The organism is Nostoc sp. ChiQUE01b (genome assembly GCF_034531255.1).
Taxonomy (GTDB): domain Bacteria; phylum Cyanobacteriota; class Cyanobacteriia; order Cyanobacteriales; family Nostocaceae; genus Nostoc.
In genome coordinates this window covers 1-57671 of record NZ_JAVRBM010000050.1, presented here as the reverse complement: position 1 = coordinate 57671, position 57671 = coordinate 1, and the positions used below count along the sequence as shown (strand labels likewise).

The 57671-nt window shown below is 42.4% G+C and carries 40 protein-coding genes and 2 pseudogenes (1 of these 42 running past the window's edge); 19 read left to right on the top strand and 23 right to left on the bottom strand.

Annotated features, from left to right (window positions below; all coding sequences use genetic code 11):
* From RMY63_RS27105 to RMY63_RS27055, 11 genes are all read right to left on the bottom strand, one after another.
* Window positions 1-1171: the 5' portion of a choline dehydrogenase gene (locus RMY63_RS27105; RefSeq protein WP_322731666.1), read on the bottom strand. Its footprint begins 431 nt before the window's first position; 1171 of the gene's 1602 nt are visible here — the first part of the coding sequence; its start codon is at window positions 1169-1171; the stop codon falls past the left edge of the window.
* A 281-nt stretch (window positions 1172-1452) separates the two neighbouring features.
* Complete coding sequence (locus tag RMY63_RS27100) at window positions 1453-2685, bottom strand: 2-isopropylmalate synthase (protein ID WP_322731665.1); 1233 nt, start codon at window positions 2683-2685, stop codon at window positions 1453-1455.
* Window positions 2686-2813: 128 nt separating this feature from the next.
* A complete protein-coding gene (locus RMY63_RS27095) occupies window positions 2814-3587 on the bottom strand; it encodes an ABC transporter permease (RefSeq protein WP_322731664.1) in 774 nt (257 codons plus the stop codon).
* The gene (locus tag RMY63_RS27090) at window positions 3580-4503 is read right to left on the bottom strand and encodes an ABC transporter ATP-binding protein (RefSeq protein ID WP_322731663.1); all 924 of its coding nucleotides are present in this window, start codon (window positions 4501-4503) and stop codon (window positions 3580-3582) included. Before RMY63_RS27090 ends, RMY63_RS27095 begins: the two co-directional genes overlap by 8 nt.
* A 266-nt stretch (window positions 4504-4769) precedes the next feature.
* Entirely contained in the window at window positions 4770-5432 is a 663-nt protein-coding gene (locus tag RMY63_RS27085; RefSeq protein WP_322731662.1) for a class I SAM-dependent methyltransferase, read from the bottom strand.
* Between the two features lie 120 nt (window positions 5433-5552).
* On the bottom strand, window positions 5553-6524 hold the full coding sequence (locus RMY63_RS27080) for a TauD/TfdA family dioxygenase (protein WP_322731661.1): 972 nt from the start codon (window positions 6522-6524) through the stop codon (window positions 5553-5555).
* A 279-nt stretch (window positions 6525-6803) separates the two neighbouring features.
* Window positions 6804-12197 (bottom strand): SDR family NAD(P)-dependent oxidoreductase, encoded by a 5394-nt coding sequence (locus tag RMY63_RS27075; protein ID WP_322731660.1) that lies wholly within the window; start codon window positions 12195-12197, stop codon window positions 6804-6806.
* A gap of 127 nt (window positions 12198-12324) precedes the next feature.
* Window positions 12325-15813 (bottom strand): amino acid adenylation domain-containing protein, encoded by a 3489-nt coding sequence (locus tag RMY63_RS27070; RefSeq protein WP_322731659.1) that lies wholly within the window; start codon window positions 15811-15813, stop codon window positions 12325-12327.
* Window positions 15810-23393, bottom strand: a complete 7584-nt coding sequence (locus RMY63_RS27065) for an SDR family NAD(P)-dependent oxidoreductase (RefSeq protein ID WP_322731658.1) — start codon at window positions 23391-23393, stop codon at window positions 15810-15812. The genes RMY63_RS27070 and RMY63_RS27065 overlap by 4 nt, the downstream gene beginning before the upstream one ends.
* 75 nt (window positions 23394-23468) lie before the next feature.
* The gene (locus RMY63_RS27060; RefSeq protein WP_322731657.1) at window positions 23469-24755 is read right to left on the bottom strand and encodes a cytochrome P450; all 1287 of its coding nucleotides are present in this window, start codon (window positions 24753-24755) and stop codon (window positions 23469-23471) included.
* Window positions 24756-24768: 13 nt separating this feature from the next.
* On the bottom strand, window positions 24769-26889 hold the full coding sequence (locus RMY63_RS27055) for an AMP-binding protein (RefSeq protein ID WP_322731656.1): 2121 nt from the start codon (window positions 26887-26889) through the stop codon (window positions 24769-24771).
* Between the two features lie 1547 nt (window positions 26890-28436).
* Here RMY63_RS27055 and RMY63_RS41920 point away from each other — a divergent pair.
* Window positions 28437-29278, top strand: a pseudogene (locus RMY63_RS41920) (ISAs1 family transposase); the annotation flags it as partial.
* Between the two features lie 20 nt (window positions 29279-29298).
* Here the strand turns inward: RMY63_RS41920 and RMY63_RS27045 are convergent.
* The 6 genes from RMY63_RS27045 to RMY63_RS27020 all read right to left on the bottom strand — a co-directional run bounded on the left by RMY63_RS27045 (window position 29299) and on the right by RMY63_RS27020 (window position 39748).
* On the bottom strand, window positions 29299-29742 hold the full coding sequence (locus RMY63_RS27045) for a hypothetical protein (protein ID WP_322731655.1): 444 nt from the start codon (window positions 29740-29742) through the stop codon (window positions 29299-29301).
* 118 nt (window positions 29743-29860) lie between these two features.
* A complete protein-coding gene (locus RMY63_RS27040; RefSeq protein ID WP_322731654.1) occupies window positions 29861-30487 on the bottom strand; it encodes a DsbA family protein in 627 nt (208 codons plus the stop codon).
* Window positions 30488-30718: 231 nt separating this feature from the next.
* Window positions 30719-31342: a response regulator transcription factor gene (locus RMY63_RS27035; RefSeq protein WP_322731653.1), complete on the bottom strand. Its 624-nt coding sequence runs from the start codon at window positions 31340-31342 to the stop codon at window positions 30719-30721.
* Window positions 31343-31348: 6 nt separating this feature from the next.
* A complete protein-coding gene (locus tag RMY63_RS27030; RefSeq protein ID WP_322731652.1) occupies window positions 31349-37657 on the bottom strand; it encodes a PAS domain S-box protein in 6309 nt (2102 codons plus the stop codon).
* A gap of 801 nt (window positions 37658-38458) precedes the next feature.
* Window positions 38459-39391, bottom strand: a complete 933-nt coding sequence (locus RMY63_RS27025) for a hypothetical protein (RefSeq protein ID WP_322731651.1) — start codon at window positions 39389-39391, stop codon at window positions 38459-38461.
* Between the two features lie 126 nt (window positions 39392-39517).
* Window positions 39518-39748, bottom strand: coding sequence for a helix-turn-helix transcriptional regulator (locus RMY63_RS27020; protein WP_322731650.1), 231 nt, complete (start codon window positions 39746-39748; stop codon window positions 39518-39520).
* Window positions 39749-39916: 168 nt separating this feature from the next.
* On the opposite strand from RMY63_RS27020, the gene RMY63_RS27015 reads away from it, so the two are divergent.
* The 7 genes from RMY63_RS27015 to RMY63_RS26985 all read left to right on the top strand — a co-directional run bounded on the left by RMY63_RS27015 (window position 39917) and on the right by RMY63_RS26985 (window position 43904).
* Window positions 39917-40960, top strand: coding sequence for a hypothetical protein (locus RMY63_RS27015; RefSeq protein WP_322731649.1), 1044 nt, complete (start codon window positions 39917-39919; stop codon window positions 40958-40960).
* 236 nt (window positions 40961-41196) lie between these two features.
* Window positions 41197-41460: a DUF1392 family protein gene (locus RMY63_RS27010; protein WP_322731648.1), complete on the top strand. Its 264-nt coding sequence runs from the start codon at window positions 41197-41199 to the stop codon at window positions 41458-41460.
* A gap of 94 nt (window positions 41461-41554) precedes the next feature.
* Window positions 41555-41725 carry a DUF1392 family protein gene (locus RMY63_RS27005; protein WP_322731647.1) on the top strand — a complete coding sequence of 57 codons (171 nt, stop codon included), beginning with the start codon at window positions 41555-41557 and terminating at the stop codon, window positions 41723-41725.
* A 36-nt stretch (window positions 41726-41761) separates the two neighbouring features.
* Window positions 41762-42400 (top strand): KilA-N domain-containing protein, encoded by a 639-nt coding sequence (locus RMY63_RS27000; RefSeq protein WP_322731646.1) that lies wholly within the window; start codon window positions 41762-41764, stop codon window positions 42398-42400.
* Window positions 42401-42574: 174 nt separating this feature from the next.
* Window positions 42575-42859, top strand: a complete 285-nt coding sequence (locus RMY63_RS26995; protein WP_322731645.1) for a hypothetical protein — start codon at window positions 42575-42577, stop codon at window positions 42857-42859.
* Between the two features lie 68 nt (window positions 42860-42927).
* On the top strand, window positions 42928-43149 hold the full coding sequence (locus tag RMY63_RS26990) for a hypothetical protein (protein ID WP_322731644.1): 222 nt from the start codon (window positions 42928-42930) through the stop codon (window positions 43147-43149).
* On the top strand, window positions 43146-43904 hold the full coding sequence (locus RMY63_RS26985; RefSeq protein ID WP_322731643.1) for a hypothetical protein: 759 nt from the start codon (window positions 43146-43148) through the stop codon (window positions 43902-43904). Before RMY63_RS26990 ends, RMY63_RS26985 begins: the two co-directional genes overlap by 4 nt.
* Here the strand turns inward: RMY63_RS26985 and RMY63_RS26980 are convergent.
* On the bottom strand, window positions 43901-44680 hold the full coding sequence (locus RMY63_RS26980; RefSeq protein ID WP_322731642.1) for an Rpn family recombination-promoting nuclease/putative transposase: 780 nt from the start codon (window positions 44678-44680) through the stop codon (window positions 43901-43903). The genes RMY63_RS26985 and RMY63_RS26980 overlap by 4 nt on opposite strands.
* A 66-nt stretch (window positions 44681-44746) precedes the next feature.
* Here RMY63_RS26980 and RMY63_RS26975 point away from each other — a divergent pair, with 66 nt between their 5' ends.
* The 6 genes and pseudogenes from RMY63_RS26975 to RMY63_RS26955 all read left to right on the top strand — a co-directional run.
* Window positions 44747-45550 (top strand): DUF5131 family protein, encoded by an 804-nt coding sequence (locus tag RMY63_RS26975; RefSeq protein ID WP_322731641.1) that lies wholly within the window; start codon window positions 44747-44749, stop codon window positions 45548-45550.
* A gap of 66 nt (window positions 45551-45616) precedes the next feature.
* On the top strand, window positions 45617-46921 hold the full coding sequence (locus tag RMY63_RS26970; RefSeq protein WP_322731640.1) for a helix-turn-helix domain-containing protein: 1305 nt from the start codon (window positions 45617-45619) through the stop codon (window positions 46919-46921).
* 189 nt (window positions 46922-47110) lie between these two features.
* Window positions 47111-48472 (top strand): replicative DNA helicase, encoded by a 1362-nt coding sequence (dnaB, locus tag RMY63_RS26965; RefSeq protein WP_322731639.1) that lies wholly within the window; start codon window positions 47111-47113, stop codon window positions 48470-48472.
* A complete protein-coding gene (locus tag RMY63_RS26960; RefSeq protein WP_322731638.1) occupies window positions 48472-49236 on the top strand; it encodes a DNA cytosine methyltransferase in 765 nt (254 codons plus the stop codon). The genes dnaB and RMY63_RS26960 overlap by 1 nt, the downstream gene beginning before the upstream one ends.
* Window positions 49233-49382, top strand: coding sequence for a DUF1392 family protein (locus RMY63_RS41915; protein WP_416212554.1), 150 nt, complete (start codon window positions 49233-49235; stop codon window positions 49380-49382). Before RMY63_RS26960 ends, RMY63_RS41915 begins: the two co-directional genes overlap by 4 nt.
* An 82-nt stretch (window positions 49383-49464) precedes the next feature.
* Window positions 49465-49725, top strand: a pseudogene (locus tag RMY63_RS26955) (hypothetical protein); the annotation flags it as partial.
* Window positions 49726-49840: 115 nt separating this feature from the next.
* On the opposite strand, the gene RMY63_RS26950 reads toward RMY63_RS26955, so the two are convergent.
* The gene (locus RMY63_RS26950) at window positions 49841-50281 is read right to left on the bottom strand and encodes a hypothetical protein (RefSeq protein ID WP_322731637.1); all 441 of its coding nucleotides are present in this window, start codon (window positions 50279-50281) and stop codon (window positions 49841-49843) included.
* 344 nt (window positions 50282-50625) lie between these two features.
* Window positions 50626-50796, bottom strand: coding sequence for a hypothetical protein (locus tag RMY63_RS26945; protein WP_322731636.1), 171 nt, complete (start codon window positions 50794-50796; stop codon window positions 50626-50628).
* A gap of 116 nt (window positions 50797-50912) precedes the next feature.
* Here RMY63_RS26945 and RMY63_RS26940 point away from each other — a divergent pair, with 116 nt between their 5' ends.
* The 3 genes from RMY63_RS26940 to RMY63_RS26930 all read left to right on the top strand — a co-directional run bounded on the left by RMY63_RS26940 (window position 50913) and on the right by RMY63_RS26930 (window position 53183).
* Window positions 50913-51119, top strand: coding sequence for a DNA cytosine methyltransferase (locus RMY63_RS26940; protein ID WP_322731635.1), 207 nt, complete (start codon window positions 50913-50915; stop codon window positions 51117-51119).
* A gap of 139 nt (window positions 51120-51258) precedes the next feature.
* Complete coding sequence (locus RMY63_RS26935; protein WP_322731634.1) at window positions 51259-52422, top strand: calcium-binding protein; 1164 nt, start codon at window positions 51259-51261, stop codon at window positions 52420-52422.
* Window positions 52423-52943: 521 nt separating this feature from the next.
* A complete protein-coding gene (locus tag RMY63_RS26930) occupies window positions 52944-53183 on the top strand; it encodes a hypothetical protein (RefSeq protein WP_322731633.1) in 240 nt (79 codons plus the stop codon).
* A 58-nt stretch (window positions 53184-53241) separates the two neighbouring features.
* Here RMY63_RS26930 and RMY63_RS26925 read toward each other — a convergent pair whose 3' ends face one another.
* Both RMY63_RS26925 and RMY63_RS26920 read right to left on the bottom strand, forming a co-directional pair.
* Window positions 53242-53703: a hypothetical protein gene (locus tag RMY63_RS26925; protein ID WP_322731632.1), complete on the bottom strand. Its 462-nt coding sequence runs from the start codon at window positions 53701-53703 to the stop codon at window positions 53242-53244.
* A 161-nt stretch (window positions 53704-53864) separates the two neighbouring features.
* Window positions 53865-54653, bottom strand: a complete 789-nt coding sequence (locus tag RMY63_RS26920) for a calcium-binding protein (protein ID WP_322731631.1) — start codon at window positions 54651-54653, stop codon at window positions 53865-53867.
* 219 nt (window positions 54654-54872) lie between these two features.
* On the opposite strand from RMY63_RS26920, the gene RMY63_RS26915 reads away from it, so the two are divergent.
* Both RMY63_RS26915 and RMY63_RS26910 read left to right on the top strand, forming a co-directional pair.
* A complete protein-coding gene (locus tag RMY63_RS26915; RefSeq protein WP_322731630.1) occupies window positions 54873-55097 on the top strand; it encodes a hypothetical protein in 225 nt (74 codons plus the stop codon).
* A gap of 273 nt (window positions 55098-55370) precedes the next feature.
* Window positions 55371-57425, top strand: coding sequence for a YfbK domain-containing protein (locus RMY63_RS26910; RefSeq protein ID WP_322731629.1), 2055 nt, complete (start codon window positions 55371-55373; stop codon window positions 57423-57425).
* A 51-nt stretch (window positions 57426-57476) separates the two neighbouring features.
* Here the strand turns inward: RMY63_RS26910 and RMY63_RS26905 are convergent.
* Window positions 57477-57671 (bottom strand): hypothetical protein (locus RMY63_RS26905; RefSeq protein ID WP_322731628.1); only part of this gene is annotated, 195 nt, incomplete at its 5' end.

The window sequence follows — 57671 nt, the reverse complement described above, 5'->3', positions numbered from 1 at the left end:
CTCTACTTTGTGGACGTAAAAGAGTTGGCCCAAAAGTGAATGCATGTTTTTCAGGTTTTATCAATCCGTGATTAAATAAATAAAATGGAGCAAAATGAAATTGTAAATCGCTTACTTCTAAATTAGGTCTGGTTTTGATAAAACCTCCAGCTTCCGCTACGTTTGATGTCAGAGGCCCATTTTTAAAAATTAAATATTTCAATAAACTTGTAAGTTTGTTTGCATTAAGTAAAGTTATTAGTTTTGTACATTCATAGATGACGGGAACTAACAAATGGTCTTGTAAGTTTTGCCCAACACCAGGTAAATCGACTATCATTGGAATTTCCAAGGATTTAAGATGCTTGGCAGGCCCAATTCCTGATAGCATTAACAACTGAGGCGAGTTAATAGTTCCACAGCTTAAAATGACTTCACGGGCAATTTTTATATCTTTTGTTACATCATCTTGAATATAGGTTAAGCCTACAGCACGCGTTCCCTGAAAAAGTATGCGTTTAACATGAACGTTGGTTAAAACAGTTAGGTTTGAGCGATGCAAAATTGGCTTGAGATATGCAGCCGCAACACTATGGCGTTTACCATTTTTTTGCGTTACTTGATAGACTCCAAACCCTTCTTGTTGTTCTCCATTAAAGTCGTTGTTTTCACAAAATCCGGCTTCTAAACAGGCTTTGACAAATGTATGAGAAAGGGAATTAATGAAGCGTTGGTTTGTAATATTGAGAGGCCCACCCATACTGTGATATTCATTAGCACCTCTTTCTTGATTTTCTGCTTTTTTGAAGTAGGGAAGTACTTCTTTTGCACTCCATCCATCATTACCTAAATTATGCCAGCGATCGTAATCATGATAGTTACCACGAATATATATCATGGCATTAATCGAACTACAACCACCTAAAACTTTTCCACGGGGCCAATAAAGGCTACGATTATTTAAGTGAGGTTGTTTTTCTGTGTAGTAAGACCAATCGTACTCACTTTGAAACAGTGTGGAAAAACCAGTAGGAATATGGATTTCTTGCTTGTCGTCTGCTTTCCCTGCTTCCAGTAGCAAAACTTTGGTGTTTGAATCTTGCGTCAGACGGTTAGCTAAAACGCACCCTGCTGAACCTGCACCTACAATCACGTAGTCATAAGGAGAGTTACTAATGTAGTCGGTCTTCATAAGCTTTTGCACTTGAAAAAATTGTATTAGTTTTAGCTAATGCCATTTTGGATTTTGGATTGTATAAATTATAGATAAACTGAATTTCAACGAATTATGTACTGCAAACTTTTTTCTAATTAGTATAACTAGGAAGGATAAAGGAAAATTTATCAAACAGAATAAAGACGTCATACCAATTCACGAAAATCCTGATACAGATAGATTTTTCGTAGGGGTTTAGCAATGCTAAACCCTTTCCCTGTTCGTGCGAATACAGCGCAACTATAAGCCTTTCCCTTTTAGACTTCGATAGTTGACTTTCTCTCATTCAAATCAGAAACAAAGGAAGCCTGTTCGCCAAAAAGTTGCTTTACAGTTTGAGAAAATAATCGTTCAGCATCAAGCCATTCATTTTTCTTCGCATCCTTTAAGGCTGCTACAACAAGGTCAAGTTGCTGTTCTGTCAAGCAAAAATTAAGTTTTTTTAAGCGTTGAGCGATCGCAGCTCGACCACTATGTTTGCCGAGTACAATCTGAATACCTTCTGCTCCTACCATCTCTGGACGAAAAGGTAAGTAAGTATCAAGATTTTTCAAAATCCCGTCTTGGTGAATTCCGGCTTCAGTTGCAAATATGTTTGAACCAACTACAGCCTTGTTGGGTGCAATGGGAATACTGGTTTTTTCGGCAACCAACTTACTTAAAGAAACCAACTGCTTAGGGTCGATGCCAACAGCTCTTTGGTACTGCTCCTGATTCAATAACAGAGCTATAACCACTTCTTCCAGTGCAGTATTCCCAGCCCGTTCCCCAATTCCATTGACAGCACATTGCACAATCTGAACGCCTTCTTCAAGGGCAGCAAGTGTATTGCTGGTTGCAAGACCGAGGTCATTGTGGAAATGAACTGCCATAAAGGCTCGAGCGATATTTGGGACGTGGTTGAGAATATAGCGGATTGTGATTCGGGTTTTTTCAGGAGTCAAAATGCCTACTGTATCAGGGAAACCGATGGTAGTAGCACCAGCTTCAATCGCTGCTTGGTAAATCTCGCACAGATAGTTCAACTCGGTTCGACTAGCATCTTCCGGGCTAAAAGCAATAATCTCAAACTTCTGTCGGGCATAGTGGATGGCGTTAACAATCATCTCCAGCAATTGCGCCTTAGATTTACGCAACTTATATTCTCGATGAATTGGGCTGGTAGCTACAAAAATGCTCACTGCTCTTTTGTACGGCTCAGCTTCAGCTAATGCCTCGTATGCCTTATCAATGTCACTATCCAATGCTCGACATAAGGCTGAAATTACTGGCCCCTTCACTTCTTTGACGATGCCTTGAATAGCTTCAATCTCACTAGAAGCACAGGCAGGGAAGCCAGCATCTAAAGAGTGTATTCCTGCTTTTGCCAGAGCTTTGGCAATTTCCACCTTTTCTTCAGGAGTCAAGCTGGCTCCTGGCATTTGCTCCCCGTCTCTGAGCGTTGTATCGCTAAAATACACGTCCTTTAAGTTGTTGTTGTCTGCAACCATAATTAATCCTTCAATATTTAACCAACTTTGGGGGTTTAAGTCCCCTGCTTCTAGAAGCAGCGTGTATTGTGTCGGGGTTTAAATCCCCGTCACAAAACGTAATTGCGAATTGCGAATTGCGAATTGTTTTAATGTGTACTCAGTATTCCTTGCTGTTTGGTGTAGCGCTCGGTTATTTGAAACAGCAGCATACCAAGAGCAAAATAAGCTACGCCGTTAATTACAGCCCAGACGAACTGAAGCGGATGGAAAGCTTCACTTCTCACCATCATGGCACGCAACATTGCCATGCCTGATGTCATTGGTAATAGCTGTCCTAAAACTTGAGGTAAACCTCTCCAGGTTTCCACTGGTGCTGTAAGTAAAAACAAGAGTGAGAACTCGAATATGCTTGTTATCCGATGGATACGCTTAAATAACAAGGCTAAAGCACCCATACCAAAGCCCAGACCAATTGCACCCATCACAACTGTGCATAAGGGGAGTAGCAAGCTGGGGGAAAATTGGATTTGACTTTTGGTGATAGCTAGAATAGTCAACAATACACCAAAAATAAGAACCAAGTTCAAAGTCATATTTGCAAAGGCTCGCACTAAATATATTGTTGAAGCGCCGAATGGTGAGAGGAAAATCTGCTCAAGAATTCCGGTCTGAGCTTCGTTTTGAATTGTTCTAGGAAAATCTCCAACAGTTAATGCAACTAAAGCCCAAAGCACATATCCCACAACTAAAGAGTCTAGTCGATCGCCGAAGGAGAAGCTTGTTCCTGCCACATAATGTATACCTAAGATTAGCCCATAAAAAAGTGCTGTCAGGATGACAATAACTGCAATCACCTCACTAGGATAGTACCTAAACATCAGCCAAGTTCGTTTGCATTCAGTGAGAAATAGTTTAAACATATCTTTTGCCTCGCGTAATTTTCAAGAATATTTGTGTGAGGTCAGCTTGCTCTTTTTCTACTTTGATAATTGGTAGGGGTTTGAGTTTTTCTAAAAGACTATAAAGCCTTTCTAAATCTTGTATATAAATGTCTTGGTTGGATTGGACAACTGCACCTAAAACTTCAAGCGCTCTAATCTGTGTTAACTCTAATGCTCGTTCGATTTTAATTGTGTAACCTGAACGAGAAAATTGTTGAATTATTTTAGAAGTGGGTTGCTCAGTAATAATTTTTCCTTGATGAATAATAACCACTCGGTTTGAAAGTTCTTCAGCTACATCAAGTTGATGGGTAGTAAGAAGGATAGCGTAGCCCTCCTGAACAAGTTCGCTGACTAAAGTTTTTATGTTCTCAGAAGCTTCTACATCTAATCCTAAAGTCGGTTCATCTAAAAGCAAAAGTTTTGGTTGATGAATTAAAGCCACCGCAATAGCAAGTTTCTGCTGCATCCCTCGGGAAAGGTGTTGAACTTGGGTTCTAGCTTTTGCTAATAAATCGAATCGTTCTAGAAGTTCTATTGCATTATTGCGGACTGCTCTACGATTAAGCCCCTTTAGCATACCGAAGTACTCTAGATTCTGAATAGGAGTAAAGTTCCAATAAAGGTTACGATTTCCCTCAAGTACTACGCCTAACTCTTTAAAAGCTTGCTGATTTTCATGAGGGTTGAAACCAGCGATTTGCACCCATCCTTTATCAGGTTTAACCAATCCCGCAATCATTTTGATGGTGGTTGTTTTTCCAGCCCCGTTAGATCCAAGGAAAGCTACTACTTCTCCAGGAGCTATATTTAAACAAACATCGTCTACTGCTCTCAAGGTTTTACCCCTATAGTTGAAAGACTTACTTAGCCCGCTGACTTCAAGTACTTTCATATAACTTCCTCCTCAGTACGGTATCTAGTACACTACGGCGTAAATAAACAGACCATTCAAAATGGCGCCAAAGCCGAAAATACAATTCTTTTGAATGCGTGACTTTTGACTTACAAGGGCAGCGGTACTAGGAGGTTGTAAAACTGATGATTTTTGCCAAATGTCATGTCTCGTCAATACTCTCAAACACATTGAAATCTTGTTTTGTGGCGATGGGCATTTTTAGCTTGCTAAATCTGCCCTCTGTCCGTCGCAGCACAATGTTTTTATTTAGAAATTCTGAGTTCAAAGCCCAAGCTTCCCGGCCCAGTCTCTGGTGCTGCGATCACAGCATACTCTGTAAGTCCAGCTACTTTCAGCATATCTTCAACTTCTTGAGGCGTGTACTTCTCTTCTAAATTAGAGGGTACAACGCCAATTTCTTGACGAAGACGATTAAATTCTGCTAGCACTTCCGGCCCTGGGTTCCGGCGAATATCATGAATAATTGCAACTCCACTAGGCTTAAGGATACGATATATTTCCTGAAAAGCTCTGACAGGATTAGCCCAATGATGTATTGTAGAACGGCTAATTACTAAATCGGCATAATTATCAGGAAATGGCATATTATGAACATCTGCATTTATAATCTCGATCCGATTTTCAAGCCCATTCTGCTTCACAACTTTGCGAGCCTCATCAACCATATCCTGGAAATAATCTGTCCCGATTAGGGATAAAGCATCTAGTTCTGGGTTAGCTGCGGCTTTAATTAATATCTGAGCAGTGCCAGTTCCTACATCTACTAATGTTTTGAGACCACCACCTTGCTGATAATATTCTTCTAGTAAGTTTTGCAGAATGAAGTCATCATAAATACTTACAAAACTTTTGGTGTATTCGTCATACTTTTCTGATGAATATTTTACTGGTAAATTTTCTCTCATGCTTTGTTGTCCTTTTATCATCTGTATAATATATGTCGGTAAATTACTTGCTATCTGTCATTAGCAAGAGGGAAAAAATAGGGTTATTCGCTCCTTGCTAATGACAAAATTAGAGATGTTTTAGAGTTTAAAGATAGGCTCTCCCATTCTGACAAATATTTTCCTATTGCTTGCTGTTGCTTCTCTTCTTCCATGAAGAATTCTTGTGTTGTCTATCATGAGAATATCGCCTTTTTCCCATTGGATATCAATGGTTAGGCTGTCACATACCTGCTGAAGTTCTTCAATAATATGCTCGGGAATACAGGAGCCGTCTTCCATTCTGACTACCAGTGGCGGGCTAGTATTTGTCATGTTCGATAAATTTTCAGCAAACCAACCTGACTGGAATGCCCACTCAGCGATGTAAATTAACAAGAGATTATTGATGAAGACATCTTCTCTATCTCGGCTTTTTACAATTGCTGAACAAACATACTCTGTTGTTACTGCTCCAGTTTCTGAGTCGATCAGGAGCTTAGTTTCGTTTCGATCGCAAAACTTCTGCACTACGCTTAAATCATCAGTTTGAAATGCTGTTTGCCATTCCCCGTTTGCTTGATGTCGAACATATTTTATCTTTTGATTTTGGAAAAACTTTTTCGTTTCGTCACTGAGATTTTTAAATATCTCTCTGCCATCACTAACTGTTGTTTGACCTCCTTGAATAGGTGGGTTTTCGCAATAAAACCAGAGAATGGTGGGATGATTTTTTAAGTAATACATCTCTCCATGAAGCTCTATCGGAAAGCCTTGTGAATGTCCTGAAGTTGTTAAGAGAGTTTCAACGTTATTGATTGCTTGTCTATCTAATACTCCCCATCTCAAGCCACCTCCTTGATAAGTCGAGAAATCTTGGCAATACAAATGCGTAAATTTCATGAAAGTATCGCTATCGCTGCCAAAATTTTTAAACAGTAAAGTTCCTGATTCTCGGAATAAATTTATGACTTCTTCATAGTCTAAATCCAAAATATTTTTTGAGCCATTACCTTGAATAATTAGACCAAAAGTGTTAGTCAAAGAACGATGTTGAATTTGATTGGTCAACATAATTGCAATCTTTCCTATGTTAATAAAGTGGATAATACAGGTGTTACTTCAGGTATTTACGATTAAAGGAACGAGAACACCGAAGCTATTACACATTGAGACAATACTACTGGCGTGACAAGACGGCTTTGTTGCAATAAATTTTTCTTGTAGTGTGGGCCGAAAAGCCCGCACTGGACGGACGAGACGCCTATCCCACAAGAGTCAAGCTAATGCAATATTTTAGTCTTGACACGTTACTACTGAGCAAAGGTAGGTAGAAAAATTGAAAAAGCATAACTATTCAACTGCATTCAGGTATGTCTTTAACCGATCTGCCAAGACTTGGACGTGAGGAAGGATATTCATAGTGATGTGGTTACCGGGGATTTCCTGGATTTCTACCCCTTCAGTAGCTAAATTCAGCCAACCACGTTCTGGATGTGGAGAATTGAATGCATCGCGATCGCTGGCGCGGAAGAAAATGATTTTACCCGGATATATTTGGGGTTCATAATCCAACATCGCCTGGGAGTGTACTTTAAACAGGTGAAGTAATTGTTGAACATGAGGAAGCGTGACATCAGGAAGCATTTTGTTAACAACTTCTTTCTGGTTTAAGAAGTAGAGCAATTGCTCATCGGGTGTTAGCTGTTTGAGATGCTCTAAAGAAATTGGCAGGTTACTACCAACTGCTAATAGATAAATCAAGATTTCTGTATCATCTTCTGGTGTCGGTGGTATTTCACCTGGGCCTGGAGTATCTATCATTGCTAACAGTTCTACCTTTTGACCTACTGCATAAAGCTGTTGTGCCATCTCAAAGGCTAAGGTACCTCCAAAAGAAGAGCCTCCAAGAAAATATGGCCCTTCAGGCTGAACGGTTCGCAAGGCTTCGATATATTCAGTTGCGATCTCTTCAACTTGCGTCAGAGGTTGTGCTTCCCCTTCAATACCGCGTGCCTGTAACCCGTAAACTGGTTGTTCTGCATCGAAACAATTTGCCAAATCGCGGTAAAAGTAGACATGTCCGCCAACCGGATGTATTAAGAAAAGAGGTTTTTTAAAACTGCCCGGTTTGATTTCTACCAGTGAGGAAGGTATCGATCGCTTTGCTGGATTATCCGATGCAATTAATGTCGCTAAACCAGCAACAGTAGGTGAATCCAGTAAACTATGAGGAGACAATTCAATTTTTAATGTTTCGCGCAGTTTGGAAATCAGTTGAACTGCTAATAAGGAGTCTCCTCCCAACTCAAAAAAGTCATCATAAATTCCCACTTGTTCGATTCCTAAAAATTCTTCCCAAACACTAGCAATAGTCTTTTCAAGCTTGTTTGTGGCAGCAACATAAGCGTGAGTTATTGCTGGTCGTGGGTGTACTGTTTTGGGTCGTTGGAGTTGTGATTCATTCAACAAATCCAGTATTGCCGGAGCATTGTTTCGCTCAATTTGAGACTGTAAATCTCGTGTTGATACGAGAATTTGAGGTTTTTTACTACACAAAACTCGCCTAAAAACATCCACACCTTCGGCAGATAATAGCCCTTGCTTCAGTTCTTTTTGATGAAATGTCGGGATGTTTGCGGTTCCATTTCCTTGTTTGACAGCAGTTGCCGCCATTCCAATTTCTTGCCAGCTATCCCAGTTAATAGATGCAGTGAATGTGCCATCTTTTAAGGTTTTATGATGAGCGAAGGCATCAAGAAAAGCATTAGCCGCACAGTAATCGACTTGCCCATACTCACCGACGATCGCTGTGAGTGACGAACATAAAATCAAGAAATCTAGAGGAATATCTTTGAAGAGGGTATCAAGTAACAGAGTCCCTCTGACTTTGGGAGCAAGAACTTTTTCAGCTATCTCTTGCGTTTTTAGCTGAATTATGCCTTTACCTGCGATTCCTGCTGTATGTATTATACCATGAATCTGACCAAATCGTTCAAAAATCTGGGTTTTAACTTTTTGCATTTGCTCGATGTTGCCAATATCTGCACAGACAATCAAAACCTCAGCACCCAGCTTCTCTATTGTTTGTAATTTTTGGATCTTGCTGCTAGTCTCATCTTGAATGTCATGAGTTGCCAACCACTGTTGCCATTCATCTTTTTCGGGGAATACCGAACGTGTTGTAAGTATTAGTTTTGCCTGCACATCCTGAGCCAGATATTCTGCCAAGGTGAGACCAATACCCCCTAATCCACCTGTAATTAGATAAACTCCCTGTTTTCTTAACCTTGATGTTTTGTTAAAAGTTGCATCCAATTTTACTGGCTCAAAAGTTTGCACCCAGCGATCGCTATCTCGGTAGGCAATAATTCGGTCAGATGTCGGAGTGTTAAACTCTAACAAAAGTTGGTCTATCAGTATTGTTTGTTGTAAAGTTTCTGGTTGGGGAAAAACAATATCAATACTGCGGCAAATTATATTTGGGTATTCAGTGGAAATGACTCTACACGGCCCTAGCACGGTTGCTTTCTCTGGAGATAACACCACTTCGTTTGCAACATTCTGCATATTGTTTGTGAGGACTGCGAGAAGCAACTCATCTGCAATATTCAGTTTTCCCAGTGCTTGAGCTAGGAAAAGCAGGCTAAAGAAGCCCAGATCTTGAGATTTTTCCACCCAATCAATTACCGATCCTGTGTTAGCTTCTGATGTGACACTCCATAAATGTATTATTTTTTTGGGGGTTTTGTTGAGTAAGCGAAGTTGATTGAGCAAGGTATTGTAGTCATCCTGGTGTTTAGGATTAATGGTATAAACGCGATCGCTCAACTGCCTAAACTCCGACCCGGCTTTGACAGCGATCGCATCTTGACCCTGAAGTTCGAGTTGTTTGACAATTTGGCAACCTAAGCCGCACTCATCAGTAAATACCACCCAGTTATGCTGCATTGGCGGCACATCAGCGTTAGGAGCCAGCGGCCTAGAGCATTTCCATTTTGGGATATAGAACCAGTCTGCAATATCCTGCTTTTTAAATGTGTCTGCTATGGTATTTACTTGTGTTTGCGGTTCAATCCAGTAACGTTGACGTTCAAAGGGATAGGTCGGTAAGGGAATACGGTGGCGTTGCTCATAGGTATAATATTTCGACCAATCCACCTGCATACCAGCAAGCCAGAGTTTGCCCAAAGTGCTAAGTAAAAACTCTACATCCGACTGTTGATGGTGGGGGTGGCGTAACGAAGCTAGTACTATTTGTTCGGGAAGCTTATCTGGATGTTGATTTGCCAATGTACTTAATGTTCTACCCGGCCCAATTTCCAACAAAATCCGATTTGGTTCTTTCAACAATTGTTGCAAACCATCTGCAAAACGTACTTCATGTCGCAGATGCTTGGCCCAGTAACTCGGCTCTGTGACTAGATCTGCTGTCACCCAAGTGCCAGTAACATTAGAAACATAAGGAATTTGTGGCGGTTTTAAGTCAATTTTTTCCACAGCAAGAGTGAATGGTTCTAAAATTGGCTCCATCATCACAGAATGGAAAGCATGGGAAGTATACAGACGGCGACACTCTACGCCTTGTTCGGCTAGCTGCATCTCCAATGTATCTACAGCTGCCGCAGGCCCGGAAACTACGCAAAGGGATGGCCCGTTGATGGCAGCCAAGGAGAGTTCATCGCCAATCAGAGGTTGCACCTGCTCTGGTGTCAGTGGAACAGCAAGCATCGACCCTTTTGGTAGTTGCTGCATCAACTGACCGCGCCCAGCTACGAGAAACAATGCGTCTTCTAAGGAGAAAACACCAGCTAAGCAAGCTGCTACATATTCACCAATGCTGTGACCAATCATTGCGATTGGATGCACTCCCCAAGACATCCACAACTGAGCTAAAGCGTACTCTATAACAAAGAGTGCTGGTTGTGTTATTGCGGTTTGCTGTAGTTGCTGTGCCGCCGCTTCAACTTGTTCTGGGTGGGGATACAATATCTGACGCAGGTCAAGACCTAAAAAAGGTATGAGAATTTCTGAGCAAATATCAATATGCTTTTGAAACGTCGGCTCAACCTTATAGAGTTCCAATGCCATATTTACGTACTGGGAACCCTGTCCGGAGAACATAAATACGATAGATGGCTCCTGGGATTCACAGCAGTTAGTAAAAACTTGTTTCGGCTCCAATGTTGAGAGTGTATTGGCCGCATCTTCAAGATTACAGGATACCAATATCCGTCGATAGTCAAAAGCTTTTCGACCCACAGCAAGTGTATAAGCTGCATCAGCAAGATTTAACTGTGGATGTTGTTTGAAGTGTTTAACTAAACTTGCAGTCGCAGTATCTAATGCAGATTGGGTTTTTGCACAGATGGTTAGTAATTGCCAAGGTCTTGATTCACCCAGTGCAACATCTTGCGTTTCAATAGCAGGGGCTTCTTCAAGTAGAATATGGGCATTCGTTCCACCAATGCCAAAGGAACTGACCCCAGCACGGCGGGGACTGCCGTTTGTTTTCCATTCACAGAGTTTGGTGTTGACATAAAAGGGGCTGTTTGTGAAATCAATTTCAGGGTTAGATTTTTCAAAATGTAAGCTGGGTGGCAACATTTTATGTTTGATAGCACAAACGGTCTTGATTAAACCTGCAATCCCAGCAGCTGTATCTAGATGTCCCACATTGGTTTTTACCGAACCGATGGCACAGAAGCCTCTTTGTTGGGTGTAGGCCGAAAATACTTGTTTGAGCGCTGCGATTTCTATCGGATCGCCCAAAGGAGTGCCAGTTCCGTGGGCTTCAATATAAGTGATGGTTTCAGGTTCAACTTCAGCGTTTGCTAAAGCTTGAGCGATTACTGCTGCTTGACCATCCACACTAGGGGCTGTGTAACCAACTTTTACAGAACCATCATTATTGATTGCTGAGCCTTTAATGACTGCATGAATGTAGTCTCCGTCTGCGATCGCTTCAGACAACCTTTTGAGAACAACAATTCCCACACCATTACCGCCTACAGTTCCCTGTGCTTTGGCGTCAAAAGCTCGACAGTGGCCATCAGGAGAAAAAATCATTCCCGATTGGTGTAAATATCCTGTCTGTTGCGGAACTCTAATGGAAACACCACCAGCCAAAGCAATATCACATTCGTAACACAGCAAGCTTTGGCAAGCCATACTGGTAGCTACCAAAGAGGTAGAGCAGGCTGTTTGGACTGTAACACTAGGCCCAGTCAGGTTTAGTTTATAAGATACTCTGGAGCATAAAAAATCTATTTGATTGGCAATCATTACTTGATAAGCACCGAGAGATTCTATCAAGTCATGATTGTTATAAAGGTGATGGAAAAAATAGCTGTTAAACCCGTCTGCACCCGCATAAAGCCCTATGGAACCAGAGTAAGTTTCTGTATTGTAACCAGCATCTTCTAGAGCCTCCCACACAGACTCTAAGAATATCCGGTGTTGCGGATCTGTGATTTCAGCTTCTTTTGGATTGAAGCCAAAGAATGTTGCATCAAACAAATCGATATTTTCTAATACAGCATTGGCTTTTACATAGTTAGGGTTGCGAACGACTTCTTTGGAAATACCTACTGACTCCAATTCTTCTTCAGAAAAGAATGAAATAGATTCTACTCCGTTTTGTAAATTATGCCAAAACTCCTCAACATTTTTTGCACCTGGAAAGCGCCCAGACATGCCAATGATTGCTATATTTTCAACAGAGTTGAATGAGTCAAATTTATCCATGATTTACCTCTTTTGTAGGAAGAATTCAGGATTAAAAGGGAACAGGGAACGGGCAACTCTTAACAGGGAAATCCTCATTGCAAAACATACTTGCGACTTGCGACTTGTTTGAGGTTTCAAAGTCTTCTCAATTCTGAATTCTGGATTCTGGATTCTGAATTCTTCCCTTTTGTAACCGACGTTGCTTGTGTTGATTGATTGCTTGTTTTTGCTGATTAGCTCGCTGGTACTTTTGCTCCAAAAATGATTTTTTGCTTGGTTTTTGACTTAAATAGTTAGTTAACGCTCGAATAGTTGGATACCGAAACATTTCGACTATTGATACATCCTGGTCAAGGATTTCTCTCAATTGGCTGTGAACCTGAGCTATGAGTAATGAATGACCGCCTAGCTCAAAGAAATTGTCATTGATTCCTACCTTCTGTAGCCCTAATACCGCCTGCCAAATTTTAGCTATGGTTTGTTCTAGTTCGGTTTGAGGAGCAATATAAGTCGTTTCTAACTCCAAGTGAAAATCTGTTGGTGCTGGCAGCGCCTTACGGTCTACCTTCTTATTAACAGTCAAAGGCAACGCGTCCAGCATCACAAAAGCATTTGGCACCATATACTCAGGCAGTTTCTCTTTGAGATACTGACGTAAGTCACTAGTTGTTAGCGCCTTCTCTTTATGTAGAACAATGTACGCTACTAAACGTTTATCGCCCTTGTTATCTTGTCGGGCCATGACTACAGTTTGCAGTACTCCTGGGTGTTGGCTCAATAAGGCTTCGATTTCTCCTAGCTCAATCCGGAAGCCGCGTATCTTTACCAAGTCGTCGATGCGACCGAGAAACTCGATATTCCCATCAGGCAAGTATCGCGCTAAATCTCCTGTTTTGTATAGGCGTGCCCCTAATTCATTGCTAAAGGGGTGATGAATAAACTTTTGAGCGGTCAAATCAGAACGATTTAAGTAGCCTCTAGCTAAAGTAGGGCCTCCAATATGTAATTCACCAGGCACACCAATGGGCGTAGGATTGCAAAATTTATCGAGAATATAAATTGTTCTGTTTTTTAAAGGGCGACCAATAGGAATTTTGGCACTGTCTGGAAAAAATTTCGCAACTTCAAAAGCTGTTGCGGTTATTGTTGCTTCCGTTGGGCCATAAGCATTTATTAGGCGTACTGAACTCATTGGTGTTTTTTGCCAAAGACGTAGATATTCCGGTAGCATCATCTCGCCGCCAACGGTAACAAGTCTTAGTTGCTTGCTCGTCCATTTATCTGTTACTCCAGTCCATTCTTTAGCTACTTGCTGCCAGTAGGCAGTTGGGAAATCAACTACAGTGATTTTCAGGTCGGAAATTTTTGCCAAAAGCTCTTGGGGACTCAATGCTTCCGGATCGCGCAAAACAACGCTTCCTCCTTTAATCAGTGGAGGAAAAATTTGCTCAAGGGAAGTATCAAAGTTGAGTGAAGCAAACTGTAATACTCGATCTTGTGAGTTGATTTGATAATATTCTTGTACGGCTAGGCAATGGCTGACGATCGCCTCGTGAGAAATTAGAACTCCCTTGGGTTTTCCCGTAGAACCAGAGGTATAAATTACATAAGCCAGATTGTTGGCTGTCACCTCACTTACTGGGTTTTGCTGGCTCTGCTGGGAAAATTGCCATTCTTCATCTAGGTAGACTAGCTTTGCCCCGTGTTCGGGTAAGCTTTCAACTAACCCACGCTGAGTTAACAGTACTGATACTTTCGCATCTTCTAGCATGAAAGCCAATCGCTCCCTTGGGTAAGCTGGGTCAAGCGGTACAAATGAGCCACCAGCTTTGAGAATAGCCAACACTCCCACTACCATATCTAAGGAATGTTCTATACAGATGCCGACTAGTACTTCTGCCCCTACACCCAATGCTTGTAGATGATGCGCTATTTTGTTCGCTCTTGTATTTAACTGGGAGTAAGTGAGTTGTTGGTTTTCAAATACCAATGCTATTGAATGCGGTGTCCTTTCTACCTGTGCTTCAAATAACTGATGGATACAGAGATTTGGTGGGTAATCTGGTTTAGTGTCGTTCCACTCCACTAACAACTGATGTCGCTCTGTTTCGGTCAGCAAGGGGAATTCCCCAAGGCGCTCCTCTTCATGGGCTACAATCCCCTCAAGCAAGGTTTGAAAATGCCCTGCCATGCGGGTAATTGTGGTTGCATCAAACAAATCTACATTGTAATTGAAAACACTTACAAGGGATTTGCTTGTTTCTACCAATTCTAATGTTAAATCTAACTCACCTTCTTGCTGTGCCATGTCAAAAGGCTCTAGAGTCAGACCTCCCCAATTTAATTGGGTTCCTGGTTCGCTTGATGTCAATAAATCTACGACTGCCTCAAATTGTTGTGGTTTTTGCAAGGAGAATGATACTTGGTAAATTGGCGAGCGGCTGAGATCGCGCTTCGGTTGCAATTTCTTCACTAGTAGCGCAAAGGGGTAATCTTGATGGGCGATCGCTTCCAAGACAGTCTTTTGCACTTGAGCGAGAAAAGCTTTGAAGGTTAAGTCACCAGAGATTTGCGATCGCAAGACAACTGGGTTAGAAAAGTAGCCGACAATTGCTGCAAATTCCGTCTGATTCCTACCAGCAGTTGGAGAACCGACTAAAATATCTTCCTGACCAGTATAGCGATAAAGCAGTATCTGAAAGGCTGCAAGGAGAATAGTATAAAGGGTTACTCCATTAGCCTGAGCCAATTCTTTTAGTTTAGAGGTCAATGCTTCAGGAAGCTGAAAATGATGAGATGCTCCTTGATAAGTTTGTACCAATGGTCGGGGTCGGTCAGATGATAAATTGAGAGACGGTAACTCACCTGCTAACTTTTGTTGCCAGTATTTCCAAAGACTTTTCCCTTCTGAACCAGCAAGTATTCTTGTCTGCCAGTCAACGTAATTTTTATATGATAAGTCCAGAGGTAAAAGAGGGGTGCTAAATCCCATACTTTCTCCCTTGTAAAGCGCCTGCAACTCATCAAGAAGCATCCAAAGAGACCATCCATCACAAACAATATGGTGAAGGCTTATTAGTAGGATATGCTCCTGTTCTGAGATATGAAATAAGTTAACCCGCAGTAGCGGCCCATTTTCTAAATCAAAAGGATGCTTGGATGTTTCAACGACTCTCTTTTTCAATTCATCTTCATTCCAGGTAGAAGCGTCCGTCTCTTCAAAGCAGAGTTCCCTATCGGCATGAACTTTTTGAATTGGTTCGCCGTTTTGTTCGTCAAAGGTTGTGCGAAGCACGGGATGGCGATTTATCAGTGCTTGAAATGCCTTTCGCAGAGCCAAAACATCTATCTGAGAACAGACACGGGCTGCAAAAGCAACGTTGTAAGCAGAACTTTGTGGTGCAAGTTTGAACAAAAACCAAAGGGCTTGCTGACCATAGGTAAGAGGAAAGGTATTATTAGCGACAACTTCCTCCCGCAGTAAATATATAATCTCCTGCTTGTGCTGCTTAATCTCGGTCAATAATTCCGGAGTCAATACATCTTGGGATGCTTCGTAGTAAAGTTTTTCATCATCAGTCCACAGTTTGACATCTTTGGCTGAAAGATTTTGGAGAAACTCGACTAAATTCATAACTCACCTTGAATCCGATTGTTTTGGCTTGATTCGGCTATTTGTGCAACAGACGTTGTTGAGATGGAGTTAACAAAGAAAAACTGCTCCTCTAAATAGGTTGCTAATTCGCTGATATTTAGACCTTCAAGAAACTTCACCACAGGTATGTCTACTCCTAACAAGGTCATAACCCGGTTTCTGAGTTCAATAGCCATTAGTGAGTCAAATCCCATATTGCTCAAAGGCTTATACAAATCTAAGTTTTCTGCTGAACTCATACCTAGAACTTCAGCAACCTGGGAACGAAGATAAGCTATCAATAGCACCGAGCGATCGCTAATGGCAGCATCCTTTAATTGTTGCAAAAACTCTTGTTGGACAAAACTTGAATGCTTTTTCTCTGGCTTGCTGGATGCTTGCAAAAATTCCGCAAAGAAAGACCAACGTGCAGATTGTTCCTTGAACTGCGACCAGTTTACAGGCAGCGCTCCCACCTGGACGCAGGATTGAGAGAACAATTGTTCTTCTAGTATTTCTAATACTTGTTGGGGGGTTATGGTTCCCATCCCCTTCTTCTCAATCCACTCACCTGCTTGGCGTTTAGCTGCTGCTCCGACCTCAGTCACAACTCCCCAGTTAATGCTTAATCCTGGTAGCCCAAAAGACTGACGATAATATGCTAAGGCATCCAGAAAAGCATTTGCCGCTGCATGGTTCCCTTGACCCGGAGAGCCTAGTAAAGAAGCTGCCGAAGAAAACAGCACAAAGAAGTCTAAAGGCAGATTTTGGGTTAATGTATGGAGATTCCAAGCTCCTTCTACTTTGGGAGCCATGACATCAGCAAAGCGCGACCAAGTTTGTTGTTGTAAAATTCCATCATGCAAAACTCCAGCTCCATGAATCACCCCCCGCAAAGGTGGTAGAGATTCTTGAATTTGTGACAACACTCGGCTGATTTGTTCAACATCAGACACATCTGCATTAGCCACAACTACATTAGCACCAGCTTGTTCTAGCTCTTGCAACTGGCTATTTCCAGACGAACTAGCACCACTGCGCCCTACTAGTACTAAATGTCGCGCTCCGTTGTTGACCATCCAGCGAGCAACTAATAAACCCAGACCTCCCATACCACCTGTAATTAGGTAAGTACCATCTTCACGAAAGACTGACGGCTTGTAGCTAGTTTTTTCCAAAATTTCTAAGTCATGGGCAATCAGAATTTTACCGATATGTTTGCTTTGCTGCATATAGCGGAAAGCGTTGACCGCGTTCTGGATGGGGAAAGTTTTTCGTGGTAGAGGTTTGAGCTTCCCTGCTGCAAACTGTTGCATGAGGTGGCACAGCATAGACTTTATTAAAGTGGGCTGCTGTTGACACACTTGTACTAAATCAATGAGAAAGTAAGATACGTCAGACCGTGCCTGGATAATATCATCAGTTTCCCAAACACCTTTTTTGGCAATTTCTAAAAAGCGACCTTGATTTGCTAAAACTGATAAACTTTTAGCAATGAATTCTCCTGAAGTCAGACAATTGAGTACGATGTCTACTCCCTTACCAGAAGTAGTTGTAATTAGCTGGTCAGCAAAATCTAGAGTGCGGGAGTTCATGATGTGTTTTACTCCCATTGATTTGAGAAATTCCCACTTGCTGGGGCTAGCTGTAGCAAAAACCTCTGCTCCAACCTGTTGAGCCAACTGGACAGCCGCCTGACCGACACCGCCAGCAGCGGCATGAATTAATACTCGGTCTTTTGCAGATATCTTGGCTAGATGGTGCAGACTATAGTAAGCAGTTAAAAATGTAATTGGGATTGTAGCTGCTTCTTCAAGGCTCAGGTTTTCTGGCTTGTGTGCCACCATAGCAGTATTAACCGTGACATATTGGCTAAAACTGCTAGGAGCTATAGCTACAACTGTATCTCCGATACTAAAGCCTTCTACTCCTTCCCCGATCGCTACTATCGAACCCGCACACTCACCTCCAAGTGGTCGGGGATCTATAAGACCTAATGCATTGAAAATGTCTAAGAAATTCAGCCCCGTCACCTGCACCTGGATCTCGACCTCGCCAACACCGGGTTTACACCGTGTTGTCGGCTGTAGCGACAAATTTTCTAAGGTTCCTCGAGTAGATATCTCTAATCGGTAAGGTTGGTTTTGTGGAACCTCAAGCCCGTTTTTCACAACAGATGCTTCGATTTTTGGGCGACGAACTAACCTTGCCACATAACGATTTTGGTTGCGGAAAGCAACTTGGTCTTCAGTATCCTCTGACCAGATTTCTGCAAACAACTCTTGTACCCGATCTCCCAGGTTGTGGGGGTCTAAATCTACCCGTACACAATTCAATTCTGGATGTTCTAGAGCAATTACTTTTCCCATACCCCATAAGGGAGATTGAGCTACTCCTGGAACCTGAGAATTTGCGCTGGCGACAGACTGCGCTCCTTGGGTTACTAACCACAGGCGTGGAGGTTGAGAAAACCCTGCCTGTACTATTCCTTGAACTAAGTGCAAGGTACTACCGCAGACTTCCTGTGAGGCTGCTTTTAAATTATCAGTTGTTAAGGCTGCTGCTGTGACTGCATCTAAACTCCAGCAGTTGACTACTCCGTGCAAAGATTGGTTTGCTCCTACTACTGATAGTAGCTGCTTGAAGTCTTCTGGTTTAGTAGGGTCGATGTTAAATTCTTCTGGACTTAGTTGTTCGTAATTGTTTCCTTTAAAGACTAGGGTACATAGCTGTGCTTGCGATCGCAATTGTTTGGCTAAACCCTGACCAACTCCGTATTTATCTGCCATAATCAGCCAATTCTGGGGCTGGGAAATCTGAGGCTCGGATGAAGTTTGCGCCACAATTACAGCTTGTTGGCTCTGTTGTGTAGACGGGATGGTGACAACTTGTTGAAATCCCATTTGCTGTAACACTTCCTGCCATTGGGAAGTAGCCAGCAACGGGTAGTCGGGTCGCAAATCTAAATCAGTAAAATTCCACCAACCTTCTGTTAAGCCAAAAATCAAATCTAACCAAAGTTGGCGAGTGGTTCCTTCCAACAGCACGAGCATACCATTTGGTGCTAACAACTGCTGTATATGCTCCAAAGTAGTACGCAAATCTTTAGTTGCATGTAGCACATTCGCAGCCACGACTATATCGTACTGATGGAACTCAAACCCTTGAGGCTCGATGTCTTGTTCGATATCTAAAACTTCATAGCGCACAAAAGGATAATCTTGGAATTTCTGTTGTGCAACTATGTTAAATCTGGGAGATAGGTCGGTAAAAACGTATTCTGTGAGATCGGGAGGAAGTACAGGCAGAATATAAGAAGTCGTTCCCCCTGTTCCGGCTCCAATCTCTAGCACTCGTAGCCTACGAGAAGCAGGCAAACGCTCTAAAGCTTGTTTGACCGTCTGATGTACCAGAGTGTTCATCACCTTTGCCCCTGGAGAATCCTGATACAATTGGGTGGCTGTAGTTAAATCTCCTTGAGGGAATAGCAATTCTAGCGGATTACACTCTCCTCGTAGGACTTGTGCCAAATTAGCAGCGCAACGTTGCAGTAGAGTTAATTCTGCGATCGCATCTGGATACTCAACTGCAAGTTTATGCAATTGCTCCTGTAGATCAGATCCATTAGGTATATGTGGTAGCCGAATCACTTCCCACTGAGAATCGATATACTCTAACACACCCACTTCAACTAGCATCATTAGCAGACGCTCCACTAGCCGCCAATGTTGGCTGACTACACCCAACTGCTGTACCATGAATGCTGTAGAAAAGCGCTGCCCAAGTTGAAATTCCCACTGCATTGTACTCAAGGCACTTAGTACATAGTCAATACTTAATGCTTCTAACTGAACCAGTAATTCCCCATAAGTTAGCAAATCTTTTTGAGCAAGCAATTCAGTTACTTGGGAGCGGAGATTAGTATCAATCTCTACAGGTTTTAATAAATAATCAGCAGGTAATTGCTTAGTTAAGGCACGCACGCGAGGACGCCACTCCACTTGATAAAGCCAATTTTGCCAAGATTCCTGTGTGATTCCCCGCAAGGCTTTATCGCTTGTTCGTATCAGTTGCAAACCCTTCAGTTCTGCTATTTTCTGCCCATTTAAAGTATACATAAATACATCTGATCTGAGAATCCGTGGATTCGAGTTTTTCACAGGATGCATCTGGGCTTGGCTCCACACATGGATACCAGAAGGACGATAGACTTCCAGGCGTTCTATCTTTACGGGTAAATAAGTAGTTTTGTTTTCATGATTGGGAAAAATAGCACCTAACACTTGGAAGCTAGCATCTAGTAAAACTGGGTGTAGTTTGTATTCTTGTGCTTCTGCAATTAACGTTTCTGGTAATCGAATTTGACTTAGAGCTGATTCTTGCTTTTGCCAAAGTTGTTTAATTGGTTGAAACAAAGAACCATAATCAATTCCTCGATCGCTAAACTGTTGGTAAAAATCAGTCAGGGATATCTCTTGGGTGTATTGTGTTCTTAAAGTCTCCCAATTTTCCTCAAGAGATTCGGATTTGTCTCCTGCTAAGACTTTTCCGGAAGCATGTAGCGTCCAAATAGGTTGGTCTTTTTCCTCCGTTGTCAGGCTAAAAATCTCAAAGGTGTAGGCTGAAGAAGTTTCAGGCGTCAAAATTAACTGGAGTGTTTTATCTTTATTGTCTGGCAGAATTAACGCCTGTTGGATAACAACATCTGCCAAAACTAGATTGTCAGATTTGAAAATATTCGCCCCAGCAGCTAAAACCATTTCTATATAAGCTGTAGCTGGTAAAACAACATTTTCAAAAACCCGATGATGCTGCAAATACGCGGGTGAATCCTGGCTGATTTGGGATTCAAACTGAATTTCTTTTAATGCAGAATGCAGCTGTTGACCGAGGAGTGGGTGTGTTTGTTGATTTTGCAGCTTATTAGCAGGTGCTTTTTGGCAATTTTTAACTCCAAGACCTTCTAACCAATAACGTTGACGTTGGAAGGGATAAGTAGGTAACGCCACCCGCCTCAGATTATAGTCCTGCTTAAAGCCAGACCAATCTACCGATATCCCATGTACATACAGTCGAGCCAGACTCTGAAACATTTGTTGCCAATCATCTACCCCTGGGGACAAACTGGGAAGCCAAACTCCTACTCCTTCTGAAAGACATTTGCGTCCCATTGCCGACAAAGTGGGTTTTGGGCCAATTTCCACAAATACCTCACAACCAGAGGTAGAAAGTGTTTGCAAACCAGTTGCAAATTGCACGGGCGATCGCAAATGCTCGCACCAGTAATCTGGAGTGATGTCTTCTTGAGCTTGTTCTCCCGTCAAATTGGAAATCAATTTAATTTGCCCCGGAGTATAGTTAATGCTGGCTGCAAAATCGCGGAAATCTCCCAGTATTGGCTCCATTAGAGGAGAATGGAAGGCGTGGGAAACATATAGTTTTTTCGTGACAATTTTTGCGGCATTCAAAGCTGTGCAGATTTCCTGAACGGCTTGTTGTTCCCCAGAGATGACGGTGTTTTGTGGCCCGTTAAACGCCGCAAATGCTACTCTTTTATCGTCTATTTGAGTAATTTTCCGAATGGTTGCTTCGTCAGAAAATACTGCAACCATCTCACCGCCACTCGGTAAGCTATGCATTAAGCGCGATCGCTCGGCAATTAGCTTTAGCCCATCTTCCAGACTCAAGATGCCTGCTACAGTTGCAGCAACGTATTCGCCAACACTATGCCCCATAACGACTGTTGGCTCAACACCCCAAGATTTCCAAAGCTGTACCAGAGCATATTCGATTGCAAATATGGCTGGTTGAGTATATTTGGTTTGTTCTAGATCTGAGGTTTCTCCCGGTTCAGGGTAGATGATTTTCAGCAGTGACTCGTCAAGGTAGGGACGTAAAATTTCATCGCAATCATTGAGGGCTTCCCTAAAGATTGGTGCTTGTTCGTATAACTGGCGTCCCATATTGATATATTGAGAGCCTTGACCAGTGAATAAAAATGCAACTTGAGGGCGCTTGTTGCTCTGTACTTGACCATTTACAACTCCAGCAGTTTCCTCAAGAGCAGTAAAAGCACTCAGTTGTTGGTGCAACTGCACATTAGATTCAGAAACAACAGCTAAACGGTGGTTAAAATGCGATCGCCCAGTATTAGCTGTGAAGCAAACATCTGCAAGGTTTACGTCAGGATGCTGCGTCAAATACTCCTGGTAACTTTGTGCTAGTTCTTGAAGGGCCTTCTGACTCTTAGCTGACAAAGTGAGAAGATGCAGAGGGGGATGGGATTTTGCAGGTAATTCATCTTCATTGGTTGGTACTGCTTGCAGAATTACGTGAGCATTAGTGCCACCAAAGCCGAAGGAACTGATGCCAGCAAGTGCAGAACTAGTTCCGTTCGGCCAAGGGCCGAGAGTCTCCTGAACTCGCAAAGGAATCTTATGAAAAGGAATATAAGGATTTGGTTGTTGAAAATGCAGACTTGGTGGAATCAGCTGATGTTTAAGTGACAGTGCCACTTTAATCAACCCGGCAATTCCGGCTGCTGTTTCTAGGTGTCCAATATTCGTCTTGACCGAACCCACAGCACAGTAGTTTTCTTGGTCGCGCCCCTTTGCCAGTAATGCTCCTAGAGCTTTCATTTCCATAGGGTCGCCAAGTTTTGTGCCCGTACCGTGAGCTTCAATATACTGCACTTGGCTAGGTGAGACACCCGCAACTCGATAAGCTTTTCGTAAAAGAGCTTCCTGCGCCTGTGGATTAGGTGCAGTTAGTCCATTGCTGCGCCCGTCTTGATTGACCGCGCTACCTCGGATGACAGCATAAATGCGATCGCCATCAGCTAGAGCTTGTGATAATGGCTTCAAAACAACCAAACCAGCCCCTTCACCACGAACATAGCCATTCGCTCCGCTATCAAAGGTTTTGCAACGACCATCAGGAGATAGAAACCCAGCTTTGGCAAAACCAGCCATAGCTGTGGGCAATAACAGTATATTTACACCTCCAGCTAAAGCTAACTTAGATTCCTGATTCCATAAACTTTGACAAGCAAGGTGAACTGCAACTAGAGAAGAAGAACAAGCTGTATCAATAGACATGCTTGGCCCCTGTAAGTTAAACAGGTAGGAGATGCGATTTGCCGCGATACAATTACCAGTGCCTGTGGTTGCATAAGGCTCGTTAACCGATTGACTCCATGTCAGCACAGAGTAGTCGTGAGTGCCAATGCCAACAAACACACCTGTTTGCGAACCAGACAAAGACTCTGGTACAATTCCCGCATCTTCTAGCGCTTCCCAAGTCACCTCTAACAAAAACCTTTGCTGAGGATCAATGCTCAAAGCTTCTCGTGGGGCAATACCGAAGAACTCTGGATCGAACCGATCCACCTTGTCCAGAAAGCCCCCCCAATGGGTACTCGTTTCCTCCGCATCGTAGAAAGATTCTACATCCCATCGGTCTTTCGGGATTTCAGAAATTGCATCCACACCGTCACACAACAGTTGCCAGAATGCTTGTGGATTTTTGGCGCCAGGAAAACGGCATCCTATCCCAATAATTGCGATCGGTTCTCTATTCATAACGCTAATGGCTTGCTTGAATTTTGTTGAAGAAGAATTCAGGAGTCAGAACAAGAAAGTGGGGGATTCAGATACTCAATATGTAAAAGTTACAGGGAGAGCCTTCAAACCTCGTAAAACAATGTTATTTCTCCACTCCAACTTATCTGTACTAAGCTGTAAGCCAGGAAGTCGTTGAATCAGTGTATTGATAGCTACTTGACCTTGAAGGCGTGCCAAAGCACCACCCAGGCAATAGTGGATACCAGAGCCAAAAGGTATGCTGTTATGCTTGCGAGTAAGTTGAATGCTGTCAGGGTCAATAAATTCGGCAGGATCTCGATTCGCAGCTCCCAAACTCAAATGAACTCTGTCTCCTGCTTTAATCGTCTTTCCACCGATTTCCACATCTTCAGTTGCGATTCGGGCAATCAACTGCACCGGACTATCATAGCGTAGCAGTTCTTCAATTGCGTTAGGAATGATTGTTGGCTCGTGTTTTAGCTTTTGCAATTGGTCGGGGTGACGTAATAATGCAAGCATACTGTTACCTAGAAAATTCTCTGTAGTTTCTTGACCAACGCTGAACAACATCGCGCAAAAACCCATTAACTCCTCTTCATTGAGCTTACCACCTTGATTTTTTGCTGCAATCAGATGGCTGAGTAAGTCTTGCTTCGGACTCTTTTCTCGTTCTTTAATCAACGTACTGAGAAATTCTTTAAACTCCAGAGACACCTGATTTAAGTGCTTATAAACTTCTAACGATAATGGCTGGTCAAATACACGAAATAGGTCGTGCGCCCACTGTATCAACTTATTGCGCTCTTGGGTTGGCATACCCAGCATCATAGCAGTCACAGTTGCAGGTAATGGGCAAGCCAAGCTATGAATAATGTCCATTACTCCGTCTTCTTGAACCGAATCGATTAACTCATCCACAATTTTCTGAATTTGTGGACGCATATCTTCTACCACTCCAGGAGAAAAGGCTTTACCAACTATCCCTCGTAACCTAGTGTGGTCAGGCGGATTGAGAAAGAATAACCAACTGCTAATCGTTTGTCTGAGTCCTTCAAATTCCCCGTGCTGTTTCAGATAAAAGCTTTTTTGTTTGAGGCGCTCTGGTAGGTCATCGATGCAAAAATGCAAGTCGTTTAAGACTGCTTTGACATATTCATAACGTGTCACTAACCATTCATCACCGGTGAAATTGTTAATTCGATGTATGGGAGATTCTGAACGGAAGCGATGGTAGATTGGATAAGGGTTAGCACGAAACTCTGGGTCGAAAGGATTAAATTTAAGTGGTTTTGCTGCTTCTGGTTTTTTAATCTCAATAGAATTAATAGCCTGTTGGTTGGTAGTGGTAATTGGTTTCATTTCATGCACCTCTTTAAACACTAATTGCAGAATACTTACTTAAGGACTGGCATTCTACCGCTAAATGTTCAGCTAACGCCTGGATATTAGGGTACTCCCAGAATAGAGTTGGTTCTAGTTCGTAACCCAACCATTGTCCTAAGTCACCCGTCATAGTAATCGCCACTGAAGAATCAAGACCGCAAGTAGCAAAAGCCTCTTTGATGTCTATCTCATTTGACGGTACTTTTAGGTACAAGGCTAGATGAGTAACCAGCCAGTTTTCGATTGTTTCTGGGGTAAAAACATAACTTTGCAAGGTTTTTTCTAGAGATTTATCGAACCCTTCTGATGATTTTTGATGTCCCGAACTTTGTATCTGGTTAAAAAGAATTTCTATTTCTGTTTGTATTTCCACTAATTCAGTATTTGGGTCAGTAGTCCAACTTCCTACAACATTCAAACTTTCCGAAAGAAAACCATTTCGACAAGCATGACGCTGAATTTTTCCACTAGAAGTTTTTGGGATACTGTTTGTTGTCAGCAATTCGATCGCATAAACTTGTAGTTCATGCTCAAAAGAAACTGCTTGACGAATGGCCTTAACCACTTCATCCACATCCAAACGGCGCAAGTAACTCCGCTCTACTTCTTGAACAACTACCAACCGTTCTTGTTCATTAATTTCTACCGAAAATGCAGCTCCAGAAAAAGGTCGCAATGCGGGATGGCTTTGTTGTACAGTCAACTCAATATCATGTGGATAATGATTGCGACCTCGAATGATAATCAAATCTTTTAGTCGTCCTGTAATAAATAACTCACCATCTGCAAGGAAACCCAAATCTCCGGTGCGTACAAAAGGAACATCATCGGTACTCTTGAAACAGGCATTAAAAGTTTGTTCTGTTGCAAGAGAGTGCTTCCAATACCCACTAGCAACACTTGTACCTGCAACCCAAATTTCTCCTACTTTATTGGACGGACACTCAAGTAAAGTTTCTGGATTGACAATAACTACTTTCTGATCGAGCCAAGTTTTTCCACAACCCACAAGGGTACGGCTTTTCTGATTTTCGCTCTCAGCTACTACCTGATTTTGTTCTAACTCTGCTGCGTTAACTGTTTGCAAAACTGGTAACTTTTCTTTTGAACCTCCACAAACTAGTAAAGTTGTTTCTGCCATACCGTAGCAGGGGTAGAATGCTTTCTTCTGGAAACCACAAGATGCAAACTTTGTTGCAAACCTTTCAAGGGTTTGGGCACGTATGGGTTCTGCTCCGTTAAAAGCCAATTCCCAACTGCTCAAATCCAAATTTGCTAGCTCAGAGGGATTTATTTTATCCACACATAGGTCATAGGCAAAATTAGGCCCGCCACTAGTAGTTGCTCTATAGCGAGAAATTGCGCGAAGCCAGCGTAAAGGTTTTTGGAGAAAAGCAAAGGGTGACATAAGTGTGACAGGAAAAGCACCGTAGAGGGGTTGCAGCACTCCACCAATCAACCCCATATCATGGTATGGTGGCAACCAGATCAAACCTTGACTATCAAGGGAATGTCCAAAAGCTTGATAAATTTGAGCCAAATTATGTAGCAAGTTGGCGTGAGTAATCATCACTCCTTTCGGTGTTCCGGTTGAACCAGAAGTGTATTGTAGAAATGCTAATGTATCGTCCTTGATTTCTATAGGCTGCCAATCCTGTCGAATGTGAGGAGTCAGATTTTCGGTAGCAATGTAAGACACAGTTGCTAACTCTGGTTCTTGTTTGAAGCTGCTTTCAATATCGGTAAGAACAGATGTTGTTGTCAGTGCAAAAGCTGCTTGGGCGTCTTTAACGATGGCTTGTAATCTTGTCATACGCTGATTGCGTCGCGGTGGATACACGGGAACAGCAATGACTCCTGCATATAAACACCCGAAAAAAGCAGCAATGAATTCTAGTCCAGGTGGATAAAGCAGAAGTGCCCTCTCTCCAGCGTTTTGTTTACTCTCCAGTGCTATAGCAATGTCTCGTGCTTTTTGGTCTAATTCTTGATAAGTAATGCTGACTTCTTCTGTTTCTCCATCCACCAAAAAAGTATAAGCGGTTTGATTAGGCTGATGGATGGCTCTGTAATGTAACAGGTCAACTAAAGTTGTAAAGTTAGTATGCATAAGATTACTCTCGATTCATGCTAAATAGACTAAAGTTTCAATCTTGGTTGAGCAAAGCTCCATTAACTTGTTGGGTAAAAATTGACAACAATTTTTACCGAACGAAATATGTCTTTTTCAAAAATCAAATAGGAGTCATACATCCCAGACTCGTTGTTCGGTGGAAACGAGTTTTTGCCTGTTTCAATGTTTTTCTTTGCCTAGCGACACTTCACATCTGCATTAAAAGCTCTAACGCTAGCCTAATGTTGGGTATTAAACATATCAAAATTGTCAATTGGGAATTTTGAATAGACCTAGCTTGAAAATAGGGACTGGAGACTGGGAAAGAGATATTTTCATTGCTTTGTTGTGGACTTTGTTCATGGAGTCTCTTGCATAAATATTTTTTATCTCACGCACGAGGCAAGAGAGGCGCTCCAGAAGAGAATGCAAAAAAGGATTTTTGCAAAAAGTTTAATCTATTAAGCTGAAACTAAATCGGTAAAAATTGGAAGTTGATGCATAGAATTGTGATTTACTCACTTTCCTATAAAAAACCATAAAAACTATAATTTTAACAATTACTTTTTATGGCTTTTTAGAGAAAATTGAATATTGTAACTATTTCAACTCCAAATCAAGCAAGGAACTATCTGGCATTTATATTACTGTTCAGAAAAACAGGAATTATTTGCTGGTTATTATTCACCTTTCGATAATTTTCAGATTAACTTTGGATTAGCTCAGTTAATCTTTGTTTTTAAAGTAACACATGAAATTTCTCATGTAAAACTGTTCGAGATCGATTGTTGTCTTAGTTGTAGCCGTCGTTAATTCTTTAGCAGACATGATTTTTTCTTCAAAATCGTTTGTACATAATTGTCGGAGCCAGACATCTAACCGCTAGTTATGACTTGAAGGCTTTGTAAAAAATAGAGTATAGTTTGCACTTAGTACAAATATCCTCTCCTCTGATTTTTAATTGGTAGCAGTGAGATGAGTTTATTCACTACTGTGGAAAATCAGAGGTTTTTAGCTGAACCTTCCATTTATGCGTTCATGCGTTCTCGCAGTTTTGCACGACCAGTAGGGGTTAATTGACGTTGTTGTAATTCTCTGAATAACGGCTCATCAGGATGATATAGAAACACTGCGTCCAGTTTTGGAATCGGAGTCCTATATAACCTAATATATGGAGTTAGCTTAAAGCTGTCATCAATTCTGAGTCCATATTTTTAGTGATAAAAAGATCGCTCATCAGCGATCTAAAGTACTAAGATTCAACTGTACTTAAGTTCAGATTCTATTCCAACTTAAGTTGGAATAATGAGAGTGAAGAACGCAGCCATGCTGAGGGCAGACAGGGCTATTTCATTATAAATGTAGACGCAATATGGTAAAATTCAGCGCCAGCTCTACTTCAAGCATCTACTACCGTGTCTGAAATCGAAATTATCAAAGCTTTTGCAGGTTTAGAAGATCCCCGTCGCCGCGCCGGACAGAGACATAATCTACCGTTGTGTCTGGCACTGTTCACATTGGCGTAGGCGCAGCCCGCCGTAGGCATCGCAGCAGGGAACAAAGGATTTTTAGCAATTGGAGACTGGATTTCAAGCTACCGTGAGCCGTTGATTGACCTTTTTCAACCGCCGAAAAATAGACTACCATCTTATAGCACTGTGCGTCGTGCCTTATTACACGTGGATTACGAAGATTATTCCGTGTGTCTGAGCAAATTCTTTAATGTACAACCAAATACTGGAGAAACTGTTGGGTTAGATGGTAAAGTCCTCAAGGGTTCATATCAGATTGAAAATGATAACCCTAACTCTGATTGCCATCCAGCGATTATGTTAGTTAGTTCTTACATTGTCGAGCGGGGCTTGATTTTAGAACCGTTTGAAGTTGATGCCAAAACCAACGAAATTAAAGCCTTACCACAGTTGATTGAGAAACTGGCTTTAAAAGGAGTTGTTTTTGCTTTTGATGCTATTAATACCCAAAAAAAACTTGTGAGTTGATCATCAACAGTGGCAATGATTATATTGCTGCCTTAAAAGGCAATCAACCTAGTCTATTCAGAGATGTCAAAACAAATTTTACACCGGAATTCACTTATAAGCAGATAAACAAAGGGCATGGTCGAATCGAAAAGCGTCTTGTCAGTATTTGTCAAAATCTTGATGGTATTCGTTCTTGGCCTGGACTTACCACTTTGATTCAAGTCAAATCAGAGCGTCAGGTTTTCACACACAATGTAATTGAGGTAACTAATGAAACCCGTTATTATATTTCATCTTTAAGTGAAACGGCACAAGCTTTTGCTGAACGGATCAGAGGATATTGGGGTGTTGAGAATAAAGTCCACTATGTTCGAGATGTTACCCAGGGTGAGGATTCATCAAGAATTCGCACCAAACCTCTGCCTCAGATTTTTACCATCGCTCGCAATTTTACACTCAATTTATACCGTGACCAAATGTTTTCAAACATGGCACAAGCCCAACGACTCTGCTCTTTTGGGCTAGACACGGTTAAGCAACTTTTTAGAATGAAATAGCCCTGGCGTAATACCGCTTCTAGCCGATCAACCGTCAGGTCTAATTCCTGCAAGGAATCGCCCATCAGTGTTTTTAAAGTTTCCAAACGCTTGGAAGCCCAGCCTTGGACGTGATTTAAACGATGATCTGCTTGCGATAATATGTGTGTTAACCAAATTACCGCTACGCTCCCCAAACTCTCACCTTGCCAATTTCCATGTGTTGGAAAGTGCTTATCGATTAACTTGCCTATACCCATCTTCTGTATTTGTGTCAGAAGTACGGGTATATCATCGACTCGTTCGTTTGTAATTATGGGTTCAGTTGCCATAATTCCGAACCTATACCGATTTACTCATTTTTGGAAATATCTCTTTCGGTATACTTATTTTCCTAACTCCTCAAAAAATGAGCGAACCGGGAGTCATTAGAGTCCAGGATCGAGGAATTTAATGACTTGCAGCGACAATAGCTGCTTTCAATTGCTCAATGTTCCAGCGTCCGGAATACTGAATTGCATTGATAAACAGGGCTGGGGCAGCCGTTACTCCACTTTGTAATCCACTTTCAATATCTTCATTGATGCGAGCAACATGCACTTGTCTGTACAGATCTCGAACAAACTGAGTGACATCAAGCTCTAAATTGTCAGCATATTCCGCTAGATAGCCATCTCCCAGCTCTTGCTGATGGGCGAACAAAATGTCATGCATCTGCCAGAATTGTCCCTGCGATGCCGCTGCTTCTGCTGCCGCTGCTGCCTTTTGAGCTTGAGGATGAATTTGAGGCTGAGGAAAATGCCTGTACACAAAGCAGAGATCGTTTTGATCGGATGTGTTGAGCTGTTCTTGCACCGCTCGAATTAAGGTATGAAGTTCTCCACATCGAGGACACTGATAATCCCCATACTCAACAAGCACAACTTTGGCATTCAGCGATCCTTGGCGACGATCTCGCTGGGATGGTAGTACAGCTAATTGATTGCGATAAGCCGGAGGACTTCGGCGTGAGCGCTCAGTCGAACGCTTGACGCTGTGCGTATCACCAGTTGGTTGGGCAGAAATATCGTCACTCATTCTAAACCTCGACGAAAAAAGCATTCACTGTACAAGTGGCACTGTGAAATTTCCTTTTGTCAATCCTGACTAACATCTATATGACTTAATATATCGAGTCAGTTTCAAGCTGTCATCAATTCTGAGTCCATATTTTAAGTAGCAAAAAGATCGCCTCTGAGCGATCTGAAGTACTAAGATTCAACTGTACTTAAGTTGAGATTTATTCTAACTTAAGTTGGAATAATGAGATTAAAGGCTAGCAATTCCTCGCTTTAAAGCAATAATGGTTGCCTGGGTGCGATCTTTAGCCCCTAACTTGCTTAAAATCCGGTTGATATTAGATTTGACCGTGCTTTCGCTAACATTCAAAGTAGTACCAATCTCCAGGTTGCTCATGCCCTGTGCCACCAATTGAAGCACCTCTAACTCACGCTGGCTCAATTCTGGATGATTCATGCGCTGTACTAATTTGGCAGCAACATGCGGTGGAATATATTGTTGCCCTTCATGAATGGTACGAATAGCGGTTCGCAATTCGCAAGGTCTACAGTCTTTAAGCAGATATCCCTTTGCCCCTGCCCGTAGCCCTTGATAAATATCCTCATCTCCGTCATAAGTTGTCAATACCATGATGCGAGCTGTTTCAAATTCCGCGCAAATCGTAATAATCGCTTCAACGCCTCCCATTTGGGGCATTCGTAAGTCCATGAGGGTGACATCGGGTTGCGTTTGGCGGAATAATGCGATCCCCTCAATCCCGTCTTTGGCTTGACCGACAACAGCCATATCAGATTCTTCATTGATGATAGCTGCTAATCCTTGCTGGACGATGGCATGATCTTCAACAATCAGAATGCGAATGACTAAACTCATGACAGCTTACTCCCGATTCACGATGACAACAATTTCTGTACCTTGACCAGGCTGACTGTTGACGTTCAGTTCACCGCCAATACGCTCTGCCCGTTCGCTCATCCCCAATAAGCCAAATCCTTGATTCATCATGATTTGGTTAGTGTCAAATCCCTGCCCGTTGTCTCTAATTCGCAAACAGCACTGCATTTGCTCGTATACTAATTCAACTTGAATCTCTGTGGCATGGGCATATTTAATCGCATTGGTTAAGGCTTCTTGTCCAATGCGTAGTAGATTATTCTCCACATCAGGTGATAAAGAGTAGGCTGTACCGATGACTTCACAGGTAATATGGCTATCGGTGGAAGATTCCATTTGCGTGGTTAGGTGTATGAGGGCACTCAATAAGTCTCCCTCCTCTAACAGTTTAGGTCGCAACGCCGCCACCGATCGCCGCGCTTCAGTCAGTCCAGTGCGGGCTAATTCATCCACCGTTTCCATGTGTGCCTGAGCCGTCTGTGGTTTCTTTGTCATTAGCTCTATCGCTGTGCCGTTATGCAACACAATGCCTGTAAAGGCTTGCGCTAACGTATCGTGAATTTCCCGTGCCATCCGGTTGCGTTCTTCCAAAATCGAAGCTTCCTCGGCACATTTGCGATCGCTAATATCAGTAATCACACCTTCCATATATCCATCGGTTGCATTCAGATGAAAAGAGTTAAGCCCCCAAAACGCTGTGCCGTCTCGTTTTCGCATTTGAATTTCAACGTTTTGCAGGTTACCATCACGCTTCAGCAACTCAACGAAATGTTGGTGATCCCTGAGATTTACAAAAAAGTCTGGGGAATGTACGATCCCAATCATCTCATCGGGTGAATTAAAGCCAAACAACTCTGCAATGCGTTGATTCGCATCGAGAGCTAATCCATCCGAGAGGCGCGATCGAAAGATGCCGACCTGTGAGTTTTCAAAGATGTTGCGGAACTTCGTTTCACTGCGCTGTAGGGCTTTTTCTGCTTGTTTGCGCTGGGTGATGTCATTGCCAACCGATAAAATTTCAACTAAATCTCCCTGTTCATCCAAAATGGCTTGATTTGACCAGGCAACCCAAACCCGTCTGCCGTCTCGGCACTGGTTTTCATTCTCCATTTGCTGGTAAGAGGTAGGGTCGAGACGATTGTAATATACATTGTGGATGAATTGTTTAAGATTGCGCCCAGAGGTTTCGATTTCTGGAAGGATTGTTTCGAGTAAGGTACGTCCTAAAATCTGATGTTCCTCATAGCCAAAAAATCTCAGCCCGTAATCATTCAGGTATTGAATCCGTCCTTGTGCATCACAGCGAAGAATGATTGAGTTTGCGGTTTGAACTAAGTTGCGATAATTCGCTTCACTTTTCTGTAACGCTGCTGTTCGTTCGGCGACCTGTTGCTCTAAAGTCCGGTTATAGTCAGCTAGGAGTTTCTCGGCTTGTTTGCGTTCGGTAATGTCTTGAAAGGTGGCGATCGCATAGACTACATTGCCTTGTTCGTCATAAACTGGAGTTCCCCACACCTCGACTGGAATTTTGGCGTTGTCGGAGCGAATTTCTACGTCATCAACCTTAGTACGTTCGCCGCTCAATGCGCGCACAATCGGCATTTTCTCAGTCGGATAGGGTCGAGCTGTTCCCGCTAAATAAATTTGATAAACTTCTGCAAGTCGATCCGGTGTCACAGTAGAATCGATTCCTTTACCCAATAGCTGAATTGCCCGTTGATTGAAGTAGTATGGGTGACCTACCGCATCTACAACTCCAATTCCCACTGGCACAGCTTCGAGAAATTGAGTCATCTTGCTTTCGCTAGCACGCAGCTTTGAGTAGAGTTTAGCATTTTCGATCGCGATCGCTGCCTGAGTCGATAATAAATGCAAAACTTGCGATCGCTCTGGTGTAAATGCTCCGACTGCTAATTGATTTTCTAAATACAACACGCCGACTAATTTAGCTTGATTGAGTAGCGGTAAACAGAAAATAGATTTAGTTTTATTTTGTTGAATATATGGATCTTTGATAAAAACACCTTCACCAATTGCGTCGTTTAAGATAACAGTTTCATGAGTACGAATGACATAATTAATAATTGATTCAGGCAGGCGATTTATAATCGGAACGGATTGCAGTACTTGTGTAGTATGGACATTCTCATCATCACTATCATTTAGTTGACCAGTCGCTTCAATTCCCCATTCTCCTGCGTTTTCCAAAATTAGAAATCCGGTTTGAGCGCCAGCATTCTCAATTAATATCTGCATTAAGGAACGAAGCAACTGCTCTAATTCAATTTCACGAGAAATCGCCTGGGATGCTTTCATTACCGCTGCTAAATCTAAAGCGATGTTTGAGGTATTAGAGCTAGTTTTAGAAGTAGTGGGGGGTGATGTAGTATCTACCCTAGACGACTGAGAGAAAAATTGCGGATAGCGAGTCTCTAAGTCTTTAACTTTAGCGGTTGCACCCCATAATTGATAGTAATAACGAGCTTCCTGCATATAAGCTTTAGCACTTAATTCTTTAGCGCGATCGCAATAAAATTTAGCTGCAAGTTCGTAAGCTAGAGCCGCTTCGTTAAGATATTCGTGTTCTTTGGCGAGGGCAATAGCGCGATCGTAGCAATCCATTGCTTCAAGATTTTTGCCTAAAACTCGATATATTTCTGCTTCTACTAAATAATATTTGTGCCAAAGATTTACTGGAGAATGATGCGCCCATTTTTTTATCTTTTTCTGATTTTTATTGACTTGGTTCAGACATCGCTTTTGTTGCGATCGAGGACTATGAGAATATAAAGCAAGCCCTGCCAGAGAATCATAAAAATAAAAGTAGGTTAAGGCAAAGGTTGCAACGATACCGTCTAGATAAGTCTGTGCTTTCGATGCATTAAATACTGCTTCAGAGTACTGCCCAAATAAATAACAGAGTATTAACTTATTTAAGTACAGCCCAACAATTGAAGTGCGATCGCCCCTTTGGATGAGACTGGGCAACAATATCTGCTCGTTATAAATATTTCCTATCAAATTACAAGGGTGTTCTGCTCGATCTAATAAATTAAGGACGGCTTGATGAAACGATTGAAACAAAAGCAAAGTTTGCTCTTGTTTCAACTGTCTGAGCGTTTCCTCATAAATCGTCATTTCAGACTCTAGTTCTGACAATTCCTTACCAATAAAGTATGAATGATAGCAATAGACATGAGCCGCCACCGCCGCAAACTCTAAATCTCCAGTTTCCAGCCCGCTCTTGTATGCTTGTAACAGAGGCGATAATGTTTCTTTTACAGGTACTTTCCAATGACTAATTAAAGCATTAACTATAAATAGTATTTTAGCGGTGAATTCTTTGGTACTGAGTTGCTCTAGTAGTTGTAACGCCAATTGCCCGAATTCGTAGCCAGATTCAATATCTCCAAACACCCCGCACAGAATGATTCCATAGCCAGCATAAGCAGCAATAGACACGGGACTATTACCGTATTTGAGAGATAAAATAATTTGCTCGAACGTAATTAATGAGAAGAGGTGAGGATCGGTATAGTACGCAGAGGTTCCTATGCCTTCTAAAATAGATAGAGCAGCTATTTTGTCAGGCTGGGTCATTTGAGGCAAACTGGCTAAGTCTGAAATTTGTTTTCCCACCAAAACCAATTTAATTTTCAGCAATCCCATCATTACATGAAAAATGGTTGGTTGTTCGGGCAATTTCAGTTTCAACTGCCGTAGCACGAGCATTCCGATGTCCAATGCTTGCTTTAGCTTAGTTTGAGCAAGTAAAGCTACGATCTTTACTTCTGTTATTTTGACTCGATCCAAGATGGTTTTGGAACGTTCCAGCACAATTTGAACCAATCTTTCCATCTGCTCGAAATTGCCCAAAAGATAAGCTGTTTCTGCTGCTGTTTCATATATAGCTAAGGTTAATTGATACTGCGTTTGCCAACTAGAAGACTCTAGTAATTCCATGCCAATTTCGAGGTAATTTAGGGCAGGTTTATAGGCTGCTGAGGCTTTGGCTTTTTTACCTGCCATTAAATTCAATCTGGCAATTTCAGTTCGTTTGGCTTCGTTAGCAACAAACTCAACCCCATAATTGAGATGATCGACAATTTCAAATAGCCTGTTTGTTAGTTGCTCTGGTAAAGTTTTTGAGAGTAAATTGCGACCGATTTGGAGATGCACGGCTTGTTTTTGAGATTCGTCAATTAAGGCATAAGCAGCTTGCTGAACGCGATCGTGCAAAAATTTATAATCTTGAACTAACAAGTTTTCATCTAATTCAGATATAGGTTGAATGAATCCAGCTTGGATGGCTGCTAGTAAATCTAGAGAAATTGCTTTCGGCGATTTTTCACAAGCGATCGCTAAAGTTTGTAAATTAAATTCAGAGCCAACACAAGCGGCTAAGCGAAGTATTTGCCGTATTTCTTCTGGCAGTTTCTTCAGCTTTAAAAGCAGCAACTCCACTACATTATCAGCAATATCTTGGGCTTCTATCTGAGCAATGTCCCACTGCCAACTCAACTGTTTAGTATCAAATGTCAATAGATTTTCGCTATAGAGCACTCGCAAAAATTCATTGACATAGAAGGGATTACCCTCAGTTTTTCGTAATACTAATTGGGCTAGAGAACGCACTGTGTCAATATTGCGATGTAGCGTATCGGCAATCAATTGACTTAACGGTTCTAGCGTTAAGGGTGCTAAAGTAATCTCCTGAAACACTGCCCCTTGTTTTCGCAGTTTCTCTAACGTCAATACCAATGGATGCGTTGGAGTTACTTCATTATCTCGATAGGCTCCAATCAAAAATAGATATTGGTTTTGCTCGTCGAGTAATATTAACTCGATTAACTTCAGCGTTGCGGAGTCAATCCACTGTAAATCGTCTAAGAAGATTGCCAGGGGATGTTCTTTTGAACAAAACACCCGCACAAAATTTTGAAAGACGAGATTGAAGCGATTTTGAGCTTGGGTTGCTCCCACAGAGGGTACGGGCGGCTGCTTGCCAATAATTAATTCAACTTCGGGTATGACATCAATTATAATTTTTCCGTTGCTTCCCAATGCCGTAAGCAAACGCGATCGCCACTGTTGCAACTGCTCGTCTGGTTCCCCGAGTAGTTGCTGTACCAATTTTTGCAGGGCATGGGCGATCGCGCTGTAGGGAATATTTCGCTCGAATTGGTTAAACTTACCCCAAATAAAATAGCCGTGCTTTGCCGTGATGGGTTTGTAAAGTTCCTGCACCAATGCTGATTTGCCAATTCCAGCGTAACCAGAAACCAACATCATTTCGACGTTGAATTGAGCATTTTCTCGCTCTTTCCTTGCGGCTACTCTGTCAAATATCGCTAATAATGCTTCAATTTGGGCTTCCCGTCCGTACAGTTTTTGAGGAATTTGAAATTGCTGGGAAATATCTTGAAGACCTAATTGAATGCGATCGATTTGACCAATTTCTGCTAATAGCTGGGCGCAGCATTCTAAATCCGCTTTGATGCCCCAAGCACTCTGATAGCGATCTTCCGCATTTTTCGCCATCAGCTTCAAAATTATGTCGGAAACAGGTTTGGGAATCTTTGAATTCAGTTCGTGCGGGGGAACAGGTGTTTTGGCAATATGGCAATGAACTAGTTCTAGGATGTCGCTGGTGGGAAACGGCAACTTTCCGGTCAAAAGTTCGTAAAATGTTGCACCTAGCGAGTAAAAATCGCTGCGGTAGTCGAGCATCCGGTTCATGCGCCCGGTTTGCTCTGGAGATAAGTAGGCAAGGGTTCCTTCTAGAAGATGAAGACTTTTAAATGTTGGATTGGTGCGGCTGAATCGAGTGGCAATACCAAAATCAATCATTTTGACAACGCCAGTATTTGGATTCAGGACGATGTTACTAGGATTGATATCTTTATGAATGATGTTAGCAGCATGGATTCTGCCCAGAATCTCTGTAATGGCGATCGCCAGCCCAAGAAAATTCGATAAGGGCATAGGGTAGAAGTCGGATTGTTGCTGCTGCAAGCGTTCTAAAGACTCGCCGCCAAAATCTTCTAGAAGGATAACGAGCGTGCGTTGATAGTCCTGCTGGCTGTATGCCTTAACTACACCTTCGATTTTGAGGGAATGGGTAATTTCATATTCCTGCTTGTAGCGAGTTAATTCTTGGGGAGAGGGATAATCTTGCTTGAGGACTTTAGCAACAACTGCACAGTTATCTTGCTCTCTAATACCCCGATACACTAGAGTTGCTGGACTTTCATAGATTTTGCTTAAGATGACAACTCCAGGTAGGGTAATCATTCAGCTTTCTCCCAATGAGTGTAATTAACAACTCTAATTTAAGGAGCTGATTCGTAAAAAAAATCTTAAGGGTACTCAACTCATTATTAGGTCTAAGTTTCAGCGAACAAGTGCTGTATTGAGTTAAATTACTGAAACCCTTATTAAGGGACTTCCAAATAAAAAAATATCCTATTTCTTGGAGTTACCTAAGTAAGTACTTTACTTGAGTTTACAAATTAGCTCTAATAGGCTTCCTCTTGTTAAGAGGAACTGTTAGTATATTGTTAATATTATGTTGTTTAACACATTACCATTTTGTATATTAACTTGTTTATCTATCCACAGGAATAAATTAAGTTAATTTTATTAGTAATTGGTTATACAAATACTCACCGTTCGCGTAATAGAATTTCAGTAGACCGAAAAGTTTTGCGATCGCTAAAAAATAGTAGTTTACGATACCATTTTTGGCGGAATATAACAAAGCTGACTGCCAAAGCCAAATGATAAGATTAGCTTATGAACAAGCGCCAAAAAACAACCAAAATTAGCCAGGTGGTAAACAAACTTCGCAAGCGACCCCATAGTTACGATCTACGGCTTGACGTAAAAATTCAAGCATCTGTTTGAGGGTAAATAGATGAGAAAAAACTTGTCTAGAGCTTTTTTTTAAACGGCTGAGATAATGCCAGACTAGATAAATCCAAACATTAATAATTAAAAAAGCTAAAGCTACAAATAGAAATCTAATTGTTGGATTTTTGATCCCACTTCGGTTTGTCAATTATCAAGCTGATTAGCTAATCATCAGATGAATATTTACGGTTGTCGAGTTTTTTTACAGTTTATCTCCATCATTAACTCCGTATCTTTCTCTATCAAACTCAACACCTTTCCCTCCAACGCCGTCAAATAAGCCCGCTTCAGCTTCCCCAACGACTCCAAAAACCTCTGCACCGATTCCTCCAGTTCACTAGAATACACCCGACTAATGCGATCGCACATCTCCCGCACCTGCTGGCATTCATCTGGCAGGTAATTGAACGATTTCAGGTGCTGCACCCCAACAGTACATTCGCCATCCCAGAGTCTTACAACGCAACTGAACTCGCCAACATGAGTAACAATGCACCAACAGCCGCCCTTGCCTCGCAAATCAGGATTATCCTTGGCTAAGATTTGGCACACCTCACCGACTTGGTAGCTGTTGGGTACTTGGGTGCGTTCCATAATCCTCTGCACCACATCAGTTACAATTCTGGCACTGGGAACTTTACCGCCAGCCTCCTCTATAGCTTTTTGCCAAACTTCCTGTTGTTGCTGGGGTTCCAGCTTTGTTAGTGGTCGAACTTGACGTTCATTATTCGGCAAAATGTGATCCAATGGATCACATTTTTCAGCTAAATTATCAAACACGACAGCCGCATCTATTAAAAGATAAGATTGGCGGCGGCTGTGCCCAAAGCGATCGCGGCAGTATTCCTCAAATGTGCGATGCGTGGATCGATACAGTCTGCGATCGCGCAATTCTGCCAAAGCCTTCCCCGCTTCAAAAAACGCCCGTTCTACCTTCCGTTCTAAATGCAAGCGATCGCTCTGCTCTTGTTCGGTCAGTTCTGGTACTTCAACAGCAGAAACATCAATGATTGCAGAAGCTGGGTTTTCTGAAGGGGCGATGTCTGAGTTGAGTGATTTTGGATTGCTGAATGGGGCAGAGGTGGATTTTTTGCGCTTACGGGGTGGGGTATTCATTTATCCACCTCTCTATTAATTGGATGGTGTTTGTAGGGTAAAGTCCATCACAAATTTGTTTTAAAGATAGTCATCATTGCTTGCTCATGAATAGTTTCAAAGAACAAAAAGCTTGTAGTGGCAAGATTAACCATTAAACTGTACTCCTAAGTCGATGCCTAAAGCTTGTTCAATTCCACGTAAAGTTTCTTCAGATATCCACTGCCTTTTATCTTGTTCTATCTGATACCAATAAGCAGTAGAAATTCCTGCAAGCGTTGCTAGCACTTGAACTGATCTACCATCTTTTTCCCTAGCCTCCTTAATCTTTTGAGACAAGTCAGGAATTGTAACTTTTATCTGTCTAACGACATCCATCAATATATATCAATACACCTCCACAATTCTAATCTTGTTTTGTATTCTAAAAGTATACACCAGTTGACAACTAGTGTATATAACAGTAGTATAAAGATTAAATAAAGAGAAAGCACTCCCGACCGCGAATCTGAAGTGCTTTCCGTTCTATAACAGAACTTACACATCATGACACATAACAATTACAGCCAACAACAGCTGCGCTCCAAATCCCTAGCCCAGCTAAAGCGCACTTACAGCGAAATCGGCTGCACAACCACAGTAGTAGACAGACGGCGCAGGGCTGCGTGGATTAGTGCGATCGCCTCTCACCAAGCCGCCCAACTCCAGAAAATCGCCTGTCCTGCAAAAGATGAGCAAGCGATTGCCCAAAGCGAGTTCGACAGATACATCGCAACCCAAGCCGAAGCTGTCGCACCAGAAGAATTGGCAATCAAAGAAATCAACCCCCACCATTTCGAGATTTTTGCTGGTAAACAACTAATCGCGTACATCAGTTACGACAGCAGCGAATTTGTCACGCAGCCTTGGGTAGTGATGGTGAACGGTGTAGAGATTTTCCGCCACAATACACAAGCATGGTGTTATCGCTACATTACTTGGCACTACAAAGACTGCACACTCCCATTACCCTTGCCTGCACCAGCCCAGTTCCCCGAAGTACCGACAATTACCGAAATCTCCTTCTACGAACAAGAAGCGTTCGTTAATGGCGAACTGATAGCCAGCATTAGCTTCGATAGCGAGAACCATGAGAACCTGTACTGGCGAGTGCTGGTAAATAACAAAGAGACTTTCCGAGACACCACATCTGCTCGATGCCACAGCTACGTTAAACAGCAGTATCAGCAAGGGATACTGCCAGTGCAGGAACCCTTTGAAGAACCTTGCACTACCGACAACGAAATAATGTCCCAAATTTTCGATGCCTGTAAACAACACGGATTAGAACTGCTCGACGATGGTATTTACTGGGATGACGTGAAGTTGGGCGAAGTTGGCTGTAGTAATGGCAACTGGTGGGTTATCCGGGCTTCTTCAGGGCAGCACAAGAGGGCGTGTGAGTCGGTAGATGAGGCAGTGCAATTACTGTTGGTAGCTGAAACTGTGTCTTACGAAGAACTTTTGGATAAGGCTTTTGACGAGCTAACGACTGACGAGTGGAGGCTTTTGATGGAGTCTGAGCCTGTGCGAGAACTCGTTGCGGCGTAGGGAAACAGTGGGCATTTATGCCCACTTTCTCAATTTGACTATTCGCTTGCTGTAAGTATAAGCACTGATTTCTGATTTTGGCAAAAAAGTCCAATTCAGCGACTTCCAAACTATTTGGCAATTACAGCTAAGTGTAATTACTCAAGGCACAAACTATTGCTGATTCTACAGATAACAGCTTACGCATCGCCGCCATTGATAAACACGCTATCGAATACTTAGTGAGAAAAGTTTTTATGACAGAACAAATCGCAGACTTAGAAAGATGCTGGTTTCTTTCATCACCTTGGGGCCAAAACATCCCACCTGTAGAAGTCAACTTATTGGAGAAAGTCTACCTCAAAACCAATCGAACATTCGGTTACTGCTGTGGAGTTCAGTGGTATAGCGATTGCTGGAACTACGTTATCGAGGTCAAAGATGACTATTCCAATTCGCAATTCGCAAGTCGCAATTCGCAAGTCGCAATTCGCAACTTTTGTCCTCACAAGCTAAGTTAAGGGCTTGAGTATTGAGACTACATGTTTTGTTTTTTTCATGTTTGAAATTAGAGGCTTGTACCCTGAGTGAATCAATTTTTAATTACATCCACAATTGCGAATTGCGAATTGTTTTAAGCAAAGGCTAGTTTTGGGGATTGAGTTAATCGAAAAGTCTTGGTTTTATTTTGTCGAGTTGGCATCACCTGATTTTCCCAAAGTATCGACTATGACCAGTCGCTTTTCTTTGGTGCGAGAAGAAGATTTAGTTCGAGTTCACATCTGACCGATTCACTATTTGAACAACCAAAAGGACTTAGTTATGTTGGTACACTTTTGGCACGACTCTGAAATTAACCAAATGGCCCAGGATGGACATATAGGAAAATACGCCATCCCCAAGGGTTACGTGAACGGCACTCAAATGTGCAAAGCTAACGGTAAGTTTTTAGCCGACTACACCAAGCTCAAGTCTACAAAGCAGTATTTACAAGCACTTTCTAACGATATGAAGATCTTCATATCGTCGCTGGTAATCGAAATTCAAGGTCATGGCAGCGAACAAAGCACTTGGCTACATCCTGAAATAGCTGTTGATTTAGCTCGGTGGGTTTCAGTGGAGTTTCGAGTTTGGGCTAACAGAACCTTGACAAAAATAATGGTAGTAAGTGAGGTAGAACCTGTACCAGAACCCTCACCACCCAAAACCATAGCCCCATCCCACGAAGCTGCACAGTTAGCCATGATGCTGGGTGAATTTGCTGGGCTAGACAAATCCCTCACCGCGCAGTTAGCTGTTAACGCCGCTACTGCTGTCAATCCTGTCCTCAAGCCAGCCGCCGACGAACTCAAGACTGCGATCGCTTCCACTAATCCTGCTGAAGATGCATTTCTCAACGCAACACAGATTGGTGAAGTAGTCGGCATGACTGCAAGGGCAGTCAACAATTGGTTGGTGTAACACAGGCTGCAATATCGCACTGAGGATAAGAAAATCCCGTACCGCCCTACCGAGTCAGGCAAACAATGGGGGCGTATGGTTCCAGCGTTGGCTAGGTCATCGAATCAAACTGTTTTTCAACTGCGATGGCTACCCGAAATTGTACAAGTTATCTCTCAGTAATTGGTCAAAATTATGAACAGTTTACGAGAGGTTGTAGCAGATAAATATGGTCTTGAAGCTTTTGCTATGTACGATGAATTTTTCTTTGTTAACTTACCAGAAAATGAAGACCACACGCTGAAATTTTTGGAAAGCAATTTACCTGATTGTATTCGGATTGAACTTGCTGAATGTTTTGCTGGTGGTGTAATTGCTGCGTGGGAAGTACCGTTATTTTTACTCCCTAAAGTTTTAGAGCAAGCCTACGATTTTATAGAGCAGTTTTGGGAGGACATATCTAAAGAAGAAGAAAAGTAAAAGCGATTGTTGCTTTATTGAATAACAACCGCCAAACAAAAACACTCCTTAGTTTCAGGGTAACTAAAATGATAGTCAGAATTCAAGTAGTACAAAAAATTTATCAAGAGGCACATATTGATATCACCAATATGTTCTGCGAAGATGCGATTAAACAGCACATTGTTGATTTATATAACAGTGGCGAAATAACTCCAGATTTAAACATTTTTCAGGTTGATTTTGAGTCAATTAGCGCAACTATTGTCCATAATCAAAACTCTGTAGATTTTGAAGAGGAAACAGCATGACAGTCACACCACTATTAACACCCCAGACAACTGTTATTGAAACTGTCAGCAGGCATCCTCTGAACTTCTACGAGTCGCCCTCATGGTTCACAACTGAACTACTGCGCTATGTCCGATTATCTGGTGTCATTGGTGAGCCTTGCGTTGGGATGGGGGCGATCGCATCTTTGTTGAATGTGTGGCCATATACAGAACATATCTGGACTAACGACATCGACCCTAATAAACAGGCTCACTTTCACTACGATGCAACTTTAACCGAATCTTGGGCTAAATTCCCCGAATGCGACTGGATCTGCACTAATCCGCCTTACGCCGAATTTGCATCCCCAATTATCAAGAATGCTTACCACAAAGCCCGTGTAGGTGTCGCTGCTTTTCTCCTGACCAGCTTTCTCGAACCTTGCGATGATCGTGCCGAATTTCTCCAGCAGCACCTGCCGTCACTTGTACTGACTCTGCCCCGCTTTTGTTTTCGCAAGGACAAGAGGGGTACTCGTTGGGCTACCGATAACATCACTATTTCATGCTTCGTTTGGGACAAACGTGCAACCACACAGCGCATTATCGTGCGTCCCAAATCTCAAATTGTTGGGTTTTATAAAAATCCAGAGCAAGCGATTTCACAGGAACGGGCAGAAGAAATTGTAAGAGCGATCGCTTATGGAGAAGTAAGTACGAATTATTCAACATCATCAGCAGCCAGCACCAAGCAAAAAATACTCACTCAAGTTGCCCAAAGAGCCAATTTCTAAGAATTTTGACCACTTTGCTTGGCTATTTCTTGCTGCACTGTTTCGATATCTAATTCTAGTGCCTCAGCTATTTGTTCTGCATTCAATCCTACTTTCATTAACCGAGGTATTGTTTTTAGCTTAGTCTCTTCTTCAACTTCTTGATAAAACCGAGTTTGTTGCCACTGTGTTAATCCAAACATTGCTTCCAATTCCTGCCGAGTTTTGTCTGCAAACTTGTACACCAACATCCTTTCTACTAATTCTAAAAGATTTCTCCGATTTGATAGAGTCGGTTGTTGCACCAAATTAATTAAATTTCTGGCTTTGGCTACTGCCTCGTTTTCTTTTGCTACCACTAACTGAACTATTCCTAAACCAACAGAGTTAGACGATGTATCAACTAATTCATCCAAATATACTATCTGAATTTGTCCTGCTGCAAGTGAAGTTCTATAAGCCAGCGGTACGCCAGAATCAAGGCTACGTTTTGCCCAGAGTACCACAGCTTGCCAAGCTCTTGACGGTCTGTACTGATTTAGATACACAAACGCCTCTGTTATTAATCGCCAATACAGATCGTCATCCTTTTGAAATTGCACTTCTACAAAATAAATTGTGTCTTCTGGAAAGTCATCTTTAGGCAGAAATAAACCATCTAAGCGTCGGGCTAATTCTTTAATTTCTACAGAGGTGAATTGATAATGTGTTGCCACATCAGGAGATAAAGACAGCAATTCAAACAGAACGCTAGGTAGATTTTGAAACAGTGTGTAAAAAATCGTATCCGTTCTCATAAATTGATTAAAAAAAGAATATCTAGAGTTGACATTTTGAGATAAATCATTCAACGAACACAAATTATGACAAACATAGAATGGACAGACTTAACAGATAATATCATTCGCGCCAAAGATGGTGGCTGGTGGTGTCAAAAAATTAGCCCTGGCTGTGCCAACTGTTATAGCGAAAAGCTTAATCAAAATACTTTCTTTGGTGGAAACAAACTGCCATATTCTGGACAGCCTCCTGAACTAGTACTGGACACAGAAATTATTCGGAAGTGGGGATTCCAGAAAAAAACTAAAAAACATTTCGTTGCTTCCATGACAGATGTTTTTGGTGAATGGGTTCCGCGTTATTGGCAACATGAAATGTTAGACGGAATGTTTGTCGCTCCCAAACAAACTTTTCAAATATTAACAAAACGACCATTAATAATGTTGTCTTCTGTTGAAGCATGGCTTGACAGTCATGGCTTAGATAAGTTGCCTGAAAATATTTGGGTAGGCACTTCGATAGAGAATCGCCATACTCTTCAACAACGCAGTCCGATTCTGGCACAAATTCCGGCTCATGTTCGGTTTTGGTCAGCCGAACCATTGTTAGAAGATTTGGGCGATATCAGTCTATTTCTCAAAGATATTCATTGGATTATCTGTGGTGGTGAGTCTGGCCCAAACTCCAGACCTTGCCATTTAGAATGGCTCCAATCAATTGTTCAACAATGTCACTCAGATAAAATACCTGTTTTTGTGAAACAAGTGGGAGCTAACGCCTACTTTCAACAACAGCAATTTAAGACCCGCGACAAGAAAGGTGGAGACATTACTGAATTTATACAACAACTACAAGTTCAAAAATTTCCCTGTCTCCCAATTCATTAAAAACAAATCCCTCGATTAGCAAGAGTAAACCGAGGGAAGACAATTTATTTAGTGAGGTGTATCACCATGAGTTTAGCAGTAAATGAATTAAATAATCGTACAGATTTTGGAGTTTTTATTCCAGGCTTCTTTGATGATTACCCACTTGAATCATCAGAATTTAGGCTGTACGCACATATTCAAAGAAGAGCAGGTACAAGTGGTTGTTTTGAGTCTATTCCTAACATGGCAAAACATTGTTACGTGGCTCTGAAAACTGCCAAGAATGCTATCAAGCTTTTACTAGCCGCAGGAATGATTGAAATACAAGAACGTCTTGGAACTACCAACATTTATACTCTGACTCCACCTTCTAAGTGGGTTTCTCCCGACCAAGTTCAATTACTTCGCTCACAAATCAAGACAACAAAACAAACCCCAGCCAAAATTAACCCCAGTCAAAATTGCACGGGGGGTGGGGTTAAATCTGACCCCAGTGGTGGGGTCAATTTTGCACGGGGGGTGGGGTCAAATTTGACCCACAAAGGTATTCCCATTAAGGTAATCCCATCTAAGGAACTCACACTAAGTACAGAACCCCCTTCAAGAAACGCACTTCCCACCCATCAAAGTGTGTGTGAAGAGTCTGGACAACCAGAACAACAAAACCAGGAAAAACAACCAATTCCTGAATCTTTCACTTCGTTGTCAAATCAATCCGAGACTTTGCATCAAACCGAAAATCCCTCATCCGGGCCAAACATTCCGGCGGCGTCGTTCGAGAAACGCGAACAAGCGAATAAACCAAGTAAACAAAAATTTCAGTCGATTGAAGATTTAATCAACCAAGTTTTACTAGACCCTGCCATCATGGCATCTGACCCGTTGCCCGCCGTTTACCGAAGCGAAATCAAGTTGCGTGGCTGGCGCTTCCCCTGGCGCACTGCTACCAGAGACAAGATTTACCAAACCTGCTCACGCCAGCTGGTTGAGTTGATAGCCAAAGAAAGAGCCAAGTGGAGTAAATGCGAGTGGACTGAAAAAATCCCCACTGTCATCAAGTCCATTGGCAATTTGGAAGCAACTAAGGGCGGCTTAGAAGAACTGCTGGGCTATTGGTCAAAAGTTGTTGAGTCAGCTGCACCTCAAACTGAAGAATCTGGGCAAACTGACCAACCCATTGGCTACTACTCGAATCGCTCCCTTGAGTGGCACAAAGCCACATTCTGCGAATTGCTTGATCTTGGCGACAAAGTTGGGCATGAACTTGCGATCGCTCAATTCAGTACCCGCTATGACCAACAACACACAGGTGCTACTGATGGCTGGTTGAACTGGTTGTCCATCCATTATCCCCAAATGTATGCCCACTTACATCAAGCCGCAGCATAAAAACAATTCGCTGCTTAGAGCAATACCCCAGTCCTATACCCTGTTTGCCCAATGCCCAATGCCTAATTCCTAATGCCCAATGCCCAATGCCTAATGCCCAATGCCTAATGCCCCATGCTCAATGCTCAATGCCCAATGCCCAATACCCAATGCCCGATGCCCAATACCTAACCTTGACCAGAGGTTTTTATGACAAAAAATTTGGATTTCACAACCAGTAAAGACTGCTTGCCCCCGCAAAGCATCGAGGCTGAAGAAGCCATACTCGGCGGCATCATGCTTGACCCTAATGCAATGAGCCGAATCAGCGATCGCTTGATTGCCGATGCCTTTTACATCAACGCCCACAAGGACATATACCAAGCAGCCCAACGATTGTACAGCCAAGGTAACCCGACAGATTTGCTTTACATAACCAGTTGGTTGTCTGACAACGGTCTGTTGTTCCGCGTTGGTGGACGCAATAAACTCGCAACTCTGGTTGACCGTACTGTGTCAGCTATCAACATCGATGCTTTCGCCGATTTGGTTATGGAGAAATACCAAAGGCGGCAGTTAATTAAAGCTGGCACGGAGATTGTTAAACTTGGCTATGCAACCGAAACCGAGCTACCGATTGTCCTTGACCAAGCCGAACAGAAGGTCTACAGCATTGCGTCTGAGCATTCTGCCACTGACTTGGTTCACATTTCCGATTCCTTGGCTGATGCTTTCACCGAGATTGAGGCGCGTCATGCTGGTACTGCAACGCCAGCGCTGCCCACTGGCTTTTACGACTTGGACAGTTTGCTCGGCGGTGGCTTCCGCAAAGGGCGGTTGTATGTGCTGGCTGCTCGTCCGTCTGTCGGCAAGTCGGCTTTGGCTGGTAATCTCGCTCTGGCGGTTGCTCAAACAAGCCGATTACCTGTTTGTGTCTTCAGCTTGGAAATGTCCACTGATGAGTACGTACAGCGATTCTTGAGCAGTGAATCGGGCATTGAAAACAACTTCTTGGAAACTGGGCGCGTTTCCAATAACCAGTGGCAACCTCTAAGCCAAGCGATCGCTTCTTTGAGCGAACTGCCGATTTTCATTAACGATAACTCTTGCCCTAGCTTGACAGAGATTCGTAGCCAAGTTCGCCGAATATCGTCTCATTACAGTGGTGTTGGACTTGTGGTTGTGGATTACCTGCAATTAATGGCTGAAGGTGCTGATTCTAGAAACAACATAACCGAGCGTGTTGGGGAAATCAGCCGGGGACTGAAGAAGCTTGCCAAGGATTTGGATGTACCAGTGCTGGCTTTATCCCAGTTAAGCCGTGAAGTTGAAAGCCGCAATGACAAACGCCCAATACTCAGTGATTTGCGGTCAAGTGGGGCAGTGGAACAAGACAGCGATGTTGTCATCATGCTCTACCGCGAGGAGATGCACAATCCCGATACCTCTGAGCGTGGCATTTCTGAGTTAATTATTCGTAAGCAACGCAATGGCCCAACTGGGACAGTCAAGCTTTTGTTTGACCATCAGTTTACCTCTTTCAAGAACCTTTCTCATGGTCGGGAGTTTTGATGAAATCAGTCCTTTCGCTTTTCTCCGGCATCGGCGGACTCTGCCACCACGGAATATCAGCCGCTGAACTCACCCACAAATTCCGAGTTCAGCAATTTGTCGAAATCTCCCCTTATTCTCAATCACAATTGCGCCATGAACAACCAGAAGTCCCCATCCATCCAGACATCACCAACTACCACTGCCACCAAGGACAATTCGACATTTTGTGCGGCGGATTCCCTTGCAGCGGCACCAGTAACTCTGGCAATCGGCAAGGACTCGCTGACCCCAGGTCAGGACTGTGGCACGAAATGTTCCGCATCATCCACCAGTGTAGACCAGCGATCGCTCTCATCGAAAACCCTACAGGCTTACTCAGTCGCGGACTTAACCAAGTCCTGTTTGACCTTGATTCCATCGGGTACGATGCGGAATGGAATTGTGTCTCTGCACAAGAAGTCGGTTTGTCACACGAAAGAAAGCGCATCTTTGTCATTGCCTACCCCAATGGCTTATTCAACAAAGTCATCCCGTCCGCCTGGACAGACCAAATTGGAAATCACATTACGCAAGTGCGGCTCTCTCATGAAACAAGAAGCTATCAACCCGGAGTTCTTACGGTGGCTCATGGGGTTTCCGTTGGAGTAGCCAAGGGAATCAAGGGCAACTACGATGCTCGTCGGGCTTACGGGTTGAGTTGTTCTCCAAGACAAGCTGCTGTTGCTTGGAAACGGATTGATTATTTGTGCAGTCTACTTTCAAGTCAAGAGGGTGCATTATGATTAACCAAATCAACTCATTGGAAAACTGCTGGTTTATTTCTCCACCGTGGGGCCAAACGAATTCGCAATTCGCGCATGAGCGCAATTATTTAAGAATCGCACTGCGATCTTCGACGTATTCCTACGTCCAAGCAAGCTACACGTAGCAGACGCACCAGAAGGAGCGTCATTGCAAATTAATATGCCTCCTGAATTCTTACTTAAATCTTGCTCAACAGGAGAATTAAATTGAGTTACGATAACACTGCTAAGTATTTAGCCGAATTATATCCTGCCGATTTTGCTAACTGGTTATTACCAAATCAACCTAATCAAGAAGTTACTGTTTTAAAAACTGAACTTTCAATCGAGCCAATTCGGGCTGATTCTGTGATATTTCTCCAAACAAAAAGCCGCATTCTCCATCTGGAATTTCAGACTTTAGCTAAGTCTAATCCTCCTGTTCCCTTACGCATACTCGACTATTATGTGAGACTGAAGCGACAGTATTGATTTGTGCTGCCAAGAAATTCAGCATTCACCAAAAACTCACTCACAACCACTTCTTTCACAAGTGTTAACAAATAAAATTGTTCATTTTCTTGGCACGCTGCTAACAAAATAATCAATTTTTAATCGCTAGAACCTTTGATTTGTGAGACGATTTAGAGAATGAAACGAGCCTGCCCTCAATGATACGGCTGTTAACCGATACATTTAATGGAAACATCTTTTCTGTGCTTGTGAGGCTAAGATTGGCAAATATCTCATTACCTTTGTTAAATAAACTACTATCTTTATTCAGCGTGCTATAGCTAACTGTTGATTGAAAGGTATAAGTCCCTGCATTAGTGATGTTTTGAGTTGGAAACAAGAACAATTCACTATCTTTTGCGTTTACACCACCATCATTTCTAACTAACTTAGCTCTGAGTTGGAAACCAACTTCATTCTCAATAAGAAAAGTCTCAAACGAAGTCAGCCTGACATCGACTGTTACACTGACACTAGCCTCTGAATTAGTAAACAGATCGATTGAGACTGTGGGATTAGATAATGTTGCCATACTTAGTTATCTCTTGAAATACTTACTTTTATTTACACTTTTAAAAAGTAAATTTGGCACTATCATCAGGTATATTATTAAAATAAGTAAGTCAGTAAATATATTGATATCAATATCTGCCAATAGGTACTTAATATCAAGCATCTAATTTGCTAATATCTACTCAGATATTTAGTGCTTTATTAGACTGACGAAAGAAGAAGGCAACAAATTGCATAAGGCGTTGTACAACGCCGGCGAAATGCCTTGGCAGATTTTCGAGCATTCTACCCCGACCACCACAACGATCGATTCTGCCGTGCGTCGTTCTATTGCAGACTTTGGGGGGACGATTAGCCAGTTCCCTAATAGTACGCTAACGATCGCGCGATCGTTTGGGAATTTCCCCTTGTTTCTCGCCTGTTGGCATTTTGTACGGTACGAAGCAAATCTAGTTCATCACCGATTTCTTCGAGACGAGTATCAATATTATCAAACCTTGCATTGATATCTTCCGGTGGCAGAGCGTTTGTCATAATTCCTCCTTCTCCTTACTTCATTGTGGCAAAAACTCATGGTATGGCATGGCAATTGGAGAATATTCAGCGAATCATACGCCCTATACCTATCACTGGCAGGCAAGGTTTGTTTAATGCAGAGATTGATTTGCACTCTCGACACCTGGAGGCAGTCGCATGAAATCTGTTCTCTCACTTTTCTCCGGCATCGGCGGACTGGTTTCCCCTGTGCCGGCACAAGTGGAGCCGGCGATCGGCAAGGGCTACTCGACACAAGGTCTTTCCTCTGGCGTGAGATGTTCCGAATCATCAGACCAAACTTAGGTTTAGCATTGTGCTAAACAATGTGGTCGCTCCAGGAGCAGAATGTCTGCGGGGAAATCTTAGTTAATTGCTATACTCTGCAACATTTTTTCCGAAAAATACAGCCGATAACGGGTTAGTATACAGCAGGAACTCAAAAACAGGTAAAGCAAGATTATGGCAACAATCAGAGGTACTGATGGGGACGATATTTTAATCGGGACTGCTGGGGATGACAGAATTATCGCTAGTGCAGGGGATGATATCATTACTGGTGGAGATGGTAAGGATACCATTGATTACAGTGACTTAGAGCAACCTGTAACACTCCAGCCAGTGGTGATTCAAAAAGGCGTAATTGGAACTGATACGTTTAGAGATTTCTTTGAAACTGTTATTGGTGCTAGAGGACAGACTAATATTATTGATGCAACTACTGACAGTACAAATGTATCAATAATAGCTGATTTATCCAAAGAAAGACTAGAAATCAGAGTTGTCGGTTCGCCACCAATAATAGTCAGTGTGAAAAATTTTGTGAATGTAATTGGTACAAATCAAAAGGACACTATTACTGGTGATGCTGCTGATAATCAATTATCTGGTAGCGGCGGCAATGACATTATTAGAGGTAGTGCAGGCAATGATACCTTAAATGGTGGAGATGGTACTGATACGGCTGATTACAGCAAAATAGGTGTAAGCTCTACCATCTTCATTGATGGAACTCTTAAAAAAGGTGGCGGACTGGGTACAGATTTACTTGGCAATTTTGAAAATCTTGTTGTTGATGCTAGCGTTGCAAATAACACTATAGACGCCTCAATTGCCCCTTCAGCACCCTTTTTAGTTGGAGATGCATCAGTTAACGTTAACCTTGAAAGTCAAAGTTTCGTAATTAATAATGTTCCTAACATAGGCACAGTTGAGTTCACATTTATAAACTTTGATAATGTTAAAGGTACAAATCAAAGTGACACCATTGTTGGAGATAGGCAAAATAATCTGTTATTTGGCAATGGCGGGAACGATACACTTTCTGGTAAGGGCGGGAACGATACACTCGTTGGTGGGTTCGGTACAGATACTCTCACTGGGGGACTAGGTGCAGATAATTTTGTTTTTACCAACGGATTAGAAGGTGTTGATATTATCAAAGACTTCAAGGCTGTTGAAGGTGACAAAATCCAGATTTCTCAAGCAGGTTTTGGCGCTATTTCCATTAGCGACTTCAGTTACGATCCCCTAAATGGTTCTTTGTTCTTTGAAGATTCTAGATTCGCCATTCTAGAAAATAAGCCTATTGGTTTTCAAACTAATTTAGATATTCAACTGGTTTAAACTCAGGGATTGTATAATTTCAATACTATACTGGGACTTAGCTCGATTTTATCCATTTTTGCCTACGGGCGATCGCCTACATTTGCGATCGCTGACGAGGCAACTTCAAAGTCCCTTGCGCGCAACTCAACAAAACACTATTGCGATTGCCTCTTTAGGGCATCAGTTAGGAGAAAGCGTCTCTGAACTCATAGGCACTATTGACGGGAGCAATTAGCCACATGGAACAAATGATTACCAGAGCTTTCAAGCTTTCTTGGCAATGGCTCAAACCCTCCAGGTGAGTGAGTACTGTATTAAAATAATGGTCAGGGCTAATGCGAAGCTATGCAGTATTATATCTGTGACCAGGAAGCGACAAAGGAATGGCTATGTCTCGACTCAATCGACTACATCGTTGAGTGTCTAGAAGCGTGTGAGAGCTTCGAGATGCTAGCGGATTTACGAGAGATATTCCCCAGACAGACACTGAGGGTTGCAAGTACTAAGGTAGGCGCTGGCCAGAGGGAGAAAATTATTCTTTGGTTACAGCAGTTGAACCAGCTCAAAGCAGCATAAATGAACCCCCATCAGTCAAATTTGGGAACCAATGGTTCCCATTCGCCCCTTCAACGCTGCGCCATCACCTCAAGATAGCAATAGCAAACTGTAAAAGGCGGTTGTTAATCGGCAGCGGGGGAGGCGATCTGCTACAGTGGGTGGGGCGTTTGAAGGAAGCGATCGCCCTTGTGCAAAATTCAGACTTTTCCTTCTATGTTTGAGGAGGTGAGAGGTGGAAGACATAGGCAACCACCTCTTACCCCCTCAGAATGATTATCATTATCTTTTAAAGATTAACTTATGATTTTTGCTGATTAATTTATTTCTTGGAAGTCCCTTGGTTTTATCAGAACCTCGACAAACTCCGATACCACTCAAAAGTTTTTGATGAAACCTGTGCTGGTAGACAACAATAATCACACCACATCGAATGATACTAGTTGAGTATAAATCACTAGTGGCTAACACCACAAACTGTCGAGAGAATCTCAGTAGACCGAAAAGTTTTGAAAGTTGACGAAAGAATAAATGTTTCAGGCGACGTAATTGGAGCTTTCCATCACGACTATAAGCGATCGCTCTATTCGTCCATCCAGAACAAAAGTACTTGAAAGGTCGATGATAAGCTGATTTCGATGGATAGTGTTCCCAAGGGAAAATCAAGGACTCATAAGGTTTGTGGAAAACTTTTCGGTCTACTGAATCTATGTAAGCCGTGGGAAAGTAGAAGTAACAACTCAAAGCACCTTCCCACAACCGGAGGATAGTATGAAGTCCGAAAAGAGATTAGGTAATAATAACTAGAAATAAATAAATTGATTGGAGTTAGTCAGACTAAGATCGAACTTATCCTTTACGAGGGCAACTAAGTCTGTACCAAAACGTATTCCCGTTCCTTCAACTCAATTAAGCGTCATACGGTCAAGCGAGTATTCACTTGAACTACCAGCTAGTTGAATACGGTCATACCCATAACCAGCCTGAAAGTCACGAATAATAGCATAGTCCGCATTACCTCCACCTTGATAATCCTGTATCGTACGAAGCACACCGTTGTACGTTACACGATAACCAAAGCTGAATGTATCACCTTCAGTTCCACCCCAAAGATTATCTACAGTATTCCTACTCTGATTAGAGAAATCAGAATAGGTAATCTTAGAGGCTGCACGTATAAGGTCATAACCCGCACCACCATAAACGCTATCATTATTAAAACCACCAACAAGGAGGTCGTCGCCATTGTCTCCATAGAGGGTATCATTACCTTCTTCTCCATAAAGGTCATCATTACCTCCACCACCACGGATAGTATCATTACCTATACCACCGAATATATAATCTCTACCATCCCCACCATTAGCTGAGTCAGCACCAAAGTATAAGTAAATCCTATCAGTATCTTGACCACCAATAACTGTATCATCACCATTACCAGCATCGACAAAATTAAACTCGTTACCGATGATTAATTGAGCTCTGCCTAGTTCTATGTAATCGTTACCATTACCAGCGCGTACTGTGTCAGCACCATCGCCACCGTAAATTCTATCGTTACCATCATTACCATCAAGGTTATCATTACCACCTAAACCGTAGATAGTGTCATCACCACCCAAGCCTTGGATAGTATCAGCACTATTAGTACCAGTGAGCGTGTTAGCATTGTTATCGCCATTGATAATAGCCATATTTTGATTCTCCTTGAGTACACAGGTTTTAGTGAAGCACATTCATCAATGGAAATCAAAACCTTCATTGCCAACTGGAGTTGTTGAGATTGTGGATCTTTCTTCTTCAATCTGTTTGTTTCTTCCGTCCAATACTCCAGGAATTTCAATGCCTTCGCCTGAGGTTCTTTACCTGCCTTACCGATTTACTTCCAGAATCAAAACCGAATCACTGGCTTGATGTTTTTGTTAAATATGGCTTTGCGAGTTTTTACCTTGATAGAGTTTGTTGTCAGGCTTGCACTCCAACAAGCTCAAGATTCTTTGCAAGGTCTTTATGATGGCAATCCCAAGTGCAAAACGCATCGACCTTCTGCCGAGCAAATGCTTAAGGCTTTTTGTCACATAACTCTTTACTTTCTCCCTGATTCTACGGTCTTCATTACACCTATCAAGCAGCTTTAAAAACAAATTCTTTTTGCCATGAAAATGCCTGAATCCCTTTATGAGCTAGAGCTTAGGCTGTGTAAGACATAATTCCTCCTCACTGGGTCAAAATGAGCGAATGCCCAGCAGTTACCAAAACTGCAACGGTTATGAAATCCCAGGCGGCTGTTGACTATTCTAGGTAAGTGGAAACTTCAAATGTCAGCAATAAAGCCGTCTAAAGAGACAAAGCTTCCACACATCCCACGAGGTTTTGAGCCAATACACATTCTTTAGTGTGAGGATTTAACCATGTCTTACCCGATTCCGTCCAAAATGTGGCAGCGAGGCAGTATTGTAGCACTGTTATTATTGATACCGTCAGTAGGAATTGCAATTTTACGTCAGTCTGCTACGGTTGCGGTTCCAGTCAATCAGACTCCTAAGAGTTCTACACCAACAACCTCCATTCTACCCAGTCACCCTGACTACCAAGCACTCCAGGCATTTGTACAAAAGTATAGTTGTGTCGTCTCCGTTCAAAACTTTGGTACTGTTGCGATAACCCGGACTGAGTTTGCCACAGTCTTGAATGCCTGTGTGAATCGGAGCAATGAGCTAATAGCGACTGACCCCAAGATAGTTACCGAAGCGGATATGAAAACCTTGCAACGGTTGGAGTCCGAATTCGCAGCAGAGTTAGCAACCCTAACAAGTCAGATAAATCAATTGCAAGATTTTACTCCTACTCTGGCTCCCAGAGAACGTACTCAAGATGAGTCTACCCGAAAGACTCAACCCTTACCTACGGCTCCATCCCTTAGTATTTCGTCTGGCTCATCTGTGCACAATCAAGTTGTTAACCGTGCGTACATGCCTAAAACCCAAGCTGGTGGAATTAGGGGAGGGGTTGTCCCAGAGCCACAAACAGGTAGCAGATTTAATACAGAAAACTACAACCGAATTGAGGATAATCCCTTTCATCACGTCGGTAATGACCCCCTTTCCACCTTTTCCATTGATGTAGATACAGCATCTTACAGCAACGTGCGACGCTTTATTACTCAAGGAGAATTACCACCCAAGGATGCAGTACGAATTGAGGAATTAATCAACTATTTTACCTACAACTATCCCCAACCAAAAGACAATCGCCCTTTTTCTGTCACCACTGAAGTTGCTGCTGCTCCCTGGAATCCTCAACACAAGTTGGTACAGGTGGGTTTGCAAGGTAAACGCCTAAAGAGTCAAACTTTACCACCCAGCAACTTAGTATTTCTGATTGATGTCTCCGGTTCTATGGATGACCCCAACAAATTACCGTTGGTGCAACAGTCCCTGAAATTGCTGGTAAATAAACTACGTCCTGAAGATCGGGTAAGTTTGGTAGTCTATGCTGGCAATGCTGGATTGGTATTACCTGCTACTCCTGGTAGCCAGAAATCAACAATTCTGGCGGCGATTGATCGCTTAGAGGCTGGAGGCTCCACTGCTGGCGGTCAGGGGATTGAACTAGCCTACAAGATAGCCGAACAAAGCTTTCTTAAGTCTGGTAATAATAGAGTAATTTTAGCTACTGATGGAGATTTTAATGTCGGGGTTTCCAGCGATGCCGATCTGACGCGATTAATTGAACACAAGCGAGATCGGGGAATTTTCCTGACGGTATTGGGATTTGGCACTGGCAATTATAAGGACTCAAAAATGGAGCAACTGGCTGATAAGGGTAACGGCAACTACGCTTACATCGATACCCTATTGGAAGCCAAAAAGGTTTTAGTTAACGATTTGAGGGGAACTCTGTTTACCATTGCCAAGGATGTGAAAATTCAAGTGGAGTTTAATCCAGCGAAAGTTCAGGCATATCGCTTGATTGGTTACGAAAACCGCTTGCTGCAAAACCAGGACTTCAATGACGATAAGAAAGATGCAGGCGAAATTGGGGCTGGTCATTCTGTGACGGCGCTGTATGAAATAATTCCCACTGGTATGAAGAGCGATGTGAAACTACCTACAGTAGACCCCTTGCGTTATCAGCGTTCTGGTGAAACTGCCTCCGGGGAAGGCGGCAATGAATTGATGCTCTTAAAACTGCGCTATAAATTGCCCCAGGACAGCACGAGTCAACTAATTACCCAAACTATCCAAGATGATGATTTGAGAGCCGACCCCTCCACCAACCTGAGATTTGCTGCGGCGGTGGCAACTTTTGGGATGGTGCTGCGTGACTCTGAGTATAAGGGGAATGCTAATTACGATTTGGTAATGAATTTGGCAACTCAAGGGAAGGGAGAAGACCAGGAGGGCTTGAGGGGTGAGTTTATTCGCTTGGTGGAGCAATCTAGGGGGTTAATTACAAGGAAATAATTTGAATTGCTTTGACCTACCATTGTACTTCTTTTTTTATCTGCGATCGCTCTAATTACACCAGCTTTCGATCTGATTTTCTGAGTTCACTTCTTTTTCGGAACGATTTTGGAAGTATTTGTAATATTCAGAAATACAGCGTATCCAACGTCCCTTAACGTAAGCATAAGCAGTCCCCATATCAAAAGGGTCGGATACCGTTGGCGAAATATTACTTAACATAAAAACGGCGGCTCTACCGTGTAT

What these genes read in the sequence shown, in the direction of transcription:
- RMY63_RS27100 (WP_322731665.1), bottom strand. Translation starts at nt 2,685, where the DNA reads ATGGTTGCAGACAACAACAACTTAAAGGACGTGTATTTTAGCGATACA.
- RMY63_RS27095 (WP_322731664.1), bottom strand. Translation starts at nt 3,587, where the DNA reads ATGTTTAAACTATTTCTCACTGAATGCAAACGAACTTGGCTGATGTTT.
- RMY63_RS27090 (WP_322731663.1), bottom strand. Translation starts at nt 4,503, where the DNA reads ATGAAAGTACTTGAAGTCAGCGGGCTAAGTAAGTCTTTCAACTATAGG.
- RMY63_RS27085 (WP_322731662.1), bottom strand. Translation starts at nt 5,432, where the DNA reads ATGAGAGAAAATTTACCAGTAAAATATTCATCAGAAAAGTATGACGAA.
- RMY63_RS27080 (WP_322731661.1), bottom strand. Translation starts at nt 6,524, where the DNA reads ATGTTGACCAATCAAATTCAACATCGTTCTTTGACTAACACTTTTGGT.
- RMY63_RS27075 (WP_322731660.1), bottom strand. Translation starts at nt 12,197, where the DNA reads ATGGATAAATTTGACTCATTCAACTCTGTTGAAAATATAGCAATCATT.
- RMY63_RS27070 (WP_322731659.1), bottom strand. Translation starts at nt 15,813, where the DNA reads ATGAATTTAGTCGAGTTTCTCCAAAATCTTTCAGCCAAAGATGTCAAA.
- RMY63_RS27065 (WP_322731658.1), bottom strand. Translation starts at nt 23,393, where the DNA reads ATGAATAGAGAACCGATCGCAATTATTGGGATAGGATGCCGTTTTCCT.
- RMY63_RS27060 (WP_322731657.1), bottom strand. Translation starts at nt 24,755, where the DNA reads ATGAAACCAATTACCACTACCAACCAACAGGCTATTAATTCTATTGAG.
- RMY63_RS27055 (WP_322731656.1), bottom strand. Translation starts at nt 26,889, where the DNA reads ATGCATACTAACTTTACAACTTTAGTTGACCTGTTACATTACAGAGCC.
- RMY63_RS27045 (WP_322731655.1), bottom strand. Translation starts at nt 29,742, where the DNA reads ATGGCAACTGAACCCATAATTACAAACGAACGAGTCGATGATATACCC.
- RMY63_RS27040 (WP_322731654.1), bottom strand. Translation starts at nt 30,487, where the DNA reads ATGAGTGACGATATTTCTGCCCAACCAACTGGTGATACGCACAGCGTC.
- RMY63_RS27035 (WP_322731653.1), bottom strand. Translation starts at nt 31,342, where the DNA reads ATGAGTTTAGTCATTCGCATTCTGATTGTTGAAGATCATGCCATCGTC.
- RMY63_RS27030 (WP_322731652.1), bottom strand. Translation starts at nt 37,657, where the DNA reads ATGATTACCCTACCTGGAGTTGTCATCTTAAGCAAAATCTATGAAAGT.
- RMY63_RS27025 (WP_322731651.1), bottom strand. Translation starts at nt 39,391, where the DNA reads ATGAATACCCCACCCCGTAAGCGCAAAAAATCCACCTCTGCCCCATTC.
- RMY63_RS27020 (WP_322731650.1), bottom strand. Translation starts at nt 39,748, where the DNA reads ATGGATGTCGTTAGACAGATAAAAGTTACAATTCCTGACTTGTCTCAA.
- RMY63_RS27015 (WP_322731649.1), top strand. Translation starts at nt 39,917, where the DNA reads ATGACACATAACAATTACAGCCAACAACAGCTGCGCTCCAAATCCCTA.
- RMY63_RS27010 (WP_322731648.1), top strand. Translation starts at nt 41,197, where the DNA reads ATGACAGAACAAATCGCAGACTTAGAAAGATGCTGGTTTCTTTCATCA.
- RMY63_RS27000 (WP_322731646.1), top strand. Translation starts at nt 41,762, where the DNA reads ATGTTGGTACACTTTTGGCACGACTCTGAAATTAACCAAATGGCCCAG.
- RMY63_RS26995 (WP_322731645.1), top strand. Translation starts at nt 42,575, where the DNA reads ATGAACAGTTTACGAGAGGTTGTAGCAGATAAATATGGTCTTGAAGCT.
- RMY63_RS26990 (WP_322731644.1), top strand. Translation starts at nt 42,928, where the DNA reads ATGATAGTCAGAATTCAAGTAGTACAAAAAATTTATCAAGAGGCACAT.
- RMY63_RS26985 (WP_322731643.1), top strand. Translation starts at nt 43,146, where the DNA reads ATGACAGTCACACCACTATTAACACCCCAGACAACTGTTATTGAAACT.
- RMY63_RS26980 (WP_322731642.1), bottom strand. Translation starts at nt 44,680, where the DNA reads ATGAGAACGGATACGATTTTTTACACACTGTTTCAAAATCTACCTAGC.
- RMY63_RS26975 (WP_322731641.1), top strand. Translation starts at nt 44,747, where the DNA reads ATGACAAACATAGAATGGACAGACTTAACAGATAATATCATTCGCGCC.
- RMY63_RS26970 (WP_322731640.1), top strand. Translation starts at nt 45,617, where the DNA reads ATGAGTTTAGCAGTAAATGAATTAAATAATCGTACAGATTTTGGAGTT.
- dnaB (WP_322731639.1), top strand. Translation starts at nt 47,111, where the DNA reads ATGACAAAAAATTTGGATTTCACAACCAGTAAAGACTGCTTGCCCCCG.
- RMY63_RS26960 (WP_322731638.1), top strand. Translation starts at nt 48,472, where the DNA reads ATGAAATCAGTCCTTTCGCTTTTCTCCGGCATCGGCGGACTCTGCCAC.
- RMY63_RS41915 (WP_416212554.1), top strand. Translation starts at nt 49,233, where the DNA reads ATGATTAACCAAATCAACTCATTGGAAAACTGCTGGTTTATTTCTCCA.
- RMY63_RS26950 (WP_322731637.1), bottom strand. Translation starts at nt 50,281, where the DNA reads ATGGCAACATTATCTAATCCCACAGTCTCAATCGATCTGTTTACTAAT.
- RMY63_RS26945 (WP_322731636.1), bottom strand. Translation starts at nt 50,796, where the DNA reads ATGACAAACGCTCTGCCACCGGAAGATATCAATGCAAGGTTTGATAAT.
- RMY63_RS26940 (WP_322731635.1), top strand. Translation starts at nt 50,913, where the DNA reads ATGCAGAGATTGATTTGCACTCTCGACACCTGGAGGCAGTCGCATGAA.
- RMY63_RS26935 (WP_322731634.1), top strand. Translation starts at nt 51,259, where the DNA reads ATGGCAACAATCAGAGGTACTGATGGGGACGATATTTTAATCGGGACT.
- RMY63_RS26920 (WP_322731631.1), bottom strand. Translation starts at nt 54,653, where the DNA reads ATGGCTATTATCAATGGCGATAACAATGCTAACACGCTCACTGGTACT.
- RMY63_RS26915 (WP_322731630.1), top strand. Translation starts at nt 54,873, where the DNA reads ATGTTTTTGTTAAATATGGCTTTGCGAGTTTTTACCTTGATAGAGTTT.
- RMY63_RS26910 (WP_322731629.1), top strand. Translation starts at nt 55,371, where the DNA reads ATGTCTTACCCGATTCCGTCCAAAATGTGGCAGCGAGGCAGTATTGTA.